Below are 55,891 nucleotides of genomic sequence, written 5' to 3'. Positions count from 1 at the left end.
CACCGGGAAGCCGGCTTTTTCGAACAGCGCCTGGTGGTTTTCCCAGCTTGGGTCGCTGATGGCAACCACGGCATTGGGCAGCAGTTGCTTGAGGAAGTCTGCACCGATCTTCAGCGCGCCGGTGCCGCCGACCGCTTGTGCGGTAATCACACGGCCAGCGCTCAGCAGCGGCGAGTCAGCGCCAAACAGCAGCTTTTGCACAGCCTGGTCGTAGGCCACGATCCCGTCGATCGGCAGGTAGCCACGGGCGGCGTGTTGCGCCACGCGAATGGCTTCCGCTTCGGCAACGGCACGCAAGAGTGGAATCTTCCCCTCCTCGTTGCAGTAAACGCCCACGCCAAGGTTGACCTTGGTGGTTCGTGTATCGGCGTTGAATGCTTCGTTGAGGCCCAGGATTGGATCGCGTGGTGCCATTTCGACAGCGGAGAACAGGCTCATTTTTGCGGCAGCTCTTTGGGGGAAAGGAGGGACGTGTCGCGCTCCAGCCGAATGCACTAGAGCGGTGCACAAACGGGGAGCTAGTATAGAGGCCATCACGGTCAAGGGCGACAACCGAAACGGCTTTTCGGCCAAGTTTTTCGGTTTATTTACCGACCGTCAGTCTTAATCCAACCTTGAGCGTAGACGGCAGGTCGGACGATTGCCTTGAAACCCGGCACATTCGTCACCACTTCTACAGCTATCATGGTTTTTTCCTGCAACCTGCGATGAAAATTCGCGGGTCGCTGAGCTTTTTTCGTCCTTGGTGGAGTGCAGCCGGGGGTGACTTGAAAGAGGTACGTTATGTCGGATTTCCAGCTCGTCACCCGCTTTGAACCCGCCGGCGATCAACCCGAAGCGATTCGCCAGATGGTCGAAGGCATCGAAGCGGGCTTGTCGCACCAGACGCTGCTCGGGGTGACCGGTTCGGGCAAGACGTTCAGCATCGCCAACGTGATCGCGCAGATCAACCGCCCGACCCTGGTACTGGCACCGAACAAAACCCTGGCCGCGCAGTTGTATGGCGAGTTCAAGGCGTTCTTCCCGAACAACGCGGTGGAGTACTTCGTTTCCTACTACGACTACTACCAGCCCGAAGCCTATGTGCCGTCCTCCGATACCTTTATCGAGAAGGACGCATCGATCAACGACCACATCGAGCAGATGCGTCTGTCAGCGACCAAGGCGCTGCTGGAGCGCAAGGACGCGATCATCGTCACCACGGTGTCGTGCATCTACGGTCTCGGCAGCCCGGAAACCTATCTGAAGATGGTGCTGCACGTCGACCGTGGCGACAAACTCGACCAGCGCGAACTGCTGCGTCGGCTGACGAGTTTGCAATACACGCGCAACGACATGGACTTCGCACGCGCCACCTTCCGCGTGCGCGGCGATGTGATCGACATCTACCCGGCGGAGTCCGACCTGGAAGCGATCCGCATCGAGTTGTTCGACGATGAAGTCGAGAGCCTGTCGGCGTTCGACCCGTTGACCGGCGAAGTGATCCGCAAACTGCCGCGTTTCACCTTCTACCCCAAAAGCCACTACGTCACGCCGCGCGAAACCCTGATGGGCGCCGTCGAGGGCATCAAGGTCGAGCTGGCCGAGCGCCTGGAATACCTGCGCGCCAACAACAAGCTGGTGGAAGCCCAGCGCCTGGAACAACGCACCCGTTTCGACCTGGAGATGATCCTGGAACTGGGTTACTGCAACGGCATCGAAAACTACTCGCGCTACCTCTCGGGCCGTGAATCCGGAGCGCCGCCGCCGACGCTCTACGACTACCTGCCGGACGACGCGCTGCTGGTGATCGACGAATCCCACGTCAGCGTGCCGCAAGTCGGCGCGATGTATAAGGGCGACCGTTCGCGCAAGGAAACCCTGGTGGAATACGGCTTCCGCCTGCCGTCGGCGCTGGACAACCGGCCGATGCGCTTCGACGAATGGGAACGCATCAGCCCGCAGACCATCTTCGTCTCGGCGACGCCCGGCAATTATGAGGCTGAGCATGCGGGGCGCGTGATCGAGCAACTGGTGCGCCCGACCGGCCTGGTCGACCCGCAGATCGAAATCCGCCCGGCGTTGACCCAGGTCGACGACCTGCTCTCGGAAATCAGCAAGCGCGTGGCCCTGGAAGAGCGGGTGCTGGTCACCACGCTGACCAAGCGCATGTCCGAAGACTTGACCGACTACCTGGCCGACCACGGCGTGCGCGTGCGCTACCTGCACTCGGACATCGACACCGTGGAGCGCGTGGAGATCATCCGCGACCTGCGCCTGGGCACCTTCGATGTGCTGGTGGGGATCAACCTGCTGCGCGAAGGCCTGGACATGCCGGAAGTGTCGCTGGTGGCGATTCTGGACGCGGACAAGGAGGGCTTCCTGCGCTCCGAGCGTTCGCTGATCCAGACCATCGGCCGTGCGGCGCGTAACCTCAATGGCCGGGCGATTCTCTACGCCGACCGCATCACCGGCTCCATGGAGCGGGCGATTGGCGAGACCGAGCGCCGTCGCGACAAGCAGATCGCCTTCAACCTGGCGAACGGCATCACGCCCAAGGGCGTGTTCAAGGACGTCGCCGATATCATGGAAGGCGCCACCGTGCCTGGCTCGCGCAGCAAGAAGCGCAAAGGCATGGCCAAGGCCGCTGAGGAAAGCGCCAAGTACGAAAACGAACTGCGCTCGCCGAGCGAGATCGCCAAACGTATCCGCCAGTTGGAAGAGAAAATGTACCAGCTGGCGCGGGATCTGGAGTTCGAAGCGGCGGCGCAAACCCGCGATGAAATCGGCAAGTTGCGTGAGCGCCTGTTGGCGGTTTGATCGGTGGTGGCGGTACTGGCCTCATCGGGGGCAAGCCCCCTCCCACATTTGACCGCATTTCAACGTTGGAACCCGATCAAGTGTGGGAGGGAGCTTGCTCCCGATAGGCGCGACACAGTCTCAATGACTCCCCCAGCCTCAAGCCCCGCCGGCAACGCCGTGCTCAACAAAATCACCAGCATGCCCAAGCTTGAAATGCCGTCAAATGTGGGAGGGAGCTTGCTCCCGATAGGCGCGAAAATGTACCAGCTGGCGCGGGATCTGGAGTTCGAAGCGGCGGCGCAAACCCGCGATGAAATCGGCAAGTTGCGCGAGCGTCTGTTGGCGGTTTGATTGGTAGTGGCGGTACTGGCCTCATCGGGGGCAAGCCCCCTCCCACATTTGACCGGGTTCCAACTTTGAAATGCCGTCAAATGTGGGAGGGAGCTTGCTCCCGATAGGCGCGAAAATGTACCAACTGGCGCGGGATCTGGAGTTCGAAGCGGCGGCGCAAACCCGCGATGAAATCGGCAAGTTGCGTGAGCGCCTGTTGGCGGTTTGATCGGTGGTGGCGGTACTGGCCTCATCGAGGGCAAGCCCCCTCCCACATTTGACCGCATTTCAACGTTGGAACCCGATCAAATGTGGGAGGGAGCTTGCTCCCGATAGGCGCGACACGGCCTCAATGACTCCCCCCAGCCTTAAGCCCCGCCGGCAACGTCTTGGTCAACAAGATCGCGAGCATGCTTACCCCCAACGCGAACCCCACGCAGTGAAACGCATCGTTGTAGGCCATGATCTGCGCCTGCTGGTGCGTAATCTCACTGAGTTTGCCCAGCGCCGCCGTCGGGTTGCCGAACTGTTCCGTCAGCGTCGCCAGCCGCTCCGCCACCTGCGGGTTGGTCGGCACGATCGCTTCGCGTAAATAATCGAAATAGGTCTTGGTGCGCGCATCCAGCAAGGTCGCCAGCAGCGCGATACCGATGGCGCCGCCGAGGTTGCGCAGGATGTTGAACAGGCTGGAAGCCGACCCGGCGTCCTGCGGCAGGATGTAGGCCGTGGCGATCAGCGAGATGGTCACCATGATCAACGGCTGCCCGAGGGCGCGGATGATCTGGATCTGGTTGAACTGGCTGCCGGCAAAGTCCGGGTTGAGTACCCCCGAGGAAAAACTCGCCAGGCCGAACAGCCCGAAGCCTACGGCGCACAGCCATTTGGGCGACACGTATTTCATCAGCTTGGGCACCAGCGGGATCAGGAACAGCTGCGGAATGCCCATCCACATGATCACTTCGCCGATCTGCAGCGCGTTGTAGTTCTGGATCTGCGCCAGGTACAACGGCAACAGATAGATCGAGCCATACAACCCGACACCCATCCCCAGGCTGGAAATACTCGACAGGCCGAAGTTGCGATTGGCCAGGATGCCAAGGTTGATCAGCGGGTTGGGTTTGGACAGCTGCACAATCACGAAGGTGATCAGGCTCAGCAGGGCGATGCTGCCCAGGCTGACGATCAGGTTCGACTCGAGCCAGTCCTTGCGGTGGCCTTCTTCCAGAAACACCTGCAAACAGCCCAAGCCGATGGCGAGGCTGACGATGCCGGCGTAGTCGGTGCTTTTGAGCAACTCCCAGTGGGGCGCCTTTTTTTCCAGGCCGTAGAGCAGCCCGGCGATCATCAGCAGCCCGGGCGGCACGTTGATGTAGAAGATGTATTCCCAGCCCCAGTTTTCCGTGAGCCAGCCGCCGATGGTCGGGCCGATGGACGGCGCGAAGGTGGCGGTCATGGCAAACATCGCCATGCCTTTGGCGCGGTGGTGCTCGGGCAGCTTGATCAGGGTCAGGGTGAACGCCAGCGGGATCAGCGCGCCGCCGGTAAACCCCTGCAGGGCGCGGAACACGATCATGCTTTCCAGGCTCCAGGCCATGGAGCACATCAGCGAGGCGATCAGGAACCCCACCGACACCCACACCGCCAGGCGCCGTGCCGAGAGCAACTGCACCAGCCAGGCGGTGAGGGGGATCATGATGATTTCGGCCACAAGGTAGGAGGTGGAAATCCACGAGCCTTCTTCCAGGGTGGCCGACAGCGCGCCCTGGATGTCCTTGAGGGACGAGTTGGTGATCTGGATGTCGAGCACCGCCATGAAGGCGCCGAGCATCACGCTCATCACCGCGATCCAGTCGCGCCGGGTCGGTTCGCCGACCGGGCGCAGCAGTTGATCACCGGCCATCAGGCTGATCTTTGATGTTCACTTTGACCGTAACGGACATGCCGGGGCGGATCTTGCCCTTCAGCGGGTTATCCGCAGCAAACGTAAGTTTCACCGGAATCCGTTGTACGACTTTGGTGAAGTTGCCGGTGGCATTGTCCGGCGGCAATAGGCTGAACTGCGCCCCGGAGGCCGCGAACAGGCTGTCGACCCGCGCCTCGATCGGCGTATCGCCGTAAGCATCGAACGTCAGCTCGGCCTTTTGCCCAGGCTGCATGTGGCCGATCTGGGTTTCCTTGAAGTTGGCCTGAATCCAGATGTCCTGGTCGGGGACGATCGACAGCAGGTAGGCACCGGCCTGTACGTATTGGCCGTTGCGCGCGGCGCGTTGGCCGACCAGGCCGCTGATGGGCGCGTGGATTTCGCTGCGGGTCAGGTTCAGCTCGGCCTGGGCCAGGTCGGTTCTGGCGTTGGCGATCAGCGCGTCGAGGCGCTTGATCTCGGCATTCAGCGCGTTGACCTGCTGGCGCTGCCCCTGCAGGTCGGCCTGGGCCATGGCCACTTGGGAGCGGGCGATATGGTTGTCGGCGGAGAGGGTGGTCACCCGTTCTTCCGAGACGTAGCCGGGTTTGCGCAGGGTTTGGGCGCGGGACAGGTCGATCTGCGAGCGGCCCAGGCTGGCCTGGCTGGACGCGACTTTGGCTTCGCCGGCGGCGATCAGGCTGGCTTGCTGGGTCAACTTGCTCTGCGCCTGGGTGCGCTCGGCTTCGCGCATGGCGAGGGCGGCGTTGGCGCGGTCCACGGCGAGGTGGAAGTCGTCGTCTTCAAGCCTCACCAGCAACTGGCCTTGTTGCACGTGCTCGTTGTCGCCCACCAGCACCTCGACAATCCGCGCGCCGAGCTGGCTGGAGACACGGGTGATCTCACCCTGCACGTAGGCGTTGTCGGTGCTTTCGTAGAAGCGGCCCCTGAAGAACCAGTGGGCGAAGAAACCCAGGGCGATCAGGCTCACGATCAATACGAAGATAAGCAGGCGGCGTTTCAGTGGGGCAGGCATGGGCGCGGAGTCTGTAACAAGAGGTAATGGAATATAACCAGCCAGCCAGCTGGCAAATAGCTATGGCGAGTCTCCAGGCTCAAACTTGGCCTATATGCCATGCTCGGTACGGAGGACGCTGGAGCCTAAGTGCCCATGGCTGTTACCATTCGCCCCTTGTTTCAATTTCAGTTATATCGCCCATTCGAGACCAGCCATGACCACCGTCCGCACGCGCATCGCGCCATCGCCTACCGGGGACCCCCACGTCGGCACTGCCTACATCGCCTTGTTCAACTACTGCTTTGCCAAGCAGCACGGCGGTGAATTCATCCTGCGGATCGAAGACACCGATCAACTGCGTTCGACCCGCGAGTCCGAACAGCAGATTTTCGATGCCCTGCGCTGGTTGGGCATCACCTGGTCGGAAGGCCCGGACGTCGGCGGCCCGCACGGCCCGTATCGCCAGAGCGAGCGCAGCGACATCTACAAGCAGTACACCCAGCAGTTGGTCGACATGGGCCATGCGTTCCCCTGCTTCTGCACCGCCGAAGAACTGGACCAGATGCGCGCCGAACAACAGGCCCGTGGCGAAACCCCGCGCTACGACGGCCGTGCGCTGCTGCTGTCGAAAGAAGAAGTGGCCGCGCGCCTGGCCGCCGGCGAGCCCCATGTGATCCGCATGAAGGTGCCGAGCGAAGGCGTGTGCGTGGTGCCGGACATGTTGCGCGGCGACGTCGAGATCCCGTGGGACCGCATGGACATGCAAGTTCTGATGAAGACCGACGGCCTGCCGACGTACTTCCTGGCCAACGTGGTCGATGACCACCTGATGGGCATCACCCATGTGCTGCGCGGGGAAGAATGGCTGCCCTCGGCGCCGAAGCTGATCCTGCTCTACGAGTACTTCGGCTGGGAACAACCGCAGCTGTGCTACATGCCGCTGCTGCGCAACCCGGACAAGAGCAAGCTGTCCAAGCGCAAGAACCCGACCTCGGTGACCTTCTACGAGCGCATGGGCTTCATGCCCGAAGCGATGCTCAACTACCTGGGCCGCATGGGTTGGTCGATGCCGGACGAGCGCGAGAAGTTCTCGCTGCAGGAAATGGTCGATAACTTCGACCTGTCCCGCGTGTCGCTGGGCGGACCGATCTTCGATATCGAGAAGCTGTCGTGGCTCAATGGCCAGTGGCTGCGTGACCTGCCGGTGGAAGAGTTCGCCAGCCGCGTGCAGCAGTGGGCGTTGAACCCCGAGTACATGATGAAGATCGCGCCGCTGGTGCAGGGCAGGGTGGAGACGTTCAGCCAGGTCGCACCGTTGGCCAGTTTCTTCTTCGCCGGTGGCGTGAACCCGGACGTCAAACTGTTTGAGTCGAAGAAACTCTCCGCCGATCAGGTGCGCCAGTTGATGCAACTGATCCTATGGAAGCTCGAAAGCCTGCGCCAGTGGGAGAAGGACGCTATCACCGCGACGATCCAGGCCGTGGTCGAATCCCTCGAGCTGAAATTGCGCGATGCCATGCCGTTGATGTTTGCCGCGATCACCGGGCAGGCCAGTTCGGTGTCGGTACTCGACGCGATGGAAATTCTCGGCCCGGACCTTACGCGTTTCCGTCTGCGCCAAGCCCTTGATTTGCTTGGTGGTGTGTCGAAGAAAGAAAACAAAGAGTGGGAGAAGCTGCTGGGCGCGATCGCCTGAGTCAGCACTTGTGGCGGCCAAACCCCGGTTTTTCGGGGTTTGGTTGGTAAGTGATTGTTATCCCGGCAAAAAATTTTGGAAATTGTTGAAAATAAATTTGACACGTTCCCAAAGCGCCATTAAGATTCGCCCCGTCCTCACCGATGAGGGGCTATAGCTCAGCTGGGAGAGCGCTTGCATGGCATGCAAGAGGTCAACGGTTCGATCCCGTTTAGCTCCACCAATTTACAGGTTCAAGGTCTGGCCACACCGTCCTTGAATCGATCAGGCCTAGCTTGATCAGGTTGTACAGAAGGTTTTGTCCCCTTCGTCTAGTGGCCTAGGACACCGCCCTTTCACGGCGGTAACAGGGGTTCGAGTCCCCTAGGGGACGCCAGTTTCAACAAGCAGTTCGCAAGGTCTGCTGCGCCGCGAGGCGAAAAATCCGGGGCTATAGCTCAGCTGGGAGAGCGCTTGCATGGCATGCAAGAGGTCAACGGTTCGATCCCGTTTAGCTCCACCAATTTACAGGTTCAAGGTTTTGGCCACGCCGCCCTTGGATCGATCAGTCTCAGCCTGATCAGTTGTATAGAAGGTTTGTGTCCCCTTCGTCTAGTGGCCTAGGACACCGCCCTTTCACGGCGGTAACAGGGGTTCGAGTCCCCTAGGGGACGCCACGATTACCCGCTCTGCGGGATTTTTAAGGGTCATTCAATTATTGAATGGCCCTTTTGTTTGTCTGGCGTTTGGCCAATTCTCCCTTCCCTTGCCCCTCCGGGCTTCTGACCAATGGTCGTGCCGCTCGCTTGCGAAATATTATTATGACTATAATATTTAACCCATGAGAGTCGGAGGCACACGATGAGCGATAAAAAAGCGCAAACCCGCGAACGTATCCTGCAGGCCGCTAGCGCCGCGTTGGTCCAGCGTGGCCCGGCCGAGCCGAGCGTTGGCGAGGTCATGGGGGCGGCGGGGCTGACTGTCGGCGGCTTCTACGCGCACTTTGAAAGCAAAGATGCGCTGATGCTGGAAGCCTTCAGCCAATTGCTGGCCCAGCGCCGTGCATCGATCGACGACATGGATGCCCAACTCACCGGCGAAGAGCGCCGTGCCCTGGTTGCGGCGTTCTACCTGTCGCGCAAGCACCGCGACTCCACGGCCAAGGCTTGCCCGATTCCGGCAACCGTGGGCGAGATGGGCCGCCTGCCGGACGCCTTTCGCGATGTCCTCAACGAACATGTGGAACTGATGGCCGCACAACTGGCCGCCAGCCCGGAAGACACTGACAAGGCCCTGGCGGACATGGCCTTGATGGTCGGTGGGCTGGCATTGGCGCGTGCCCTGGGGCCGGGTGAATTGTCCGATCGTGTGTTGCGTGCCGCCAAGTCGGCCATACGTTAAGAGGGGTTATAAAAATGGGCGCATTGACCTGGATTCGTGGCGTCAACGGCACCTTGGGGCGCCTGGCGCCGCACACGGTGGCCAACAGCATGCGGCGGGTCTTCATGACCCCGCGGGATCTGCCGCCGCGGGATTGGGAGTTGCCGCTGCTGGCGCACGCCGAGCGCGTCACCTTGCGTTTCGGCCTGTCGGCGTTGCGCTGGGGCCAGGGCCCGGCGGTGCTGCTGATGCACGGTTGGGAAGGCCGGCCCACCCAGTTCGCCAGCCTGATCACTGCGCTGGTGCAGAACGGCTATTCGGTATTCGCCCTCGATGGCCCGGCCCATGGCCGTTCGCCGGGGCGTGAAGCCCACGTACTGCTGTTTGCCCGCGCGATGCTTGAAGCGGCGGCCGAGCTGCCGCCGTTGCATGCGGTGGTCGGCCACTCCATGGGCGGCGCCAGTGCGATGCTGGCGGTGCAATTGGGGCTGCGTACCGAAGCGCTGGTGAGCATTGCCGCGCCGTCGCGCTTCCTTGATGTGCTCGGCGGGTTTGCCGGGATGGTCGGTTTGCCGTCGCGGGCGCGCTCAGCGTTTATCCAGGAAGTCGAGCTGACCCTGGGCATGCCGCTCAAGCACTTGGACGTGGCCCATTACCAGATGGACCTCCCCGGCCTGATCGTGCATGCCGAAGACGATACCTTCGTGCCGGTCAGCGCTTCCCAGGTTATCCACGACGCCTGGTTCGACAGTCGCCTGTTGCGCCTGGAGCAGGGCGGGCACCAGCGCGTGCTGGCCGATCCGCGGGTGGTCGAGGCGGTGCTGGCGCTGCTGGCGGGCAGCTGTTTACAGGCGCGCCAAACTGCCTGATACACTGCCCTGCCGACATCAATCGACAGGAGCAAGGCATGGGCTGGGATTTGGCAACGCCGTTTATCATCGATCTGCAGGTCGTCGCTGAGGACATCGACGGCCTGGGGCACGCCAATAACGCGGTGTACGTGTCCTGGCTGGAGCGTTGCGCCTGGCGCCATTCCCAGCGCCTGGGGCTGGACCTCACCGAGTACCGGCGACTGGACCGAGCCATGGCCGTGGTGCGCCATGAGATCGACTACCTGGCGGCCGCCTATGAAGGCGACGAGCTGCAACTGGCGACCTGGATCGTCGACTGGGACCAGCGCCTGAAAATGACCCGGCGTTTCCAGCTGGTACGCCCTCGCGACGGCGCGACCCTGCTGCGCGCACAAACCACCTTTGTCTGCATCGAACTGTCCAGCGGCAAGCCCAAGCGCATGCCGGCGGAGTTTCTCGACGGCTACGGCGCCGCCCTGACAGGGGGTTAACGGTCGCGGCGGGAAACCCAGTAAACTGCGCCACGATTTTTGTTGAGTGTTTTCCATGCAAATTGCTTTGGCGCCCATGGAGGGGTTGGTCGACAACATCCTGCGGGACGTGTTGACCCGCGTGGGCGGTATTGACTGGTGCGTGACCGAGTTCATCCGTGTCAACGACCGCCTGCTTACCCCGGCCTATTTCCACAAGCTCGCCCCCGAACTGCTGCACGGTGCCCACACCGCCGCTGGCGTGCCGCTGCGTGTGCAGTTGCTCGGTTCCGACCCGGTGTGCCTGGCAGAGAACGCGGCCCTGGCCTGCGAGTTGGGCTCCGAGGTGATCGACCTGAATTTCGGCTGCCCGGCCAAGACCGTCAACAAGTCCCGTGGCGGCGCGGTGCTGCTCAAGGAGCCGGAGCTGCTCAACCGCATCGTTGAGCATGTGCGTCGCGCAGTGCCGGCGCATATCCCGGTGACCGCCAAGATGCGCCTGGGCTTCGACAGCCCGGATGGCGCGCTGGTATGCGCGACGGCGCTGGCCGAGGGCGGCGCGGCGCATATCGTCGTGCATGCGCGGACCAAGACCGATGGCTACAAACCGCCGGCTCACTGGGAGTGGATTCCACGCGTGCAGGATGTGGTCAAGGTGCCAGTGTTCGCCAATGGCGATATCTGGAGCGTCGAAGACTGGAAGCGTTGCCGCGAAGTCAGCGGCGCCGAAGACATCATGCTGGGTCGCGGGCTGGTTGCGCGTCCGGATCTTGCGCGGCAGATCGCGGCGGCACGCGCCGGCGAAGACGTCGTGGCAATGACCTGGGCGCAGATGCAGCCGATGCTCCAGGATTTCTGGACCCAGTCGGTGGCCCAACTGACCGAACGCCAGGCGCCCGGCCGGCTGAAGCAGTGGTTGGCGATGCTGACGCGCAATTACCCGGAGGCCGTCGAGCTGTTCACCGCCATGCGTCGGGAGACGGATTTGGAGCAGGTGAGCCGGTTGTTGGGGATGGCCCTTCCTGCCGCGTCTGAGGGGTGACCCGTCGCGCTTGAATGCGCCGCTCGTTTGTTTGAAGAAAATGCCCCGTATCGAAAGATGCGGGGCATTTTGCGTTTTTGCGCGAGGAAGTCGGGGCGAAATAACACAGCCGGATGCCGTGCAGGTTTTGGGGTTGTGTCGGTAAGTTGCCCCGAGGGTGGTTTATTAGCGTGTGTGTCCAGTCGGATCTGGCTAAGGCTACTTGGTTTGCGGTCTTTTAAAAATTAACAGGGGGAAAAGTCCGAAAGTTTGATTTGGTTTCCTTATATGAGTCGCGATTTCTGGAACTCGATAGCCTCGTATTCCACGAAAGTATCGACTGTGAAGCAGCAAGGGTTGTTTCCAGTCGATAAAAAACTCTCGCCTGCCCCGCTGATTAACCGAGCCGGGCCGTGCCAATAAGGAACTTACTGATGTCGCTATCGATTAATCATTCACCTTTGTTCAACGGCGATACAACATCCATGGAGCGGTTGTCGCCATCCATGTCGAAAACCTTCACGCAAACCGGCACATTGGGGGCCAATACGACTGTGGCTCACCCTGGCGTGCCTCGTGACCCTTTCAAGGTTTCGAACAGCAACATGACAATCGAGACAGGCGGGCTTGCACGCTTGCTTGACATGCTGGAGCAGGTTGTCAAAACCGTGCGTGAGATGTTTTCGGGGCGGAACATGGTGTCCGGCATGTTGCCTGGGGCGGATAGAACGCCCGCCATTCCAGTGGATGCAAGCAAGCTGCCGGAGAAGCCTGGACACCTCGCATTGACGGCTGATCGGCGAGGCCAGCCGGCTCTTCCGGTGTCACCCCACATGCATCAATCCGCTGCCTCCGTGATCAAGGATGCCGACAATCAGGTGCAAGTGAACGTTAACGTCGGTCATTGTCATTGCCCCGATACGAAGGCGCTGAGCGGCGAAACGAAACCGAATGCGGCAGCGGTTTTACCTCGCGTCATGCCGATGCCGGAAGCCGCTCGCAAGGTTGAAGTGGTGCCTGTGCACACGCCTACGCACACGCACACGCCTGCGCCTACGCCCATGCCTACGCACACGCCTACGCCTACGCCTACGCCCATGCCCATGCCTACGCACACGCACACGCACACGCCTGCGCCTACGCCTACGCCCATGCCTACGCACACGCACACGCCTGCGCCTACGCCCACGCCTACGCCTACGCACAAGCACACACCTACGCCGGAGGTCATGCCGGCACCCAAGCCGGGTGTGCATGCGCTTGAGGTCAAGCCGCGACCGGCCACCCCGGAAGTACCGGCGATCACGCCACAACCACAGCCACAGCCACAACCACAACCAGATACGCCTACCCCGGATATAACCAGTCCCGGCCCGGCTGAACCTCAATCTGATATGCGCGACTGGCGGACCAGCCGCCGGCCTGCATTCAGAGCCTGACGTCAGCAACTTCCTTTATACGTATTGAACTGGATGTGCACTTCTTTGGGGCTGATGTTCCGGGAAGTGCCTGCAAGTGGAGGCCCGTATGTCATGTTGTTCAATTAATAATATTGCGCGTGTTGTGGATGTTCGTCAGGTACTTCCTGTCGATTCCATGAAAGCAAAAAATGAACAGTTTGCGCAATTAAGCGGTTTCTTGAGTGTGCCGTCTCCGGCGAGCCAGGGGGTACTGGAGCACGTGCGGGAAAACACTCATGGCGTGGCGAATAATTCAGAGCCGCTCGATAAGTTAATGACGCTGTTTACTTCGTTTTTGACTCAGCTGATTAACTTGGTCTCTGATAACAAAGAGAAGCCGCTGCCGGGAATATCCCCATCGCGGCCGGAGGTCACTACGCCTGTGGTGCCTGCGCCTGCGCCGCCAAAACCCGAGCCTGCGGCGATGATCGCGGGCCTTTCGAAGAAGCGCAACGGCGCGAAGCCCGACAATATCTGGAGCGGCTTTCGCCAAGGGCCGGATGGCAACTGCGTGACGGTATCGGCCATCAAGGCGGCGATGTACCAGTTTGGCCAAAGCCCTACGGATATTTTCAAGGAGGTGAAAAAAACCGAGCGTGGTTATCACGTGGTCATGCGCGATGACGTAACTGTCAACCTGACGGACCGGGAGCTCGCCGAAGGTGCGCGTGGGGCAAAATTTGTCGGGGCTGACAAAGAGATGCTCAAAGACGCGCAATTTCTTTTCGCGATCAGCGCCAAGCGTGCCCAGGACGAAAACAACGATGGCAGGGCGGCACGCAGTTTCGGTGCGGCGATCCGCAGCCTGAATGATGGCGAGGATGAGCGAGGGCCGGGGGAGGGGTTGAAGCGGCTGGGGCTGAGCAAGCACATGAAGAGGGTCCCCGTGCGTGAACTCGCCAAGGGGCAGTTGGGCATGTGCAATCGGGCCCGGCATTCGGTGGCGGTCATCAACGGTCGCGAAGAGCTATGGGGGCGACAGGGAAAAGCGCCCACGCACGGCGATGCCATAGCTCTGGTGCCATAGCCCTATTGGTGAATCCGTTGAATTGAAGGGCTGCGAACGGGGCAGTCAGCCCAAACCTGGCTGCCCGTTCGGCTGCTTATTTTTTACAAGCGTCAGGAACCCAGTGCATGTATATCTCCACAGCTAGCCGTTCGATGATCGAAACGGCCCAGCAGCGCGGGGCTTCTCCCGTATTTCCGGTGAAACCCGCAGGTGAAAGGCCGGCTGATATCGCTTCGGCATTCCACACGAGCGAGCGGCGCTTCGGCGAGAGTTTTGATTGCAGCAGCCACGCGGCGGTGATCAAGTTGATGATGATGACGTTCGGTCAGCGCCCAGCCGCGATGTTTAACGAGTTGCTGCCCTCGGGCGATGGGTACGACGTCACGATGAAGGATGAATTCAAGCTGCACCTGTCCCGCCAGGAGTTGCAGCAGGCGTCGCAGGCTTCCCGCTTCACGGGGGCGGACAGCGGCGTGGTAAAGGATGCCAATTTCATGTTTGCCGCCTTTGTCAAACGCAAGCAACTGACCGGGGGCTATGCCACGTTCGAAGCCGCCTTGGCGAAGACGCTCGAGGGCGAGACCACCCAGCGTTGTCTGCAAGGCATGGGGGTGTTCGGCCTGTCGCAGTTCGTCCCGGTGAGCGATATGGCGGGCAAGGGCGCGGTAGGGGTGCTGGAGACCCATAACCGCGGGTCGGCGCTGGTGCGTGAGGGGGTCAGGCATGATGGCGGGACACCACGAACGGCTGATCGGGGCTATGGGTATGTCTTGTTCGATGATCAACTGCCGCCGCCGAGCAATCGCGGCGCCGCCCCTGTGGTCGCGAGCGTCCGGCCCGCGGACATCTGGAGCGGGTTTTACCAGGGGGTCGAAGGCAATTGCGTCACGGTCTCGGCGATCAAGGCGGCGATGATCCGGTTCGGGCAAGACCCGAGGGCGATCTATAAGCAGGTTCAAATCACGCCGACGGGGTTTGACGTGGTCATGCGAGATGCCTTCCGGTTGCAACTGACCCACGAGGAAGTGCGCCAGGCTGCCGCCGAGTCGAACTTTCATGGCAATAATCGACAGTTGCTGAATGCCGCGCACTTTTTGTACGCAGTCAGTGCCAAGCGCGCGCAGATCGAGAACAACGATTTTCGTGCCCGCCAGAGTTACACGACGGCTCTGCAAACCCTCAACGATGGCGAGTACCCTGGCGAAGCGCTGCGCCGCCTGGGGTTGTTTGGCTACGTGCGTGAAAGCACGGTCGCAGAGTTGGCCAACGGGGCGATCGGCACCCTGGCAGACAACTGGCATTCGGTGGCGGTGATCGATGGGGCGCTGGATTTCTATGGAAAAAAGCAGGACCTGGCCTCATCGCGCTGGATGAGTTCGGGGTTCCGGGCCCTGAAGCTGGTCTGAGCCTCAATCCAGCAAGAGCCTGAACCCTTCTATCGGTAAGGGCCGGCTGTGCAAATAGCCCTGGAACAAGTGGCAGCCCAGCTTTTGCAGGAACGCCAGTTGCTCCGGGGTTTCGACGCCTTCGGCGATCACTTCCAGGTTCAAGCTGCGCGCCATGGCCACAATGGCGCGGATGATTTCGGCGTCGTTGGGGTCGTGGGTGGCATCGCGCACGAATGACTGGTCGATCTTCAGCGCATCCACCGGCAAGCGCTTGAGGTAGGTGAGCGATGAGTAACCGGTGCCGAAGTCGTCCATCGCAAAACTCACACCGAGTTTTTTCAGTCGACGCATTTTGCTGATGGTGTCATCCAGGTTCTGGATCACGATGCCTTCAGTGATTTCCAGTTTCAGCAGGCAGTAAGGCAGTGAATGCCGCTTGAGGCTGTGCTCGACCCGTTCGACAAAGTCGTTCTGGCGGAACTGCCGGGGGCTGATGTTCACGCACAGGCTGAAATTCAGCGGGTCCACCTTGCCTTCTTTGATCAATTGCTCGAAGGCGGCGCACGCTTCATCGAGTATCCAGGTGCCGACTTCGAGGATCAGGCCGCTGTCTTCCAGCACCTTGATGAATTCGGACGGCGCTTGCGCGCCCAGTTGCGGATGCTGCCAGCGCACCAGGGCCTCGGCGCCGACGATCTTATTGCCGCGCGCGTCCACCTGGGGTTGGTAATGCACGCTGAATTCGCCGCGTGACAGGGCCAGGCGCAGGTCGGTTTCCATGCGCAGGCGTTCGCTGGCGGTTTTCTGCATGCTGTTGTGGAACATCTGCGTGGCGTTGCGCCCCGAATCCTTGGCGCGGTACAGCGCGATGTCGGCACGTTTGAGCAGGTCGGCCGGGGTCGAGCCATGATCGGGGATCAGCGCCACACCGATGCTCGGCGTGACTTGCAGGCGTTGGCCGTCGAGGAACATCGGTTCGGAGAGCAATTCACGCAGGGTGTCGGCCAGTTCCTGAACCTGGGCGCTGACTTCGGTGCGCGTGCCATCCAGGCCGCTGAGCAGCACCACGAACTCATCGCCGCCCAGGCGCGCCACGGTATCTTCCATACGCACGCTGGCTTCGAGGCGCGCGGTGACGATTTTCAGCACGGTGTCGCCCACCGGGTGGCCGAGGGAATCATTGATGTGCTTGAAGTGGTCGAGGTCGAGAAACAGCAATGCACCGCGCAGGTTATGGCGCTTGAGCAGGGCGATCTGCTGGCTCAGGCGGTCCATCAGCAGTGCGCGGTTGGGCAGGTTAGTCAGCGGGTCGTGGTAGGCCAGGTGGCGGATCTGCGCCTGGGCGTTTTTCAACAGGCTCACATCCCGCGCGGTCAGCAACAGGCAAGGGGTTTCGTTGAGGGTGATCGGCTCGACTGAAACCTCCACCGCCAGCACATCGCCGCGCTTGTTGTGCCAGAGCATTTCCAAATGGCGGATACGGCCTTTGAGTTGCAGTTCGGCCAGCAGCACCGCGCGCTGGTTTTCATCGGCCCAGATGCCGACCTGGTACAGCGTCAGGCCGATGACATCTTCGGCACGAAAACCGGTCAAGCGGCAGAACCCGTCGTTCACCTCCACATAGCGGCCGGTGTCGTGTTCGGTAATGGAAATCGCGTCGGGGCTGGAATGGAAGGCTTTGGCGAATTTTTCTTCGCTGGCCTTCAGCGCGGCCTCGGAGCGTTGCTGCTGGGTAATGTCGCGCAGGGTGGTGACGATGCACGGCTGGTCGCCGACCTTGATCATCCGGCTGGAAATCACGCAGGTCAGGGCCTGGCCGCTTTTGTGGTGCGCGATGATGGCCACGTTGTTCAGCGCCTGGTCGCGAATCACCTGTTCGATGCGTTGCAGGCGCTGGCTCGACTCGTCCCACAAGCCGATCTGTTCGGCGCTCATGTTGATCACTTCGGCGGCCGTCCAGCCAAAGGTCTGGGTGAACGCGGGGTTGATCTCGATGAACTCGCCGTTGTCCAGGCGGGTGACGCAGATCGGGTCGGGGCTGGCCTGGAACAGGCTGGCGAATTTTTCTTCGGAGGCGCTCAGGCGTTGTTCGCGCTCGACCTGGTCGGTGATGTCCAGCAGGGTGCCGGCCATGCGCAGTGGCGCGCCTTTTTCGTCGCGGTACAGGCGTGCGCGGCTTTCCAGGTAGCGCGGGCTGCCGTCTTCCAGTTGTACACGGTAAGTCAGCTGATAGTTGCCGGCCGGGCCTTCGCGCAGGGTGCGATAGGCGTTGCGCATATTCTCGCGCTCTTCCTTGGGCATGCCCTCGAAAAACGCCTCGAACGATTCATGGAACGCTTCCGCCGGCAGGCCGTGCAGTTGGGCGGCGCGGGCCGAGCCGTAGAGCATGCCGGTGGGAATGTGCCAGTCCCAGGTGCCCAATTGCGCGGAGTCCAGGGCCAGGTCCAGGCGCTCCTGGCTGTCTTTCAAGGCTTGCTCGGCGTTTTTGCGCTCGGTGGTGTCGAGAAAGGTGCTGATCAGGTAGGCCTCGCCGTCCAGCTCGACCTTCTGCGCGCAGAGCGTGCCATCGTGGATCTGCCCGTTGCTGGCACAGAATTGCACTTCCATGGTGATGGGTTCGCCCTTGCGCTGGGTGGCCCTGACCAACTGCGCACGCTGTTCAGGGTGGAGCCACAGGCCGAGGTCCAGGGTGGTGCGACCGATGGCGTCGGCGACCGGCCAGCCGAAGAGGATCTGGAAATACTGGTTGGCTTCGCTGATCAAGCCGTCGGACTGGCGGGTGAGCAGGACCATGTTCGGGCACAAGTGAAACAGCGTGGCGAAGCGCTTTTCGGAGTGGCTGAGGGCGTGTTCCCGTTCGCGCTGGCGGGTGGTCTCGCGGATCACGCCGATCATGCGGCGCCGGCCGGTTTTGTCCGGCGCCAGGCTGCCGTTGATTTCCAGCCAGTGCTGGCTGCCATCCGGCCACTGGATGTGGTGGTGCATGGCCTGCTCGAACGGCTCGCCGGCCAGCACCGCGTGAAACGCGCGTATCACCCGGGCGCGGTCTTGCGGCGCGAGCAGGTCCAGGTACTCCAGATCCTTGGGCAACGGTTGGCGCGGGTCGAAGCCGAACAGCGCCTGGGTGCCCCGCGACCAACTGATACGCCCGGTATCGATTTCCCAGCACCATGCACCCAGCCGTGCAGCGTTAAGCGCTGCCAGCAGTTGCGGGGCGCTGTCCCAGCTTTGTTCCGCCTCTTCAGGGTCCAGGGCGTAAATGCGGGGCAGGGGTGGCATAGGGTCGACGGGATTGCGCATTATCAAAAAGCCTTGGCTCGATGGGCGTTCGGCGCGGTTTTATTCAGGCCTTGAGGCCGCACAGCTTCATGCCGGTGTCCCTGGCAGCTCGACCTGTGCATCCAAGAGGCTCATAAAAGCCCGCGCAGCGTTCGACAGTGTCCTTTCGGTATGCACGATATAGCCTAGCTGGCGACTGAGTTGTATGCCCGGCAAAGCGATACTTGTCACCTGATCGTCGAGCATGGTGCGCGGTAATACGCTCCACGCCAAGCCGATGGACACCATCATTTTGATGGTTTCCAGATAGTTCGTGCTCATCGCGATGTTCGGCGTGAGGCCCTGGGCCTCGAACAGGCGGCTGACAATGTGATGGGTAAAGGTGTTGCCGCCGGGGAAAACCGCCGGGTGCCCGGCGATGTCCGCCAGGGTGACCGAGCCGTTGCGGGTCAGGCTGTGCTCCGGCGCCACCACGAAATCCAACGGGTCGTCCCACACCGGGGTGGCGCGCACCAGGTTGTGCGGCTCGGGCGCCAGGGTGATCACCGCCACTTCAGCGCGGCCATGCAGGATCTCTTCGTAGGCCACTTCCGAGTCGAGAAACTGAATATCCAGCGCCACGTTGGGGTATTGCCGGGTAAAGGTGCGCAGGATCGGCGGCAGGCGATGCAGGCCGATGTGGTGGCTGGTGGCCAATGTGAGGCGCCCGCTGACTTCACCGGTGAGGTTGGTGAGGGCGCGCCGGGTGTCGTCCAGGACGTTGAGAATCTGATAGGCGCGCGGCAGCAGGGCGCGCCCGGCTTCGGTCAAGCCGACTTCACGGCCCAGGCGATCGAACAGGCGCACTTTCAGTTGCTGCTCGAGGCCGGCAATGCGTTTGCTGATGGCCGGTTGGGTCAGGTGCAGGCGCTCACCGGCGCCGGAGAAGCTGCCGGTCTCGGCGATGGCAATAAAAGCATTGAGGTTGGCCAGGTCCATTGTGGTATTCCAGTTGGTAATCCAAAGCATAAAAAATATGAATTTGAGTTATTTAATGTAGCGCCATACCATCAGCCTCACAAGCCAAAGGGTTATTGAATGTCTCAAGACCCGGGGCATAGAAAGACCGCTGATGAGGACCGACTGATGGCCGGCAAAACGCTTTACGACAAGCTTTGGGATTCCCATGAAGTGAAACGGCGCGACGATGGCTCGTCGCTGATCTATATCGACCGTCACATCATCCATGAAGTGACCTCGCCCCAAGCGTTCGAAGGCCTGCGGCTGGCCGGGCGCAAGCCTTGGCGCGTCGACTCGATCATCGCCACCCCGGATCACAACGTGCCGACCACCCCGGAGCGCAAGGGCGGGATCGACGCCATTGTCGACACCGTGTCGCGTTTGCAGGTGCAGACTCTCGACGACTACTGCGACGAATACGGCATCACCGAATTCAAGATGAATGACGTGCGCCAAGGCATCGTCCACGTGATCGGCCCGGAGCAGGGCGCGACCTTGCCCGGCATGACCGTGGTCTGCGGTGACTCCCACACCTCCACCCACGGCGCGTTCGGCGCCCTGGCCCATGGCATCGGCACCTCGGAGGTGGAACATGTGTTCGCCACCCAGTGCCTGGTCGCCAAGAAAATGAAGAACATGCTGGTGCGCGTCGAAGGCCAATTGCCTTTCGGTGTGACCGCCAAGGACATCGTGCTCGCCGTGATCGGCAAGATCGGCACCGCCGGCGGTAACGGCCATGCCATCGAATTCGCCGGCAGCGCCATTCGCGACCTGTCCATCGAAGGCCGCATGACCATCTGCAACATGTCCATCGAAGCCGGTGCCCGCGTGGGCATGGTGGCGGCGGACGAAAAAACCGTCGAGTACGTCAAAGGCCGTCCGTTCGCCCCCAAAGGCGCCGACTGGGATGCCGCCGTTGAGGCCTGGAAAGACCTGGTCTCCGACGCCGATGCCGTGTTCGACACCGTGGTGGAACTGGACGCCAGCCAGATCAAGCCGCAAGTCAGCTGGGGCACCTCGCCGGAAATGGTCTTGGCCGTCGACCAGAACGTGCCGGACCCGGCCAAGGAAGCCGACCTGGTCAAGCGCGGTTCCATCGAGCGCGCCTTGAAGTACATGGGCTTGAAAGCCAACCAGGCGATCACCGACATTCAGTTGGATCGCGTGTTCATCGGTTCCTGCACCAACTCGCGGATCGAAGACCTGCGCGCCGCGGCAGTGATCGCCAAGGGCCGCAAAGTCGCCTCGACCATCAAGCAGGCCATCGTGGTGCCGGGTTCGGGCCTGGTGAAGGCCCAGGCCGAAGCGGAAGGCCTGGACAAGATCTTCCTCGAAGCCGGTTTTGAATGGCGTGAACCGGGCTGCTCCATGTGCCTGGCGATGAACCCGGACCGCTTGGAGTCCGGCGAGCATTGCGCGTCGACCTCTAACCGTAACTTCGAAGGGCGTCAGGGCGCCGGTGGGCGTACTCACCTGGTGAGCCCGGCCATGGCCGCCGCCGCTGCCGTCAACGGTCGTTTCATCGACGTTCGCGAATTGATCTGAGGAATACCCGATGAGAGCTTTTACCCAACACACTGGTCTTGTCGCGCCGTTGGACCGTGCCAACGTGGACACTGACCAGATCATCCCCAAGCAGTTCTTGAAGTCGATCAAGCGCACCGGTTTCGGCCCCAACCTGTTCGACGAGTGGCGCTACCTGGACGTGGGCTACGCCTACCAGGACAACTCCAAGCGCCCGCTGAACAAGGACTTCGTGCTCAACGCCGAACGTTACCAGGGCGCCAGCGTGCTGCTGGCGCGGGAAAACTTCGGCTGCGGCTCCAGCCGCGAACACGCGCCGTGGGCCCTGGAAGAATATGGCTTTCGCAGCATCATCGCGCCGAGCTACGCCGACATCTTCTTCAACAACAGCTTCAAGAACGGCTTGCTGCCGATCATCTTGAGCGATGCCGAAGTGGATGAACTGTTCAAGCAAGTGGAAGCCAACCCCGGCTACGAACTGACCGTCGACCTCGCCGCGCAGACCGTGACCCGTCCGGACGGCAAGGTGTACCACTTTGAAGTGGATGCCTTCCGCAAGCACTGCCTGCTCAACGGCCTGGACGACATCGGCCTGACCTTGCAGGACGGCGATGCGATTGCCGCGTTTGAAACCAAGCACCGGGCCAGCCAGCCTTGGTTGTTTCGCGACGCTTGATGTGATGTAGGCAGGACCGCCGCCATCGGGAGCAAGCTCCCTCCCACATTTGAACGTGTTCACACATCAACATGTGGGAGGGGGCTTGCCCCCGATGGGGTCAGTGTTAACCACACAAAACCCAGGAAACTCACCATGACCAAAGCCGCCCACACCCAAGTCGTGCAAAAACAATTCGGTGAACAGGCCTCGGCCTACCTGAGCAGTGCCGTACACGCCCAAGGTACTGAATTTGCGCTGCTCCAGGCCGAACTGGCCGGGCACGGCGCTGCGCGACTGCTGGATCTGGGCTGCGGCGCCGGTCATGTCAGTTTCCATGTGGCGCCGCTGGTAAAAGAAGTGGTGGCCTACGACCTGTCGCAGCAGATGCTCGACGTGGTCGCCGCCGCTGCCGCAGACCGTGGCCTGGGCAATATCCGCACGGTCCACGGCGCTGCTGAGCGCTTGCCGTTCGCCGATGGCGAATTCGACTTCGTGTTCAGCCGCTATTCGGCGCACCATTGGAGCGACCTCGGCCTGGCCCTGCGCGAAGTGCGCCGGGTGCTCAAGCCGGGTGGCGTGGCGGCGTTTGTCGATGTCTTGTCACCGGGCAGCCCGCTGTTGGACACTTACCTGCAAACCGTCGAAGTGCTGCGCGACACCAGCCACGTGCGCGATTACTCCGCCGCCGAATGGATGCGCCAGCTCAGCGAAGCCGGTCTGCATGTGCGCAACAGCAGCCGCCAGCGCCTGCGCCTGGAATACACCTCGTGGGTCGAGCGCATGCGTACGCCAGCGCCTTTGCGTGCGGCGATCCTTGAGCTGCAACAGGCAATGGGCCAGGAAGTCCGCGATTATTACGAAATTCAAGCCGACGGCACCTTCAGCACCGACGTGCTGGTGGTTTGGGCCGAACGCTGAGTATTTTTCCCGACCTGCCCCAGGGCGGGTCGCATGATGAAATGAGGAACGCATGAGCAAGCAGATTCTGATTCTCCCAGGCGACGGTATTGGTCCGGAAATCATGGCCGAAGCGGTCAAAGTCCTGGAACTGGCCAACACCAAGTACAACCTGGGCTTCGAATTGAGCCACGACGTGATCGGCGGCGCGGCCATCGACAAGCACGGCGTGCCCCTGGCCGACGAGACCCTGGACCGCGCCCGTGCGGCCGACGCCGTGTTGCTCGGCGCCGTGGGTGGCCCGAAATGGGACAAGATCGAGCGTGACATCCGCCCTGAGCGCGGCCTGCTGAAGATCCGCGCGCAACTGGGCCTGTTCGGCAACCTGCGCCCGGCAATCCTCTACCCGCAACTGGCCGACGCGTCGAGCCTCAAGCCGGAAGTGGTGGCGGGCCTGGATATCCTGATCGTGCGCGAGCTGACCGGCGGTATCTACTTCGGCTCGCCGCGCGGTGTGCGCGAACTGCCGAATGGCGAGCGCCAGGCCTACGACACCCTGCCGTACAGCGAGAGCGAAATCCGCCGTATCGCCCGGGTCGGTTTCGACATGGCCCGCGTGCGTAGCAAGAAGATCTGCTCGGTCGATAAGGCCAACGTCCTGGCCTCCAGCCAGCTGTGGCGCGAAATCGTCGAAGAAGTCGCCAAGGACTACCCGGACGTCGAACTCAGCCACATGTACGTCGACAACGCCGCCATGCAACTGGTGCGCGCGCCGAAGCAGTTCGACGTGATCGTCACCGACAACCTGTTCGGCGACATCCTGTCCGACCAGGCGTCGATGCTCACCGGTTCCATCGGCATGCTGCCGTCGGCGTCCCTGGACACTAACAACAAGGGCATGTACGAGCCGTGCCACGGTTCGGCGCCAGACATCGCAGGCCTTGGCATCGCCAACCCGCTGGCGACCATTTTGTCGGTGTCGATGATGCTGCGTTACAGCTTCAACCTGGGCGACGCGGCGGATGCCATCGAGAAGGCCGTGAGCCTGGTGTTGGACCAGGGCTTGCGCACCGGAGACATCTGGTCGCAGGGTTGCACCAAAGTCGGTACGCAAGAAATGGGCGACGCAGTAGTCGCCGCGTTGCGGAATCTGTAATCTCTCGGGCCCGCTTGCAGTTGTTGCTGCAAGTCGGCCCACTTTTTAACAAGGTGTAGTTGCGATGAAACGTGTAGGTCTGATCGGTTGGCGCGGTATGGTCGGTTCCGTGCTCATGCAGCGGATGCTGGAAGAGCAGGATTTCGATCTTATTGAGCCGGTGTTTTTCACCACTTCGAACGTGGGTGGCCAAGGGCCGTCCGTGGGCAAGGATATTGCGCCGCTCAAGGACGCCTACAGCATTGAAGAGCTGAAAACCCTCGATGTGATTCTGACCTGCCAGGGCGGCGACTACACCAGCGAAGTGTTCCCCAAGCTGCGCGAAGCCGGCTGGCAGGGTTACTGGATCGATGCCGCGTCCAGCCTGCGCATGCAGGACGATGCGGTGATCGTGCTCGACCCGGTCAACCGCAAGGTCATCGACCAGCAACTCGACGCTGGCACCAAGAACTATATCGGCGGCAACTGCACCGTCAGCCTGATGCTGATGGGCCTGGGCGGCTTGTTCGAAGCCGGCCTGGTCGAGTGGATGAGCGCCATGACTTATCAGGCGGCGTCCGGCGCCGGCGCGCAGAACATGCGCGAACTGATCAAGCAGATGGGCGCGACCCACGCGGCGGTCGCCGATCAACTGGCCGACCCGGCCAGCGCGATCCTCGACATCGACCGCCGTGTGGCCGAAGCCATGCGCAGCGACGCTTACCCGACCGAGAACTTCGGCGTGCCGTTGGCCGGTAGCCTGATCCCGTGGATCGACAAGGAACTGCCGAACGGGCAGAGCCGTGAAGAGTGGAAGGCCCAGGCCGAGACCAACAAGATCCTCGGTCGCTTCAAGAGCCCGATCCCGGTGGACGGCATCTGCGTGCGTATCGGCGCCATGCGCTGCCACAGCCAGGCGCTGACCATCAAGCTGAACAAAGACGTGCCGATCGCCGATATCGAAGGGCTGATCAGCCAGCACAATCCTTGGGTCAAGCTGGTGCCGAACAGCCGCGAAATCAGCATGCAGGAGCTGAGCCCGACCAAGGTTACCGGCACCCTGAATGTTCCGGTGGGGCGTCTGCGCAAGCTGAACATGGGCACCCAGTACCTGGGCGCGTTCACCGTCGGCGACCAGTTGCTGTGGGGCGCGGCCGAACCGCTGCGGCGCATGCTGCGGATTCTGCTGGAGCGTTGATCGCTTGAGGCACTAAGAAAAACCCGCGACTGGTGACAGGCGCGGGTTTTTTGTTGGCTTTCAGGAAGGCATCGGGAGCAAGTCGAATCGTCGCACCGCAAGGCCCAGCCCAATTGCCTCACCCCCCACCACCCGGTAAAGTGCCGCTCCCCCCGCAATGCCCGAGGCAGCTCCCATGACCCAGACCTTTGATATCGCCGTGATCGGCGCCACCGGCACCGTCGGTGAAACCCTGGTGCAGATCCTCGAAGAGCTGGCTTTCCCGGTGGGCACCCTGTACCTGCTGGCGGGCAGCAACTCCGCGGGCGCGTCGGTGCCGTTCCGTGGCAAGAACGTGCGCGTGCGGGAAGTCGATGAGTTTGACTTCAGCAAGGCGCAGCTGGCGTTTTTCGCCGCCGGCCCGGCGGTGACCCTGAGCTTCGCCCCACGCGCCACGGCGGCCGGCTGTTCGGTGATCGATTTGTCGGGCGCATTGCCGGCCGCGCAAGCGCCTCAGGTGGTGCCGGAAGCCAATGCCCATGTGCTGGAGGGCTTGAAAAAGCCGTTCCAGCTCGGCAGCCCGAGCCCGTCCGCGACCAACCTCGCGGTGGTGCTGGCGCCGCTGCGTGGGATTCTGGATATCCAGCGTGTCAGCGTTACCGCCAATCTGGCGGTGTCTGCCCAGGGCCGTGAAGCGGTCAGCGAGCTGGCGCGCCAAACCGCCGAGTTGTTGAATGTGCGCCCGCTGGAGCCCAAGTTCTTTGATCGGCAGATGGCATTCAACCTGTTGGCACAAGTCGGCACGCCGGACGCCCAAGGTCATACAGCGCTGGAGAAACGTCTCGTACACGAACTGCGCGCTGTGCTGGAAACTCCTTTACTAAAGATTTCTGCGACTTGCGTTCAAGCCCCGGTGTTTTTTGGCGATAGCTTGACTGTGTCATTGCAATTGGGTTCGCCGGTCGACCTTGCCGCCGTCAACCGTGCGCTCGACGCCGCAGCGGGTATCGAGCGGGTGGAGGAGGGGGATTACCCGACAGCCGTGGGTGATGCCGTCGGCCAGGATGTAGTCTACGTCGGACGAGTGCGTGCGGGGGTGGACGATCCGGCGGAACTAAATCTGTGGTTGACGTCAGATAACGTGCGTAAAGGCGCCGCGCTGAATGCGGTGCAGCTGGCGCAGTTGTTGATAAAAGGCCTTGTGTAAAAGATACTTGGCGGCAATTTGTAGATTGATTCTAACCAGGCGCTATGCTTGGCCCCAAGCAGGAACAGTTGCGTGTCGGTGACCTATCGGCTCGCCGTGCCTTATGGCAACGGTTACCAACCTTCTCGCAGGCCGGGGAGTGTTCAAACAAAGGATGAGGCTATGGTTCAAGTTCGCAAACTGGTGTTAGCAATAGCGGCCGCCTCGGCGCTGTCCTCCGGTATGGCGCAGGCGCTGCAGCTGGGGGAGATGACCCTCAAGTCGAAGTTGAACCAGCCGTTGTCGGTGGAAATCGAATTGCTCGACGTCGGCGGCCTCACGGCCTCCGAGATCACCCCGAGCCTGGCGTCGTCCCAGGCGTTTGTCGATGCCGGCGTCGATCGCCAGGCGTTCCTCAATGACCTGACGTTCACCCCGGTGATCAACCCGGCCGGGCGCAGTGTGGTGCGTGTCACGTCCAGCAAGCCGTTGCCTGATGCCTACGTGCGGTTCCTGCTGCAAGTGCAATGGCCCAATGGCCGCTTGATGCGTGACTACAGCGTGCTGCTCGACCCGGCCAAGTTCGACCAGTCGACGCCGACCAACAGCGCAGCCACGCCGCGTTTGAGCGCGCCCGCGTTGAGCGTGCCGGCCCAGCACACCACCACGGCCCGTGACACGCTGTGGGAAATCGCCGAGAAGCACCGTAATGGCGCTTCTGTGCAGCAGACCATGCTGGCGATCCAGGCACTCAACCCTGACGCTTTTATCGGCGGCAACATCAACCGTCTGAAAACCGGCCATGTGCTGCGCCTGCCGGATACCGTACAAAGCACGGCGTTACCGCAGCCCAAGGCCATTGCCGAAGTGACCGCGCAGAACGTCGCCTGGCGCCAGGGCCGCCGTGCCGCGCCCCATCAGACGGCCGGTAAGCAACAACTGGACGCCACCAAGCGCACCCAGGCTGGCAATGCACCGGCGAGCACCAACGCCAAGGACAACTTGAGTCTGGTTTCGGCCGACTCCGCCAAGAAGGGCGCGAAGGGCAAGGCGGGTGATGGCCAGGCCCTGAGCGACAAGCTGGCGATGGCCCGGGAACAGCTCGACACCACCCGCCGTGACAACGAAGAACTGAAAAGCCGCGCCGCAGACCTACAGAGCCAATTGGACAAGCTGCAAAAGCTGATCCAGCTGAAAAACGATCAACTGGCCAGGTTGCAGGCTGAAAAAGGCGCCCCGGCAACCCCGGCGACTGCGGTCATGCCCGCGCAGTTGGCAGGTGAGCCGCCGGCCGCTGCAGTCGCGCCCGCTGAGCCGGCCGCCACCGCGACCCCGGTGGCCGAGCCGATCAAGCCCGACGCCGTGCCTGCGACCAGCGAAGACAAATTCAACGAACTGCTGACGAACCCGATTGTGCTTGGCGTCATCGGCGGCGCGGCCGGCGTGGTGGCGTTGTTGCTCCTGTTGCTGTGGGCGCGTCATCGCAATGCCCGTCGCGCAGAAGAAAAGCACCTGCGCATGGCGCGGGCCCTGTCCGAAGAGCCGGAATTCGCTTCGAACATCGACCTTGATCTGCCACCGGACAGCTTCGCTGGCCTGGAAGTGCCGGCCCCGAACGTGACGTTGACCGCCGCGCCTGCGCCGGCACCTGTGGTCGCGCCGGCAGCGGCACCAAGCGCGGCCTCGGTGCTTGCGCCACTGGCTGGCGCCGTAGCGCCGGAAAACACCAATGATGCGCTGGTCCAGGCCCAATCCCATATCGACCGCGGTCACTTGAACCAGGCGGCCGATGTGCTGGAACAAGCCATTAAGTACGAACCCAAGCGCAGCGACCTGCGCTTGAAGCTGATGGAAGTCTACGGCCTGCAGAACGACAAGGACGGTTTTGTCGTCCAGGAGCGTCAGTTGGTGGCCAATGGTGAAAACCATGCCCAGGTCGAGCAGCTCAAGTCGCGCTTCCCGGCCATGGCCGTGTTGGCGGCGGGAGTGAGTGCCGCCGTGGCCGCCGCCGCGATGGACGCTCAATACGTCAAGGATCTGCTGGAAGACAAGCCGGCCGCCGCGCCGCAAGCGACGGCAGAAGCGGAGCCGTTCGATACTGATTTCGATCTGAGTCTGGACGAGCTGGAGGCGGCTTCGCCTGCGGCGTTGGACAAGACCGATCAGCAGACCTTCGAAGCGCTGCTGCAGCAACAGACCGATGCCAAGCCAAGCCCGGAAGATCTGTCGGACTTTGACCTCGACCTGCAACTGGACCCGCCGGCGTCCCAGTCCGATGACGACTTCCTTTCGGGGCTTGAAGATCAGATGAAGGACGTGTCGCCGGTCGAACCGCCGACCCTGACCCCGGCCGCCCTGGACGACCTCGACCTGCCGGAAGACTTCGACCTGTCCCTGGCTGACGAGCCGGACGCCCCGGCGGCCAAACCCGATGCGTTCGCCTCGGAACTGGATGACGTCAACGCCGAGCTCGATCGTCTGTCCCAGAGCCTGGAAAACCCGCCGATCGAGCCGTCCTTCACCGCCGAAGACGCGGCGCTGGGCGATGACGAACCGGAGGTCGACTTCCTCTCCGGCACCGATGAGGTCGCAACCAAGCTGGATTTGGCCCAGGCCTATATCGACATGGGCGATACGGATGGCGCGCGGGATATTCTTTCCGAAGTGCTGACCGAGGGCGATGAAACCCAGCGCGGCGAAGCCAAGGAAATGCTTGGCCGACTGGTGTAATCGCCACGGGATGACCCAGACGGCGGCCTTCGGGCCGCCGTTTTGCATTGCCGGTACCAAACACATGGCGTCTGGGGCGCAGCGCCTTATAATGCCCGCCTTTGCGCAACTCATCAGGCTCTCAGTTCTTGGCAAATATAGATAACCCGGCTGCCGAAATGGCGGCTGCAGGCTTTTACCGCATCGCCCTGGGCGTGGAATACAAAGGTTCGCGCTATTGCGGCTGGCAGCGCCAGGCGTCCGGCGTGCTGACGGTGCAGGAAACCCTGGAAAAGGCCCTGTCCAGAGTCGCCGACTCGCCGGTATCGCTGATGTGCGCCGGGCGTACCGACGCCGGCGTCCACGCCTGCGGCCAGGTGGTTCACTTCGACACCCAGGCCGAGCGCTCGATGAAAGCGTGGGTGATGGGCGCTAATATCAATTTGCCCCATGACGTCAGTGTCAGTTGGGCCAAGGTCATGCCGGCGCACTTTCATGCGCGCTTCAAGGCGATCGCCCGGCGTTACCGCTATGTGATCTACAACGATCAGATCCGCCCGGCGCACCTCAACGAAGAAATCACCTGGAACCACCGCCCGCTGGATGCCGAGCGCATGGCCGAAGCCGCGCAGCATCTGGTTGGCGTCCACGATTTCAGCGCGTTCCGTGCCGGCCAGTGCCAGGCCAAGTCACCGATCAAGGAAGTCCATCACTTGCGGGTGACGCGTCACGGCAAGATGATCGTGCTGGATATCCGCGCCGGAGCGTTCCTGCACCATATGGTGCGCAACATTGCCGGCGTGTTGATGACCATCGGCACCGGCGAGCGCCCGGTGGAGTGGGCCAGGGAAGTACTGGAAAGCCGTATTCGGCGGACCGGCGGCGTCACGGCGCATCCGTTTGGCCTGTATCTGGTGGAAGTGGAGTACCGCGACGAGTTCGAGCTGCCGCAGCGCTTCATCGGGCCACACTTCCTCACAGGTTTCAGCGAACTTGGCGGCTGACGCCCGGAAAAGCTTTTGTTACCATCCGGGACTTTCTCGGTTCAACCCCTGAGGTTTCCACGACATGTCAGCCGTTCGCAGCAAGATTTGTGGGATTACCCGCATAGAAGACGCGCTGGCGGCAGTCGAAGCGGGGGCGGATGCCATCGGTTTCGTGTTTTATGCCAAGAGCCCGCGGGCGGTGAATGTGCTGCAGGCGCGGGCGATCATCGCCGCACTGCCGCCGTTCGTGACCACCGTGGGCTTGTTCGTCAATGCCAGCCGCTGCGAACTCAACGAAACCCTGGATGCCGTGCAACTGGACATGTTGCAGTTTCACGGCGATGAAAGCCCTGACGAATGCGAAAGCTACCAGCGTCCGTATATCAAGGCGTTGAGAGTCAAGGCCGGGGATGATATCGCCGGCGCTTGCGCGGCCTACACCGGCGCGCGCGGGATACTGCTGGACACCTACGTCGAAGGCGTACCCGGCGGCACCGGCGAAGCCTTCGATTGGTCGCTGATCCCCGAGGGGTTGAGCAAACCGATCATACTGGCCGGCGGGCTTACCCCCGCCAATGTCGCGGCGGCGATCGAGCAGGTCCGGCCGTATGCTGTGGATGTCAGCGGTGGGGTAGAGCAGGGCAAGGGCATCAAGGACCACGGCAAGATTCGCGCATTCATGCAGGCTGTGCGCAACAGCGATGGCGTGATGTGACGGCTGGCAGTCTGCCGCCGTCCATAACTACCACTGTGTAAAACAGCCCGGTGCCACCTGCGGGAGGCCCGGAAATGAAGTGGCAACCCTGCACGGGCAGGTTGTCTGGAAGGCTGAGGAAACATGCGGGAAATGGCTGGTCGAACGTCTGACCCCGTCCTGCATGTGTCATCGCCACATATGAATTTAGCTCAAGGGCATACGCGGGGCTGTGTTCAAGCCACCGGTACTGGAGAAAGAAAGCATGAGCAACTGGTTAGTAGACAAACTGATCCCTTCGATCATGCGTTCCGAGGTGAAAAAAAGCTCGGTTCCTGAAGGTCTGTGGCACAAATGCCCATCCTGCGACGCGGTGTTGTACCGCCCGGAGCTGGAAAAGACCCTGGACGTTTGCCCTAAGTGCAACCACCACATGCGTATCGGCGCTCGCGCGCGCATCGACATTTTCCTCGACGCCGACGGCCGTAACGAGCTGGGCGCGGACCTCGAGCCGGTTGACCGCCTCAAGTTCCGTGACGGCAAGAAGTACAAGGACCGCCTGACCGCTGCACAGAAGCAGACCGGTGAGAAAGACGCGCTGATTTCGGTCAGCGGCAAGCTGCTGGGCATGCCGGTCGTGGTGTCGGCGTTTGAGTTCTCCTTCATGGGCGGTTCCATGGGTGCCATCGTCGGCGAGCGTTTCGTGCGCGCCGCCAACTACGCCCTGGAAAACCGCTGCCCGATGATCTGCTTCGCAGCCTCCGGTGGTGCGCGCATGCAGGAAGCCCTGATCTCCCTGATGCAAATGGCCAAGACCTCCGCGGTGCTGGCGCGTCTGCGGGAAGAGGGCATTCCGTTCATCTCCGTGCTGACCGATCCGGTGTACGGCGGTGTTTCCGCCAGCCTGGCGATGCTGGGCGACGTGATCGTCGGCGAGCCCAAGGCCCTGATCGGCTTTGCCGGCCCGCGTGTGATCGAGCAGACCGTTCGCGAAAAACTGCCGGAAGGCTTCCAACGCAGCGAATTCCTGCTGGAGCACGGTGCGATCGACATGATCATCGCCCGTGGCGAGTTGCGTCCACGCCTGGGTAGCCTGCTCGCGCAAATGATGGGCCTGCCGACGCCGGTCTACATCGCGCCGAAGGTTGAGCCGATCGTCGTGCCGCCGGTGCCTGCAAACCTATGACCCAACGTACCCTGGGCGAATGGCTCGCCTACCTTGAGCAGTTGCATCCGTCCGCCATCGACATGGGCCTGGAGCGCTCGCAACAGGTAGCGGCCCGCCTCGGGTTGGGCCGCCCGGCGCCGCGAGTGATCACGGTGACGGGGACCAACGGCAAGGGCTCGACCTGTGCCTTTGTCGCAGCGCTGCTGCAGGCCCAAGGCCTGAAGGTCGGCGTGTACAGCTCGCCGCACCTGCTGCGCTACAACGAGCGGGTGCAACTCAATGGTGTGGAAGCCACTGACGAGCAGCTCTGCGAAGCCTTCGCCGCGCTCGATGCCGGGCGCGGTGAGATTTCCCTGACGTACTTCGAGATGGGCACTCTGGCGGCGTTCTGGCTGTTCGAACGGGCGCGCCTGGACGTGGTCGTGCTTGAAGTGGGCCTGGGCGGGCGCCTGGATACGGTCAACGTGGTGGATGCCGACCTGGCGCTGGTCACCAGCATCGGTGTCGACCATGTCGACTACCTGGGCGATACCCGTGAATCCGTGGCCTATGAAAAGGCCGGCATCTTCCGCCAGGGCAAGCCTGCGCTGTGCGGTGATCTGGACCCGCCGCAGACGTTGCTCGACCGGGTGCGGGAGCTGGATTGCCCATTCTTCCTGCGCGGGCGTGAGTTCAATCTTGACGTCGGTGCTGAGCATTGGCAGTGGCGCGGGCGTGATGCGCGCGGCCAGCTCGTGGCGTTGCATGACCTGCCGCTGCTGAACCTGCCGATGGAAAACGCCGCGCTCGCCCTGCAAGCCTATCTGCTATTGGATCTGCCGTGGAATCCTGCGCAGATTGCTCGTACATTGCTGGCGACGCGGATCGTCGGGCGTCTCGATCGCCGTGCCTTCGATTGGCAGGGCAAGCGCCTGAACCTGCTGCTGGATGTGGGGCACAACCCCCACGCCGCCGAATACCTCGCGCAACGCCTGTCGCGTATAGCGCCGGTCGGTCGCCGCCTGGCGGTGTTCGGCTTGCTGGCCGACAAGGATCTGGAGGGCGTAGTGACGCCGTTGCTGGGGAATGTCCAGGCCTGGGCCGTGGCGCCCCTGGACACGCCGCGTAGCCGTCCGGCCGCCGAGCTTGAGGCGGCCTTGCAGAACCTTGGTGCGCGCGTGGCGTCGTATGCAAGTGTCACTGCGGCCCTTGAGGCGCAGTGTGCGGTTGCCACGCCCGAGGATGAGATTCTGTTGTTCGGGTCATTTTATTGTGTTGCCGAGGCGCTCGAATGGTTGGCCCGGCGCTCCACGGAGGAAGCTGCACATGGCATTACTGGATAGCGCATACAAGCAGCGGATGGTCGGAGCCCTGGTGCTGGTGGCCTTGGCGGTGATTTTCCTGCCGATGCTGTTTTCCCGTCAGGACGAACAGCGCCAGGTGGTCGTTGAGGCCCCGGCAGCGCCCCAGGCGCCGGTCGTGCCTCAGGTGCAGGTTGAGCCGGTGGTGGTGCCTGAGCCGCAGGCATTGCCTGAAGAAGAGCCGGTGCCGGCCGATGAGGAGCTGGCCGCGCAGCCGGCCCCTTCGATGCCGGTGCAGCCGAGTGTGCCTGTGGTCAAGCCGGCGCCTGCCGTCGCTGCCAAGCCTGCCACGCCAGCGCCTGCCCCCAAGCCGGTCGTGCCGCAGCCTGCCGCGCCGGGCAAACCGGACGTGGGTCAGAGCCGCATCGACCCGAATGGCCTGCCGATCAGTTGGTCGATCCAGTTGGCCAGCCTGGCCAATCGCGAAAGCGCCGAGGCCTTGCAGAAAAAACTGCGCAGTCAGGGCTACAACGCTTACATCCGCAGCGCCGATGGCAAGAACCGCGTGTTTATCGGGCCGTTGATCGAGCGTGCCGAGGCGGACCGCCTGCGCGATTTGTTGGGGCGTCAGCAGAATCTCAACGGTTTTGTGGTGCGTTTCCAGCCTGAACGCGGCTGAGTTCACGCCGCTTTCAGCTTGGAATGCAGTCAAATGTGGGAGGGGGCTTGCCCCCGATGGCGGTCGATCAGTATCGGTTCTGCTGACTGACCCACCGCCATCGGGAGCCAGCCCCCTTCCACTTTGGTTTCGAGTGGGCCTTGAAATGCGCTTAACTCGTCACAAACTATTGTTTTGCAAAGCACCCGCAATCACAGCTTACCGATAGCCCGGCGCTCTGCTAAAATGCGCCGCCTTATCCGTCTGTAGGCTGCACCGTGCCATTTACCTGGGTTGATTGGGCGATCGTCGCAATCGTCGCCATCTCCGCTTTGATCAGTCTAAGCCGCGGCTTCGTAAAAGAAGCACTGTCGTTGCTGACCTGGATCATTGCAGGAGTCGTCGCCTGGATGTTCGGCGGTTCGCTGTCGGTCTACTTGAGCGGGTACATCGAGACACCTTCGGCTCGCGTCATCGCGGGCTGCGCCATCATGTTCATCGCCACGCTGCTGGTGGGAGCAATGGTCAATTATCTTATTGGCGAGTTGATACGTGTCACCGGCCTCTCCGGGACCGATCGATTTCTCGGCATGGCCTTCGGCGCTGCGCGTGGCGCGTTGCTGGTGGTCGTGGCGGTCGGGCTGTTGAGCCTGGGGCCAGTACAGCAGGATTCGTGGTGGCAGGAGTCGGTACTCGTGCCAAAATTTCTATTGGTTGCAGATTGGTCCAAGAACCTCATTTTGGGGTGGAGCAGTCAGTGGCTGGCCAGCGGGATCAGCATACCCGCTGATCTTCCGTTCAAGGAGCACCTCTTACCGGCCAAAACGCCTCAGTAAGCAGTGTTCAGTCAAGATTCATTAAGTAGGGGTTGCGTCGCATGTGTGGCATCGTCGGTATCGTCGGTAAGTCGAACGTCAATCAGGCGCTGTATGACGCGCTAACCGTCCTCCAGCACCGCGGCCAGGACGCTGCCGGTATTGTGACCAGCCACGACGGCCGGTTATTCCTGCGCAAGGACAATGGTCTGGTACGTGACGTGTTCCATCAGCGTCACATGCAGCGCCTCGTCGGGCACATGGGCATTGGCCATGTGCGTTACCCGACTGCCGGTAGCTCGACCTCGGCCGAAGCTCAACCGTTTTACGTCAACTCGCCTTACGGCATCACCCTGGCGCATAACGGTAACCTGACCAACGTTGAACAGCTGGCCAAGGAGATTTACGAATCTGACCTGCGCCACGTCAACACCAACTCTGACTCGGAAGTGCTGCTCAACGTGTTCGCGCACGAGCTGGCCCAGCGCGGCAAGCTGCAGCCGACCGAAGAAGATGTGTTCGCCGCCGTCACCGACGTGCATAACCGTTGCGTCGGTGGTTACGCGGTAGTGGCGATGGTCACCGGTTATGGCATCGTCGGTTTCCGTGACCCGCACGGCATCCGTCCGATCGTGTTCGGTCAGCGTCACACCGATGAAGGCGTCGAGTACATGATCGCCTCCGAAAGCGTGTCCCTGGACGTGCTGGGCTTCACCCTGATCCGCGACCTGGCACCGGGCGAAGCGGTGTACATCACCGAAGATGGCAAGTTGCACACCCGTCAGTGCGCTGTTGCGCCGAAACTCACTCCGTGCATCTTCGAACACGTCTACCTGGCGCGTCCGGATTCGATCATCGACGGCGTTTCGGTGTACAAGGCGCGCCTGCGCATGGGCGAGAAGCTGGCCGACAAGATCCTGCGCGAGCGCCCTCAGCACGATATCGACGTGGTGATCCCGATCCCGGACACCAGCCGTACCGCTGCGCTGGAGCTGGCCAACCACTTGGGCGTCAAGTTCCGTGAAGGCTTCGTCAAGAACCGCTACATCGGCCGCACGTTCATCATGCCTGGCCAGGCGGCGCGCAAGAAGTCGGTACGCCAGAAGCTCAATGCCATCGAACTGGAATTCCGCGGCAAGAATGTGATGCTGGTGGATGACTCCATCGTGCGTGGCACCACCTGCAAGCAGATCATCCAGATGGCCCGCGAAGCTGGCGCGAAGAACGTGTACTTCTGCTCCGCCGCGCCTGCCGTGCGTTACCCGAACGTGTACGGCATCGACATGCCGAGCGCCCACGAGCTGATCGCCCACAACCGCACGACCCAGGACGTAGCCGATCTGATCGGCGCCGATTGGCTGATCTATCAGGACCTTTCCGACCTGATCGAAGCGGTCGGCGGTGGCAAGATCAAGATCGAGCAGTTCGACTGCGCGGTGTTCGACGGCAAATACGTGACCGGTGATGTCGATGAGGCTTACCTGAACAAGATCGAGCAGGCGCGTAACGACTCGTCGAAGATCAAGACCCAGGCGGTCAGTGCGATCATCGATCTGTACAACAATTGAGTAAACACCGGCCCTGAGGGGCCGGTTTTGTATCTTAAACAAAGCATTGAGTAAGGAGTCGCAGCATGAGTCAGGAATGGGATGCCGGTCGGTTGGACAGCGACCTCGATGGCGTAGCTTTCGATACCCTGGCTGTGCGCGCCGGTCAGCACCGCACGCCGGAAGGTGAGCACGGTGATCCGATGTTCTTCACCTCCAGCTATGTGTTCCGCACCGCTGCCGACGCCGCTGCGCGTTTTGCCGGTGAAGTGCCGGGCAACGTCTATTCCCGTTACACCAACCCGACCGTGCGGGCGTTCGAAGAGCGTATCGCCGCACTGGAAGGCGCTGAGCAGGCGGTCGCCACGGCGACCGGCATGGCGGCGATCCTGGCGGTGGTCATGAGCTTGTGCAGCGCCGGCGACCATGTGCTGGTGTCACGCAGCGTGTTCGGTTCGACCATCAGCCTGTTTGAGAAGTATTTCAAGCGCTTCGGTATCGAAGTGGACTACGTGCCTTTGGCGGATCTTTCCGGCTGGGATGCGGCAATCAAAGCCAATACCAAGCTGCTGTTCGTCGAGTCGCCGTCCAACCCGCTGGCCGAGTTGGTAGACATCGCCGCGCTGTCGCAAGTCGCGCATGCCAAAGGCGCCATGCTGGTGGTCGACAACTGCTTCTGCACGCCGGCGTTGCAACAGCCGTTGAAGCTGGGTGCGGATGTTGTCGTGCATTCGGCGACCAAGTTCATCGACGGCCAAGGCCGTTGCATGGGCGGTGTGGTGGCGGGGCGTAGCGAGCAGATGAAAGAAGTGGTGGGTTTCCTGCGCACGGCCGGCCCGACCCTGAGCCCGTTCAATGCATGGATCTTCCTCAAGGGCCTGGAGACTCTCAGCCTGCGGATGAAAGCCCATTGTGCCAATGCCCAGGCCCTGGCCGAGTGGCTGGAGCAGCAGGACGGTATCGAGAAGGTTCACTACGCCGGCCTCAAGAGCCATCCGCAGCACGCATTGGCCCAGCGCCAGCAGCGCGGCTTCGGTGCGGTGGTGAGTTTTGAGGTGAAAGGCGGCAAAGAGGGCGCCTGGCGCTTTATCGACGCGACACGCCTGATCTCGATCACCGCCAACCTGGGTGACAGCAAGACTACCATTACCCATCCCGGCACCACGTCCCACGGCCGCCTGGCGCCGCAGGAGCGGGAAGCGGCGGGTATTCGCGACAGCCTGATCCGTGTTGCGGTGGGGCTTGAAGACGTCGCTGACTTGCAGGCTGATCTGGCCCGTGGGCTGGCGGCCTTGTGATCGAGTGGTCCATGGAAGCGGCTGCGGGCGGTAACGGCCGCGTCGCGCTGGTGACGGGCGCTGCCCGGGGCATTGGCCTGGGGATCGCGGCGTGGCTGATTAGCGAAGGCTGGCAGGTGGTGTTGGCCGACCTGGACCGCGAGCGCGGCTCCAAGGTCTCCAAGGTGCTCGGCGAGAACGCCTGGTTTATCACCATGGACGTGGCCGACGAGAAGCAAGTCGCCCAGGGCGTCGCTGAAGTGCTTGGGCAGTTCGGGCGCCTGGACGCATTGGTGTGCAATGCGGCGGTGGCCGACCCGCGCAATATCACCCTTGAAAGCCTTGACCTGGCCTCCTGGAATCGCGTGCTGGCGGTGAACCTCAGCGGCCCGATGCTGTTGGCCAAGCACTGTGCGCCGTACCTGCGCGCCCATGGCGGTGCGATCGTCAACCTGGCCTCGACCCGGGCTCGGCAGTCGGAGCCGGACACCGAAGCCTACGCGGCGAGCAAGGGCGGCGTGCTGGCCCTGACACACGCCTTGGCGATGAGCCTTGGCCCGGAAGTGCGGGTCAATGCCGTCAGCCCTGGCTGGATCGATGCGCGTGATCCGGCAGCCCGTCGCGCAGAGCCGCTGACCGACGCCGACCACGCCCAGCACCCGACGGGCAGGGTTGGCACGGTGGAGGACGTGGCGGCGCTGGTGGCATGGCTGCTGTCGCGCCAGGCCGGGTTCGTCACCGGCCAGGAGTTTGTGGTGGACGGCGGCATGAGCAAGAAGATGATTTACAGCGAGTAGGGTGGGTAGCCGTCTTGAAACTATTTTGTCTTTTTCAGAAAAACTTCAAGCAGGCTATTGACTTAGGTCCGCTATCTGCGTAAATTTCGCGGCCTCAACGAAGCAAAGGGTGATTAGCTCAGCTGGGAGAGCATCTGCCTTACAAGCAGAGGGTCGGCGGTTCGATCCCGTCATCACCCACCACTTCTTGAGAGTTTTGCCCTAGGGTAAGACGCAACGTTAAAGGTTGCACCGACGCGCAGCGGTAGTTCAGTCGGTTAGAATACCGGCCTGTCACGCCGGGGGTCGCGGGTTCGAGTCCCGTCCGCTGCGCCATATTTTCCAGGTTCGATTCGTCGGGCTTGAGGTTGAACAGCCAAGGCTGATCAGCCAGATGTTTAAAGACGGTTGAGGGTTTACGCTCGGCCGGTCAAGCGATACGCAGCGGTAGTTCAGTCGGTTAGAATACCGGCCTGTCACGCCGGGGGTCGCGGGTTCGAGTCCCGTCCGCTGCGCCATATCTGCTTCAAGGCCCACTGAACGCCTTGCAGCACAAAGAAAGCCGTTGGCTGCCTTTGACCCGATAGCAAAGACCCTGGTCGAAAGACCGGGGTTTTTTGTGTCTGCGATTCAGCATTGATCAGCGCGTGTCGGCAAGCTACCTCAGTCCCCTGTGGACGCAAGCTTGCCTGCGATGATGTCGGCTGAGTGCGCCGTGCCAGCATCCCAGGCAAGCCTTCCCATCAGAACCCCAGCTTATCCCGTAGCCCGTAATACCAGGCGCCCATCGCGGCAAACGGCGTGCGCAACAGTTGCCCGCCGGGGAACGGGTAGTGCGGCAGGTCGGCAAACGCGTCAAAACGCTCTGCCTGGCCTCGAAGGGCCTCTGCCAGTACCTTGCCCGCCAGGTGCGTGTACGTCACGCCGTGGCCGCTGCAGCCTTGGGAGTAATAGATGTTGTCGCCCAGGCGACCGACTTGCGGCAAGCGCGACAGGGTCAGCAGGAAATTGCCGGTCCAGGCGTAGTCAATCTTCACATCCTTGAGTTGCGGGAAGGCCTTGAGCATCTTCGGGCGGATGATTGCTTCGATATTGGCCGGGTCCCGCGCGCCATAGACCACGCCACCGCCGAAGATCAGGCGTTTGTCACTGGTCAGGCGGTAGTAGTCGAGCAGGTAGTTGCAATCTTCGACGCAGTAGTCCTGTGGCAATAGCGTTTTGGCCAGTTCGTCCCCCAGCGGTGCGGTGGTGATCACCTGGGTGCCGCACGGCATCGATTTGGCCGCCAATTCCGGCACCAGGTTCCCCAGGTAGGCATTGCCGGCGACGATGATGAACTTCGCCCTGACCTTGCCCTCGGCGGTGTGTACCACTGGGTTGGCGCCGCGCTCGATGCGCAATGCGGCTGACTGCTCATAAATCGTGCCGCCGAGGGACTCTACGGCTGCTGCTTCGCCCAGCGCCAGGTTGAGCGGGTGGATATGTCCGCCGCTCATGTCCAGCAGGCCGCCGACGTAATTGTCACAGGCCACCACCTCGCGGATGCGCCGCTCGTCCAGCAACTCCAGCTGCGTATGGCCATAACGCTCCCACAAGCGCTTCTGCGACTCCAGGTGACCCATGTGCTTGCTGTTCAGCGCGGCGAATACTCCACCGTCCTTCAGATCGCACTGAATCTGGTACTTGGCGATCCGCTCACGAATGATCCTGCCGCCCTCGAACGCCATCTGTCCCAGCAACTGCGCCTGCTTCGGCCCGACGCTGCGCTCGATCACATCGATATCGCGGCTGTAGCTGTTGACGATCTGCCCGCCGTTGCGGCCAGACGCGCCAAACCCTACCTTAGCCGCCTCCAGGACTGTCACGCGAAAACCGTTCTCCAGCAGAAACAGCGCGCTGGAGAGCCCGGTGTAGCCAGCACCGATCACGCACACATCGGTTTCGACTTCACCTTGCAGCACTGGGCGAGGCGGAGCCGCATTCGCCGACGCGGCGTAATACGACTGGGGGTAGGGGGTGTTCGCCATCCTGGAACCTCTGTTTTATATTTTTTACGAGTGCCCCGATCCTACCTGAGTTGAAAATCGCCTGCCAGCCGCCCGAAAAATACGGGTGTACGGGCCGAAAATAAAAAATTCGCATATTCATAGGGTTAGCTGCAAAAAAGATGTTGACAGCCCTCCGGAATTCCGTAGAATGCCGCCTCACAGCAGGCACGTAGCTCAGTTGGTTAGAGCACCACCTTGACATGGTGGGGGTCGTTGGTTCGAGTCCAATCGCGCCTACCAAACAAAATCCGCTCTGCTGGGCGGTCTGGAAGGGCTCACCGAAAGGTGGGCCCTTTTTTGTTGCCTGAAATTTGGGCGCAGTTTCGCCACGCCCCGTTCCCGGCGGACGGTGAAGCGGGCGATCAGAAGAAAAGCTGAGCCACCGCTAGCAGACAGATGATCTGGACGAACATCTGGCCGAGAATTTCGCCATTGAACGTTTCCATATGCGTTTGTCCGGCGTACATAGTGGCTAGCCTCTTTGTCGGCAATCTTGCCCTGAACGGTGCACAAAGCGTGCGGTTGCTTTGTTGAGTGTAGTGGCTGAATGAGAATCTTCACGCCGGGCCGACACAAGGCGATTGCTCACACGGTTTGTCGGTCTGCAGCAACAATTCTCCCGCCTTGGAAAAAACCACTCGAAACACGTCGCCCCGCCCTGGGCTCTGCCGCTGTAGCGCCGGGGATGCGTCGCATGAGCGCTGTTGGCGTTTACAAGCGTCGAGGTGATCCGTAGATTGCCTCGAGTCTATTTTTGTCGTCGCCTGCGAGGAAGCCACACCGTGCCCATCCCCGGTTCAGCCGTATTTGCCCAGCGTTATCGCGCCTTCCTGTTCGATATGGATGGCACCTTGCTCAACTCCATTGCGGCTGCCGAACGGGTGTGGAGTATCTGGGCTGAACGTCATGGCCTGGATGTGGCGGCGTTCCTGACCACCATTCATGGCGCGCGGGCGATCGATACGATCAGGCGTCAGGCGTTGCCTGGGGTCGATCCTGAGGCTGAGGCGCAATGGATCACCGAGGCCGAGCTGAATGATGTCGAGGGTGTGGTGGCGATTCCCGGCGCCGTTGCGTTCTTGAATGATGTGCCCAGCGATCAATGGGCGTTGGTGACGTCCGCCCCCAGGGAGTTGGCGCTACGGCGCCTACAGGCGGCGGGCATCAGTCCGCCGGCGGTGTGGGTGACGGCCGAGGATGTCGCCAACGGCAAGCCGGATCCCGCCTGCTATAGGCTGGGTGCGCAGCGTCTGGGTGTCGCGGCCCAGGACTGCCTGGTATTCGAAGATGCGACGGTGGGGATCCGAGCGGGGGAGGCGGCGGGCGCGGATGTGATGGTCGTGACCTCGACGCACCTGACACCCATGGTGACTGCGCATGCTTGGATCGACGGGTATGAGCAGTTTCAGGTGCGGCGCGACGCTGAAGGCCTGCTGCGCGTCGAGCGCCGAATGGAGTGAGAGGGAAAGGGCGCGCGTTCTATCGGCCGTGGCCTTCTTCACACGTGCCTGGGGCGCCGGGCGTGTGCAAAGGATAATTTTTCACGCCCTGGCGCGACAGCACCATCTCTCTGAGTATCTCATTGGCAAGTCGGGCAATCGCTTCTTCGCCGCGATAGTGTGCGCGCACGATGCCGGTGATTGCGAAGTGGTCGGTGTTCGGGCCGCTGAGAATGGCTGAGAGGGTGCCGTCAGCATGTAATGTGCAGACGACCTTATAGCTGGGCAAGCGCGATGCCAGTGCAGATTCGATTTGGGATTTGCTCAGGGTGTCCATCTGCTTCAACGCCTTTCAGCCGACCGTGCAAGGCCAAGCATAGGTGCTGCTGCAGGGCTGTAAATACCGGCGATCTGATAGCCAGGCATCAGCCGTCAGTGGGTAGTTCTCCGGTGTTCGCCGGGAGCTGCGCGCTGGCACATTTTGCGCTGGACGGTTTTCTGGATCGGCTTGAGGCAGAACACAAAAAGGTAGCCGCCGAGCAACAGCGTCAAGTCCAGCCATGACGGCACATCGGTGACGTAGATATCTTTGATTTCGAACCTCAAGCCGCATTCCAATCCTGCAAAGACGAGCCCGATGAACAGGGCGATCATCCAGGAACGGGCGGCAAAAGGTCGCTTCGTGCTAGGCCTCATCGATGTGCTCCTGAGTGCACTCGTATGGCGGAAGAGGTTCTCACGAGGTTCGGCTGCAAATCATGTAACAAGTTCCGGGCGTAATGACAGTTTCATCTTTTTAGCGACGATGAAAGGGCCGGATACGCTGAACGCGAAAAGAACGCGAGCAGGCCAATAGGGTTTTCGCCAGCCGTGACCGTGAACGAAAAGGCTGGCTACTGAAGGCGCTTCAAGGCGTCTGGTTTTTATCCGGCGCCGTCAGGCCGGCCTGGATGCGCTGGTAGATTTCCTCGCGATGCACGGCAACATCCTTCGGTGCATTGATGCCGATTCGTACTTGCTGGCCGCTGACGCCCAGGATGGTGATCGTAATGTCATCACCGATGTTTATGCTTTCACCAACTTTACGGGTGAGTATCAGCATGGACTTCTCCTTGATTACTTTTAAGGACACATGTTTCAGACAGGGCAGGTGTCGGATGTGTGTAGCTTACTGCTAAGCGCTTCCCTGTGACTGCCTCTTTTAGGACGCATAGAGGCGACATTAATTCCCATGGCGTCATCATACAGGTCTGCGATACATGATTCGCATTGTTTAACCCAACGTTTATGACGGCCAGAATAGACAGTGGATGATAAAGTTGCCTCTTTATCCTTAAAGGAGCAGGGCAGTGCGTAAAGTAGCGATGGCAATGGCGGTGTTGGCATTGGCCGGTTGCGGTGAAGGCAAGCGTGTCGAAGAGCCCAGGGCCAAGCCCGCCGTGACTGAAAGCCAGCCGCAAACCGGTGCGATTGCCGCTCAGGAGTGGGACCTGCGCGTGGGTCCGCCGGATCACAAGCTGCAGGCGATCACCGACCTGACCGCCTGGTTGCTGGAGCATGGTTTCAATTTTTATATCGTGAAGGAAGACGGCAAGGATGTGGTGCTGTTGGGGCCATTCCAAACCAGGGCCGAGGCTGAAGCCAAACAGGCCTTGCTGACGGAAAAACTTGCCCGTGCCAAGAAAAACGACACCGAGTCGCAGATCATCGAACACAAGGTCGCGCAGTAACCGGCCGATTGGGCGGGAAAATACCGATTTTTCCCGCTCGGTTTCAGTTGCAGGCTTTCAGATTCACCGGGCCGACGAACTCGTTGCCGCGCCCCATCACGCAGGCTACCGTCTGATTGCGTTGGCGCTCCCAGGTCTGCACCGGATAGGTCTTGTTCCAGGCTTCGTACAGTTGGCGATCCTGTTTCGACAGGCGCAAGCCGTATTGTTTACTCATGTAAAAATACGTCCGTGCGATCATCCCGCGAATGGACGGACGCGGCATGACCTTCTTGGCCTTGAAGTCGACCTGGGTCAGGCATGAACCGTACTGCCCGCTTTGCACCGGCAGCCAGCCAAAACTGAAGTTGTTCCGGTCGCCATTGACCTCGCCGATGCTCGGCACGAGGTTGTGCAGGTCGGCTTCGGCGCGTTTGAACACGTCGTCATACCGCGTACAGTTCTTGCGCCCGCCATTCTGCCAGCACTGGCGCTGATGCCCGATCTGCCAGGCCGGCACGATATGTTCCCACTCGATGCGCGCGGCGCGGCTGGCGTTTTTGCGTGGGATGTAGCCGCAGGCTTTCAGGTCTACGCGGTTGCCCGTGTATTTGCAGCCGCAATAGAACTCGGTGGATTGTGGTGCGTAGAGCTTCCAGGCGATTTTCTTGGCTTCGCTGAACGTTCGGGGCGCTTGGGCGTGGGCGGCGATGGCAAAAAACAGGCACAAAAACACAGCAGTAAAACGGACACTCATTGAATCAATCTTCCTTCGGCACAACCCAGAAAATCTGCACGCCACCGTCGTCCCGGTAGGCGAGTGTGACGTTGTCGTTCTCCGCAATTTCCTCCAGCAGACGTTGCCATTCGTCCTCCGGTTCATCCGGCAGGCGGAAGATCAAGGCTGCCTTGGCTTTCTGGGCGTTGGTCGAATTGATGATCTTTTGCACACGAAGGGCCAGGCGTTCGTAAGCATCAGGCGGGGTTGGCGCTGCGGAAGAGGACTTTGCCACGGAGTATTCCTTAGTAAGCTGTACGTGCATACAGTATTTAACTGTAGGCGATTTCGCAACTGCTTAAAATTCAACAAGCTCGTCTGACAGTGATTCAAGCGAATTGATGTAGGGCGGGGAGATATGTAGCGAGGGTTTTGCGGGGAAGCAGGGGCGGGCGAATCCGCCCCTGCACAGGTGTTACCAGGAATCAGTATTCCCAGAACATCCGTTGCAGCTCTTTGCTGTCCTGGGTCTTGGTCAGGCCAACCATTGCCAGAATCCGCGCTTTCTGTGGGTTCAGGTCGTGGGCAGCCACCCAGTCGTACTTGTCGTCAGGCTGTTCGGCGTTGCGCAGCACGAAACCGCCGGCATTCACGTGGGACGAGCGAATGATCTGCACGCCTTGCTTGCGCAGTTCCTGCAGGGCCGGGACGACCTTGGAGGACACCGAACCGTTGCCGGTGCCTGCAAAGATGATGGCTTTGGCGCCGGCCTGGGCCAGGACTTTGGCGGCAGTGTCGCTTACGTTGCCGTAGCCGTAGGCAATTTCGACGTCGGGCAGGCTCTTGATGGTCTTGATGTCGAACTCGGAGTCCATGGTGTGACGCTTGGCCGGCAGGCGGAACCAGTAGGATTTGCCTTCAACCACCATGCCCAACGGGCCCCATGGGCTCTTGAACGCTTCGGTCTTGATGTTGACCATCTTGCTCACGTCGCGACCCGACTGGATCTCGTCGTTCATGGTCACCAGCACGCCCTTGCCGCGGGCATCCTTGCTGCCGGCGACGGCGACGGCGTTGTACAGGTTGAGCATGCCGTCTGCCGACATGGCGGTACCTGGGCGCATCGAGCCGACAACAATGATGGGTTTGTCGGTTTTTTCCACCAGGTTCAGGAAGTAAGCGGTTTCTTCCAGGGTATCGGTGCCGTGGGTGATCACGATGCCGTCGACGTCCTTGCTGTCAGCCAGTTCGGCGACGCGGCGACCCAATTGCAGCAGGTTTTCGTTATTGATGCTTTCGGAGGCAATTTGCATGACTTGCTCGCCGCGCACATTGGCGATCTGGCTAAGCTCGGGAACACCGGCGATCAATTGCTCGATGCCGACTTTGGCTGCCTGGTAGGTGGCGCTGTTAGCGGTGCTGGCGCCGGCGCCGGCAATGGTGCCGCCGGTGGCGAGGATCACCACGTTGGAGAGTTTGGCTTTGGTTTCGACTTCTTTTGCCTGAGCGGCAACGGGGAACAGCAGCAGGAGGGCGAGTGCGCCCGGAACAAAGGTCTTCAGTGCAGATTTCATTATTTTTCTCTCTGGTTTTTGATGAGTGCGGTAGCAAGTTCATCTAGAGCGCTCGGGCGGTTCTGAACGCCTCGAGGTGCAGGAAGGGAGCAGGATTTGTACCAGCCTGAACGCCTTCGTGTTTATTATCTAAGGTGTTGATTTAAAACAAATTAAAATTATATTTAAGAAGGTTTGTCCATGCACTTGTCCGGCTTTCCGAACAAAGCGTGGCTGTTGCGTTCGGTTGTCCGAAAATAATGACGGGATAGTCGCCGGAGGCGTATGACATCGGCGGCACTGCCTGTCGTTTTAGAGAACGATCCGGCGACGGTGATGTTTAATAACCCCGCGAGACAGGCTGGAACGCAGGCGCTAGAGGGCTTGGGTGGAGGGCGGTTTTCTTCCGTTGACAAATCCTGGCAAGGTTCTCATAGTTTGTTTAACGCAAACGTTTGCGAGATGTTTCGCGGGTGCGCCCTGAACGTCTTGAAAGCTCGTATCAGTCACCCGGGTGGGTGGGCTGCCGAAGTGTTCTTCGGTGCAAGCGTTGCTCCCAATAATCATAAGATCGGAGTGAACCCATGAAGCTGCCATTCGCTGGACGTCTTCTTGCTGTCGCTGTGCTTGCCGCCGCATCCGCTGCTCTGCCTCTCTCTTCTGCATTCGCCGCCGACACCGCCGCCAAACCCAAGGTCGGCCTGGTGATGAAATCCCTTGCCAATGAATTCTTCGTCACCATGCAAGAGGGCGCGAAGGACTACCAGAAGTCCCACGCCGCTGATTTCGACATGATCACCAACGGTATCAAGAACGAAACCGATACCAGCGCGCAGATCGATATCGTCAACCAGATGATCCTCGCCAAAGTGAACGCCATCGTCATCGCACCGGCTGACTCCAAGGCACTGGTCACCGTGCTGAAAAAAGCCTCCGATGCCGGCATCAAGGTCGTCAACATCGATAACCGCCTGGACCCGGGCGTGCTGAAAAGCAAAAACCTCGATATTCCCTTCGTCGGCCCGGACAACCGCAAAGGCTCCAAGCTGGTGGGTGATTACCTGGCCAAGCAACTGGCCGCGGGTGACAAGGTCGGCATCATCGAAGGCGTACCGACCACTACCAACGCGCAGCAGCGCACCGCAGGCTACAAGGATGCGATGGACGCGGCCGGCATGAAGATCGTCTCCACCCAATCGGGCAACTGGGAAATCGACCAGGGCCAGAAGGTCGCCTCTGCGATGCTGAGCGAATACCCCGACCTCAAGGCGCTGTTGGCCGGTAACGACAACATGGCCCTGGGCGCCGTCTCGGCCGTGCGTGCGGCAGGCAAAGCCGGCAAGGTTCTGGTCGTAGGCTACGACAACATCGCCGCGATCAAGCCGATGCTGCAGGACGGCCGTGTCCTGGCGACCGCCGACCAGGCTGCCGCACAGCAGGCCGTGTTCGGTATCCAGAACGCGCTTAAGCTGGTCAAGGGTGAGAAGGTCGACGCTCAAGACGGCGTGATCGAAACCCCGGTCGAACTCGTCCTCAAGAAGTAATCCCGGCTGCACCCAACAGCGTCCGCTCACCCTGAGCGGACGCCTGGAGATTTTCCTATGTCATCTTCCGCCCCGAACGCTGTCCTCTCGGTCAGCGGTATCGGTAAGACTTATGCCCAGCCGGTTCTGTCCGACATCACCTTGACGCTCAATCGCGGGGAAGTGCTGGCGCTGACCGGTGAAAACGGCGCAGGCAAAAGTACCTTGTCGAAGATTATCGGCGGGCTGGTCACACCGACCGCCGGGCACATGCAATTCAACGGTCAGGACTACCGCCCCGGCAGTCGCACCCAGGCCGAAGAGCTGGGCGTGCGGATGGTCATGCAGGAACTCAACCTGCTGCCGACGCTGACCGTGGCCGAAAACCTGTTCCTGGACAACTTGCCCAGCCACTGTGGCTGGATCAGCCGTAAGCAGCTGCGTAGCGCGGCGATCGAAGCGATGGCGCAGGTCGGCCTGGATGCGATCGACCCGGACACCCTGGTCGGCAGCCTGGGTATTGGCCATCAGCAAATGGTCGAGATCGCCCGCAACCTGATCGGCGATTGCCATGTGCTGATTCTCGACGAGCCCACGGCTATGTTGACCGCCCGTGAAGTCGAGATGCTGTTTGAGCAAATCACCCGCCTGCAGGCCCGGGGCGTGGCGATCATTTATATTTCGCACCGGCTCGAAGAGTTGGCCCGTGTCGCCCAACGCATTGCAGTACTGCGTGACGGCAAACTGGTCTGCGTCGAGCCGATGGCCAATTACAACAGCGAGCAACTGGTGACCTTGATGGTCGGCCGCGAGCTGGGCGAGCACATTGACCTGGGGCCCCGTACCATCGGCGGCCCGGCCTTGACGGTGAAAGGGCTGACCCGTGCGGACAAGGTCCGCGACGTCTCCTTTGAAGTGCGTGCCGGCGAGATCTATGGCATCTCCGGCCTGATCGGCGCCGGCCGCACGGAATTGCTGCGCCTGATCTTCGGTGCCGACCTGGCCGACAGCGGCACCATTGCCCTGGGGGCGCCGGCCCAAGTGGTGAGCATTCGCTCGCCGGTCGACGCAGTGGGCCACGGCATCGCCTTGATCACCGAAGACCGCAAGGGCGAAGGTCTGCTGCTGACGCAATCCATCAGCGCGAATATCGCCTTGGGCAACATGCCGGAAATTTCCGGCGGCGGTGTGGTAAATAGTCGCGACGAAACCGCCCTGGCCAAGCGTCAGATCGACGCCATGCGTATCCGCAGTTCCAGTCCGGCGCAGTTGGTGTCCGAATTGTCCGGCGGTAACCAGCAGAAAGTCGTGATTGGCCGCTGGCTGGAGCGCGACTGCTCGGTGATGCTGTTCGATGAGCCGACCCGTGGCATCGACGTGGGGGCCAAGTTCGACATTTACGCCTTGCTCGGCGAGTTGACCCGCCAGGGCAAAGCGCTGGTGGTGGTGTCCAGCGACCTGCGCGAGCTGATGTTGATCTGTGACCGCATCGGCGTGCTGTCTGCCGGGCGGTTGATCGAGACCTTCGAGCGCGACCGCTGGACCCAGGATGAATTGCTTGCCGCCGCCTTCGCCGGCTATCAGAAACGTGACGCGCTGCTCAACGATACAGTGCTTAGGAATGCCCAATGAAAACAACAACTTCCCCCGGTAAAGCGGGCGGCAATTTTTACGGCCTGGGCACCTACCTGGGGCTGGCGGGTGCGTTGCTGGCGATGATTGCGCTGTTTTCGGTGCTCAGCGATCACTTCTTGTCCTACGACACCTTCAGCACCCTGGCCAACCAGATCCCGGACCTGATGGTGCTGGCGGTGGGCATGACCTTCATCCTGATCATCGGCGGTATCGACCTGTCGGTGGGTTCGGTCCTGGCCCTGGCGGCGTCGGCGGTCAGCGTGGCGATTCTCGGCTGGGGTTGGAGCGTGTTGCCGGCCGCCGTGCTCGGCATGGGCTGCGCCGCGCTGGCCGGCACCATCACCGGCTCGATCACCGTGGCCTGGCGGATTCCGTCGTTTATCGTGTCCCTTGGCGTACTGGAAATGGCACGCGGCGTGGCGTACCAGATGACCGGCTCGCGCACGGCTTATATCGGTGACTCCTTTGCCTGGCTGTCCAATCCGATCGCCTTCGGGATTTCGCCTTCGTTCATCATCGCTTTGCTGGTGATCGTCGTCGCCCAACTGGTGTTGACTCGCACGGTATTCGGCCGTTACTTGATCGGTATCGGTACCAATGAAGAAGCCGTGCGTCTGGCTGGGATCAATCCCAAACCTTACAAGATCCTGGTGTTCAGCCTGATGGGCCTGCTGGCGGGTGTTGCGGCGCTGTTCCAGATATCGCGCCTGGAGGCGGCAGACCCGAACGCCGGGTCCGGCCTGGAACTGCAAGTGATCGCGGCCGTGGTGATCGGCGGCACCAGCCTGATGGGCGGACGCGGCTCGGTGATCAGCACGTTCTTCGGTGTGTTGATTATTTCGGTATTGGCGGCTGGCCTGGCGCAGATCGGTGCCACCGAACCCACCAAGCGCATCATCACCGGGGCCGTGATTGTGATTGCCGTGGTCCTCGATACCTACCGCAGTCAACGCGCCAGTCGGCGGGGCTGAACCATGGCGACGATTAAGGATGTGGCAGCACTTGCAGGTATTTCCTACACCACCGTGTCGCATGTGGTGAACAAGACGCGCCCGGTCAGCGAGCCGGTGCGCCTCAAGGTGGAAGCGGCGATCAAGCAACTGGACTATGTGCCCAGCGCCGTGGCGCGTTCGCTCAAGGCCAAGACCACCGCCACCATCGGCCTGCTTGTGCCCAACAGCCTCAACCCGTATTTCGCCGAGCTGGCCCGGGGGATAGAGGATTACTGCGAGCGTAATGGCTATTGCGTGATCCTCTGCAACTCCGACGACAACGCCGAAAAGCAACGCAGCTATTTGCGAGTGTTGCTGGAGAAGCGCGTCGATGGCTTGATCGTGACCTCGGTGGGCGGCGACGACAGCGGCCTGGCCGCGGGCTTGAGCGCGGTCCGCACGCCCATGGTGATTGTCGACCGGGCGTTGGACGGTATTGATGTCGACCTGGTGCGTATAGATCACGAGCAGGGCGCCTACCTGGCGACCCGGCATTTACTTGAACTGGGCCATCGGGACATCGCCTGCATCGGCGGCCCTGGCCATACCCGTGTGGCACAAATGCGTCTGGCGGGGTATCACCGCGCTTTGCGCGAGGCGGGTATCGACGTTGCCGCCAATCGCACCCTGGAAAGCGACTTCACCAGCACCGGCGGTTATGCCGCGGCAGTGAAGTTGCTGTCGGAAAACCCGCCGAGCGCGATTTTCGCCAGTAACGACATGATCGGTTTCGGCGTGTTGCGTGCGGCAGCCGAGCGCAACATCCGCGTGCCGAGCGAATTGTCGGTGATCGGCTTCGATGACATCCAAATGAGCCGCTACGTGTACCCGGCGCTGACCACGGTCGGGCAGTCGATCGTGCAATTGGGCGAGACGGCGGCCGAGTTGTTACTGCGACGAATTGCGACCCCCCAACTGCCGATCGATCAACGCATCGTGACGCCGAGTATTGTCTTGCGTGAGTCGACGGCGCCACTTGCCGGTGTGTTCGCCCAATACCGCTGAACCGAATTGATGAGTACTGATGTATGCCAGCAAAAGTAGTGGTAGTAGGCAGCTTGAACATGGACCTGGTCACCCGCGCCAGCCGGTTGCCCCGCGCCGGTGAAACCCTGATCGGCCAATCGTTTTCCACCGTCCCCGGTGGCAAGGGCGCGAACCAGGCCGTCGCATCGGCGCGGCTGGGGGCTGAGGTGGCGATGATCGGCTGCGTCGGCTCTGACGCCTACGGTGTCCAATTGCGCGATGCGTTGCTGGTCGAAGGCATCGATTGCCAGGCCGTTAGCCGTGTCGACGGTTCCAGCGGTGTGGCGTTGATTGTGGTGGACGACAGCAGCCAGAACGCGATCGTGATCGTTGCCGGCAGTAACGGTGAGCTGACGCCCGCTTCGTTGCAGGCGGCTGATGCGGTGTTGCAGGCCGCCGACGTAATCGTCTGTCAGCTTGAAGTGCCGCTGGAGACCGTCGGGTATGCGCTCAAGCGCGGGCGTGAACTGGGCAAGACGGTGATCCTCAATCCGGCCCCGGCCAGCGGTCCTTTGCCGGCGCAGTGGTATGCCTCGATCGATTACCTGATCCCCAACGAAAGCGAAGCCACCGCCCTGAGCGGCGTGACGGTGGACTCCCTGGACAACGCCAAGCTCGCCGCGGCGCAGTTGATCAAGGCCGGCGCCGCTAAAGTGATCATCACCCTCGGCGCTCAGGGCGCGCTGTTCAGCGATGGCAACCGTTTTGAGCACCTGGCAGCGCCCAACGTCAAGGCGGTGGACACCACGGCTGCCGGCGACACGTTCGTCGGCGGTTTTGCCGCAGCGCTGGCCCATGGCAAAAGCGAAGCCGAGGCGATTCGTTTTGGTCAGGTGGCGGCCGCGCTGTCAGTCACCCGCGCCGGCGCGCAACCCTCTATTCCTACGCTGCACGACGTTCAAGGTTTTGTGCCCTCATGAAAAAGACACCGCTGCTCAATATCGCCCTGTCACGCCTGATCGCCTCCCTCGGGCATGGCGATATCCTGGTTATCGGTGATGCGGGCCTGCCCGTGCCGCCGGGCGTCGAGTTGATCGACTTGGCCCTGACCCAGGGCATTCCCGACTTCATCAGCACCTTGCGCATTGTGCTCAGCGAAATGCAGGTGGAAAGCCACGTGCTGGCCGAAGAAATCCTGCTCAAGCAACCGCCGGCGCTCAGCGCGCTCAATGCCCTGACCGACCAGGCGGCGCTCGGCGAGCGGCGTCTGCTCAGTCATGACGCGTTCAAGCAACTGAGCCGCAGCGCGCGTGCCATTGTCCGCACGGGCGAGTGCCAGCCTTATTGCAATATCGCACTGGTGTCCGGCGTCACGTTCTAGAGTTCCCCAACGACAAGGAGTGTTTCATGCCGCGTAATCTTCCAACCCTGAGAAATCTGTTCCGGAGTGTTTTGCTTTTGTCTGCACTCACCGCAGTGAGCGCCCAAGCGGCGGAAAAAATCGACCTGATCATCGACACCGACCCTGGTGCCGACGATGTAGTGGCCTTGCTGTTTGCCATGGCCTCCCCGGAGGAGTTGAACATTCGGGCGCTGACCACCGTCGCCGGCAATGTGCGCCTGGACAAGACCTCGCGTAACGCGCGCCTGGCTCGTGAATGGGCGGGGCGAGAGGACATCCCGGTGTACGCGGGCGCGCCGAAACCGCTGCTGCGCACGCCGATCTACGCCGAAAATATCCATGGCAAGGAAGGCATTTCCGGTGTCGCCGTACATGAGCCGAAAAAGGCCCTGGCCGAAGGCAATGCCGTTGATTACCTGATCAAGACGCTGAGCACCGCCAAGCCGCACAGCATCACCATCGCCATGCTTGGCCCGCAGACCAACCTGGCGTTGGCGCTGACCCAGGCGCCTGAGATCACCCAGGGCATCAAGGAAGTGGTGGTGATGGGCGGCGCGCACTTCAACGGCGGCAATATCACGCCGGTGGCCGAGTTCAACCTGTTCGCCGACCCGGTCGCAGCCGAGATTGTGCTCAAGAGTGGCGTCAAGCTGACCTATCTGCCGTTGGACGTGACCCACAAGGTGCTGACCAGTGAAGCGCGCCTGAAGAAGATCGCCGACATCAACAACAACGCGAGCAAAGTCGTTGGCGATATTCTCAATGAATACGTCAAAGGCGATATGGAGCACTACGGCATTCCTGGCGGCCCGGTGCATGACGCCACAGTCATCGCGTATCTGCTCAAACCTTCGTTGTTCAGCGGGCGTCAGGCCAATATGGTGGTGGACAGCCGCGAAGGGCCGACCTTTGGCCAGACCATCGTCGATTGGTATGACGGCCTGAAGCAGGAAAAGAATGTGTTCTGGGTTGAGAATGGCGACGCCCAGGGCTTTTTCGATCTGTTGACCGAGCGCCTGGCGCGCCTGAAGTAAGGTGATTGCCGGTCGGCGCTCGCCGGCCGGTGCTTAATCGCGCCCGGGGTTGTGTGCGCCCATGTGATCGGCCGGGTATTTCTCGAAAACCTGGCCAATGAACGCTTGCGCGGCCTGGGTGCCCAACTCCTTGACCAACAGGTCGATACCGATGATCGCCAATTCTTCCGGGCTTCCGGGGCTGTAGGAACTCTGCCCTTGGGGCCACTTGGCTTTGATGTCGGCTTGGAGCGTTACGGTGGTCATGGGTGTCTCACGAGCTGGAAGTACGGGGTGATGCGCTAAAACGCGGTTCTTACGTCGGCAGTTAAGCATTTTGTACGGCGTTTGGCACTGCTACTTATGCATGAGGTATTTCGAAATGAGGCAAGCAGTGTGCGACACTGTCAGCCTGTTTTAATGACCGGGGAACACCGCGTGCAGATCGACTTGAACAACCCCGAGAACCTGACACTGGCCGCCGTGCGCCAACTGCTTGCCAGTGCCAGTGACGATGAACACACTCAATTGCGAGTCACCAGGGCAGGTATTGCCTACATCTCCTCCGGCAAGGCCGTCGGCGGCGTCGATATCGATGGGTTGCTGTTTCGCCTGGAAACCTGGGCCAAGGGCTCCGGTTACGTCGGAAACGTGGCCGCCAGCGATGAGGTCTGGGTCACACAGATTTTCAATGCCTTGAAACAGAACTGGCCAAAGCCACCGTTTGACTACATCGACATCTACTGAATTCGTTCATATCTGGTGACGATTGATCGGGCGAATGCCTGCCCTGAGTCAGGCAGACTTGCCAGCAGGCGATTTACGTCTTGAAACCAATCCGCCTGATCGCTGTCGCACGATCTCTGTCCATTTTTTATCATAGGAGGCTTCATGCCTTGGAAGCTCGCATCATTCGGTACTTTGTTGGCGGCACTCGCGTTGGCGGGTTGCAGCACCCCGGGTACCTCTGAGCCAGCCAAAGATGCCGCCGTGACCGATGCCGGTCATAGCCGCTGTGAGGCGAAGGCCGCCGAGTTCACGATCGGCCAGAAAGCCTCGCCCCAGTTGCTGGAGCAAGCGCGTACCCGTGCCGGTGCGCAGAACGCCCGAATTCTCAAGCCTAACGATATGATCACCCTGGAATACCGCTCCGACCGCCTTAACCTCAACACCGACGACAACCTGGTGATCACCCGGGTCAATTGCGGCTGATAGCCACAGGCTTTTGCAGCGCCCATAAAAAACCCCGTCACATGGACGGGGTTTTTTTAGCTCAGCGGAGAATTACTCGCCGCGAACCTGTGCAGCTTGCATACCCTTTTGGCCTTTCTCAGCCACGAAGGAAACGGTTTGGCCTTCTTTCAGGCTTTTGAAACCGTCGCTTTCGATAGCTTTGAAGTGTACGAACAGGTCGTCACCGCCACCTTGAGGAGTGATGAAGCCGAAGCCTTTTTCATCGTTGAACCATTTAACGGTGCCGGTTTGGCGATTAGACATGGTGTATCTCCAAGAAACATATATTTTCAGTAGTGCTGTGCTGCTCAGGCCAACTGGGCACACAGGGCTATCATAGTCGAAATGTTCGGCTTGGGAGCCCCCCCAAGGCACTGTTTGCTAATCAATAGCCCCGGGTTTAGTCCTTCGGTTGGCTGAAAGCCCCGATCTACGGGGCTTTCGCACGAAATATCAGCTGGTAAAAAAAGCCGTAAAAGCTGCGTATTTTGTGCGAAATGGCAGTTTTAAGAGGGCTTTTACCGAAAAACTGCCATCCGAATTGCAGCGATTCTTACTTTTTCTTCACGACTTTGCAGGACGAAATAGCCGAGACTGCTTTGTTTTTAAGCGCCTGGCTCGCGTTCTGGTTGGTCATGAGTTCCTTGATTTCCGCGGTGCTCAATTCAGCATTGATCTTGTCGGCGCCGCATTCGCAGTGATCTTTGGCGGTTTTGATGTCCACGTTCTGGCTGGCGGCTGAGCTGCAGTCTTTGACGAATGCGTCCCTGGCGCCCGCAGGCCAGTTCGAAGGGGCGGCGGCCTGTGCGCCGAGGGAGAGAAGGGTAAGGGATGCTGCAAGCGCGAAGGTCGAGGAAAAACGCATCATTAAATGCTCCTAAAGTCGTGAGGACGAATGGCGATTCTCGGCGGATTTGACGGGGGACGTACAGCTCAAGTTCACTTTTGCCGCTATAAAAGCGGGAATTTGTTATTGGCTGTGGCGCCGTGGGCGCGATGACCGTTCATCTGTGCTAGCATCGTGTGCTTGGCTATTTCCGGGCGCGCCAAATGCCGCCTTGCCATGTTCTTTTTGTCCACTCCAGTCACTCTGGTTCGATCACCGGTTGGCCGAAAGGCTCCTGCCGCTGTAAGGCAGGCGTTCATCACTGAACGGCCTGGTATTGGATCTTGTACTGGCTCATCCCAACCCACGTGACCTTTGGTAGGGGTCACCACTAGGAGAGGAGGCGCCATGCCAACTATTACTCTTCCCGATGGCAGTCAACGTTCATTCGATCATTCGGTTTCCGTAGCCGAGGTCGCCGCATCCATTGGTGCTGGCTTGGCCAAGGCCACCGTGGCCGGCAAGGTCGACGGCAAGCTGGTTGACGCCAGCGACCTGATCACCGCCGATGCCAGCCTGCAAATCATCACGCCCAAGGATCAAGAGGGGCTGGAGATCATTCGCCACTCTTGCGCACACCTGATTGGCCACGCGGTCAAGCAGCTGTACCCGACGGCGAAAATGGTGATCGGCCCGGTCATCGACGATGGCTTCTATTACGACATCGCCTACGAGCGTCCTTTTACTCCGGACGATCTGGCCGCGATCGAACAGCGCATGCACGCG

At 61.1% G+C, this 55,891-nt stretch carries 53 protein-coding genes, 8 tRNA genes and 1 pseudogene (2 of these 62 only partly in view); 46 read left to right on the top strand and 16 right to left on the bottom strand.

Annotated elements, in window-relative coordinates:
* On the bottom strand, window positions 1-438 hold the beginning of the coding sequence (locus tag ACP7E3_RS29810) for an amino acid aminotransferase (RefSeq protein ID WP_169864876.1). It extends 759 nt beyond the left edge of the window; only the first 438 of its 1,197 coding nucleotides appear in the window; it begins with the start codon at window positions 436-438; its stop codon lies beyond the left edge, outside the window.
* 345 nt (window positions 439-783) lie between these two features.
* Between ACP7E3_RS29810 and uvrB the strand changes: the two genes are divergently transcribed.
* From uvrB to ACP7E3_RS29795, 3 genes and pseudogenes are all read left to right on the top strand, one after another.
* Entirely contained in the window at window positions 784-2,799 is a 2,016-nt protein-coding gene (gene uvrB, locus ACP7E3_RS29805; protein ID WP_017847718.1) for an excinuclease ABC subunit UvrB, read from the top strand.
* Window positions 2,800-3,036: 237 nt separating this feature from the next.
* A pseudogene (locus ACP7E3_RS29800) lies at window positions 3,037-3,132 on the top strand (UvrB/UvrC motif-containing protein); the annotation flags it as partial.
* Window positions 3,133-3,247: 115 nt separating this feature from the next.
* The gene (locus ACP7E3_RS29795) at window positions 3,248-3,340 is read left to right on the top strand and encodes a UvrB/UvrC motif-containing protein (protein ID WP_017847717.1); all 93 of its coding nucleotides are present in this window, start codon (window positions 3,248-3,250) and stop codon (window positions 3,338-3,340) included.
* A 120-nt stretch (window positions 3,341-3,460) separates the two neighbouring features.
* Here ACP7E3_RS29795 and ACP7E3_RS29790 read toward each other — a convergent pair whose 3' ends face one another.
* Entirely contained in the window at window positions 3,461-4,951 is a 1,491-nt protein-coding gene (locus ACP7E3_RS29790) for an MDR family MFS transporter (RefSeq protein WP_169850652.1), read from the bottom strand.
* A 49-nt stretch (window positions 4,952-5,000) separates the two neighbouring features.
* On the bottom strand, window positions 5,001-6,047 hold the full coding sequence (locus ACP7E3_RS29785; RefSeq protein WP_017847715.1) for an HlyD family secretion protein: 1,047 nt from the start codon (window positions 6,045-6,047) through the stop codon (window positions 5,001-5,003).
* Window positions 6,048-6,243: 196 nt separating this feature from the next.
* On the opposite strand from ACP7E3_RS29785, the gene gltX reads away from it, so the two are divergent.
* The 9 genes from gltX to ACP7E3_RS29740 all read left to right on the top strand — a co-directional run bounded on the left by gltX (window position 6,244) and on the right by ACP7E3_RS29740 (window position 11,447).
* Complete coding sequence (gene gltX / locus ACP7E3_RS29780) at window positions 6,244-7,725, top strand: glutamate--tRNA ligase (protein WP_017847714.1); 1,482 nt, start codon at window positions 6,244-6,246, stop codon at window positions 7,723-7,725.
* 147 nt (window positions 7,726-7,872) lie between these two features.
* Window positions 7,873-7,948 (top strand) — tRNA-Ala (locus tag ACP7E3_RS29775).
* A 77-nt stretch (window positions 7,949-8,025) separates the two neighbouring features.
* Window positions 8,026-8,101, top strand: a tRNA-Glu gene (locus tag ACP7E3_RS29770).
* 50 nt (window positions 8,102-8,151) lie between these two features.
* Window positions 8,152-8,227, top strand: a tRNA-Ala gene (locus tag ACP7E3_RS29765).
* 78 nt (window positions 8,228-8,305) lie between these two features.
* Window positions 8,306-8,381 (top strand) — tRNA-Glu (locus ACP7E3_RS29760).
* 184 nt (window positions 8,382-8,565) lie between these two features.
* A complete protein-coding gene (locus tag ACP7E3_RS29755; RefSeq protein WP_046382629.1) occupies window positions 8,566-9,105 on the top strand; it encodes a TetR/AcrR family transcriptional regulator in 540 nt (179 codons plus the stop codon).
* A 14-nt stretch (window positions 9,106-9,119) separates the two neighbouring features.
* Window positions 9,120-9,953 (top strand): alpha/beta hydrolase, encoded by an 834-nt coding sequence (locus ACP7E3_RS29750; RefSeq protein WP_057005688.1) that lies wholly within the window; start codon window positions 9,120-9,122, stop codon window positions 9,951-9,953.
* A gap of 38 nt (window positions 9,954-9,991) precedes the next feature.
* Window positions 9,992-10,426, top strand: a complete 435-nt coding sequence (locus ACP7E3_RS29745; protein WP_017847711.1) for an acyl-CoA thioesterase — start codon at window positions 9,992-9,994, stop codon at window positions 10,424-10,426.
* 55 nt (window positions 10,427-10,481) lie between these two features.
* Complete coding sequence (locus tag ACP7E3_RS29740) at window positions 10,482-11,447, top strand: tRNA dihydrouridine synthase (protein WP_169864879.1); 966 nt, start codon at window positions 10,482-10,484, stop codon at window positions 11,445-11,447.
* An 886-nt stretch (window positions 11,448-12,333) separates the two neighbouring features.
* Here the strand turns inward: ACP7E3_RS29740 and ACP7E3_RS29735 are convergent.
* Complete coding sequence (locus ACP7E3_RS29735) at window positions 12,334-12,732, bottom strand: hypothetical protein (RefSeq protein WP_426125279.1); 399 nt, start codon at window positions 12,730-12,732, stop codon at window positions 12,334-12,336.
* Window positions 12,733-13,022: 290 nt separating this feature from the next.
* Between ACP7E3_RS29735 and ACP7E3_RS29730 the strand changes: the two genes are divergently transcribed.
* Both ACP7E3_RS29730 and ACP7E3_RS29725 read left to right on the top strand, forming a co-directional pair.
* On the top strand, window positions 13,023-13,913 hold the full coding sequence (locus ACP7E3_RS29730) for a hypothetical protein (protein ID WP_057005687.1): 891 nt from the start codon (window positions 13,023-13,025) through the stop codon (window positions 13,911-13,913).
* 107 nt (window positions 13,914-14,020) lie between these two features.
* Window positions 14,021-15,301 carry a hypothetical protein gene (locus ACP7E3_RS29725; protein WP_057005686.1) on the top strand — a complete coding sequence of 427 codons (1,281 nt, stop codon included), beginning with the start codon at window positions 14,021-14,023 and terminating at the stop codon, window positions 15,299-15,301.
* A 3-nt stretch (window positions 15,302-15,304) separates the two neighbouring features.
* Here the strand turns inward: ACP7E3_RS29725 and ACP7E3_RS29720 are convergent, their stop codons facing one another.
* Window positions 15,305-18,583, bottom strand: a complete 3,279-nt coding sequence (locus ACP7E3_RS29720; protein ID WP_046382633.1) for an EAL domain-containing protein — start codon at window positions 18,581-18,583, stop codon at window positions 15,305-15,307.
* Window positions 18,584-18,649: 66 nt separating this feature from the next.
* The gene (locus ACP7E3_RS29715) at window positions 18,650-19,540 is read right to left on the bottom strand and encodes a LysR family transcriptional regulator (protein WP_017847706.1); all 891 of its coding nucleotides are present in this window, start codon (window positions 19,538-19,540) and stop codon (window positions 18,650-18,652) included.
* Between the two features lie 147 nt (window positions 19,541-19,687).
* On the opposite strand from ACP7E3_RS29715, the gene leuC reads away from it, so the two are divergent.
* The 19 genes from leuC (at window position 19,688) to ACP7E3_RS29620 (ending at window position 38,566) form a co-directional block, all read left to right on the top strand.
* Window positions 19,688-21,106, top strand: a complete 1,419-nt coding sequence (leuC, locus tag ACP7E3_RS29710) for a 3-isopropylmalate dehydratase large subunit (RefSeq protein ID WP_046382634.1) — start codon at window positions 19,688-19,690, stop codon at window positions 21,104-21,106.
* A gap of 10 nt (window positions 21,107-21,116) precedes the next feature.
* Window positions 21,117-21,761 carry a 3-isopropylmalate dehydratase small subunit gene (leuD, locus tag ACP7E3_RS29705; protein WP_046382635.1) on the top strand — a complete coding sequence of 215 codons (645 nt, stop codon included), beginning with the start codon at window positions 21,117-21,119 and terminating at the stop codon, window positions 21,759-21,761.
* Between the two features lie 135 nt (window positions 21,762-21,896).
* Window positions 21,897-22,661: a class I SAM-dependent methyltransferase gene (locus tag ACP7E3_RS29700; protein ID WP_046382636.1), complete on the top strand. Its 765-nt coding sequence runs from the start codon at window positions 21,897-21,899 to the stop codon at window positions 22,659-22,661.
* A gap of 52 nt (window positions 22,662-22,713) precedes the next feature.
* On the top strand, window positions 22,714-23,796 hold the full coding sequence (gene leuB / locus ACP7E3_RS29695; RefSeq protein WP_017847702.1) for a 3-isopropylmalate dehydrogenase: 1,083 nt from the start codon (window positions 22,714-22,716) through the stop codon (window positions 23,794-23,796).
* Window positions 23,797-23,860: 64 nt separating this feature from the next.
* Window positions 23,861-24,973, top strand: coding sequence for an aspartate-semialdehyde dehydrogenase (asd, locus tag ACP7E3_RS29690; RefSeq protein ID WP_017847701.1), 1,113 nt, complete (start codon window positions 23,861-23,863; stop codon window positions 24,971-24,973).
* Between the two features lie 175 nt (window positions 24,974-25,148).
* Window positions 25,149-26,159: an aspartate-semialdehyde dehydrogenase gene (locus ACP7E3_RS29685; RefSeq protein ID WP_017847699.1), complete on the top strand. Its 1,011-nt coding sequence runs from the start codon at window positions 25,149-25,151 to the stop codon at window positions 26,157-26,159.
* Window positions 26,160-26,321: 162 nt separating this feature from the next.
* The gene (locus ACP7E3_RS29680; protein ID WP_426125275.1) at window positions 26,322-28,868 is read left to right on the top strand and encodes a FimV/HubP family polar landmark protein; all 2,547 of its coding nucleotides are present in this window, start codon (window positions 26,322-26,324) and stop codon (window positions 28,866-28,868) included.
* A gap of 158 nt (window positions 28,869-29,026) precedes the next feature.
* Window positions 29,027-29,851 carry a tRNA pseudouridine(38-40) synthase TruA gene (truA, locus tag ACP7E3_RS29675; RefSeq protein ID WP_046382638.1) on the top strand — a complete coding sequence of 275 codons (825 nt, stop codon included), beginning with the start codon at window positions 29,027-29,029 and terminating at the stop codon, window positions 29,849-29,851.
* A gap of 64 nt (window positions 29,852-29,915) precedes the next feature.
* Window positions 29,916-30,548 (top strand): phosphoribosylanthranilate isomerase, encoded by a 633-nt coding sequence (locus ACP7E3_RS29670; protein ID WP_057005683.1) that lies wholly within the window; start codon window positions 29,916-29,918, stop codon window positions 30,546-30,548.
* A 244-nt stretch (window positions 30,549-30,792) separates the two neighbouring features.
* Window positions 30,793-31,713 carry an acetyl-CoA carboxylase, carboxyltransferase subunit beta gene (accD, locus tag ACP7E3_RS29665; protein WP_046382640.1) on the top strand — a complete coding sequence of 307 codons (921 nt, stop codon included), beginning with the start codon at window positions 30,793-30,795 and terminating at the stop codon, window positions 31,711-31,713.
* On the top strand, window positions 31,710-33,017 hold the full coding sequence (gene folC, locus ACP7E3_RS29660; RefSeq protein WP_426125272.1) for a bifunctional tetrahydrofolate synthase/dihydrofolate synthase: 1,308 nt from the start codon (window positions 31,710-31,712) through the stop codon (window positions 33,015-33,017). The genes accD and folC overlap by 4 nt, the downstream gene beginning before the upstream one ends.
* Entirely contained in the window at window positions 33,001-33,654 is a 654-nt protein-coding gene (locus ACP7E3_RS29655; RefSeq protein ID WP_169864893.1) for an SPOR domain-containing protein, read from the top strand. Before folC ends, ACP7E3_RS29655 begins: the two co-directional genes overlap by 17 nt.
* A 257-nt stretch (window positions 33,655-33,911) precedes the next feature.
* Window positions 33,912-34,469 carry a CvpA family protein gene (locus ACP7E3_RS29650; RefSeq protein WP_057005681.1) on the top strand — a complete coding sequence of 186 codons (558 nt, stop codon included), beginning with the start codon at window positions 33,912-33,914 and terminating at the stop codon, window positions 34,467-34,469.
* A gap of 41 nt (window positions 34,470-34,510) precedes the next feature.
* Window positions 34,511-36,016 carry an amidophosphoribosyltransferase gene (gene purF, locus ACP7E3_RS29645; protein WP_017847690.1) on the top strand — a complete coding sequence of 502 codons (1,506 nt, stop codon included), beginning with the start codon at window positions 34,511-34,513 and terminating at the stop codon, window positions 36,014-36,016.
* Between the two features lie 65 nt (window positions 36,017-36,081).
* Complete coding sequence (locus ACP7E3_RS29640; RefSeq protein ID WP_017847689.1) at window positions 36,082-37,293, top strand: O-succinylhomoserine sulfhydrylase; 1,212 nt, start codon at window positions 36,082-36,084, stop codon at window positions 37,291-37,293.
* Window positions 37,294-37,304: 11 nt separating this feature from the next.
* The gene (locus tag ACP7E3_RS29635; RefSeq protein ID WP_017847688.1) at window positions 37,305-38,069 is read left to right on the top strand and encodes an SDR family oxidoreductase; all 765 of its coding nucleotides are present in this window, start codon (window positions 37,305-37,307) and stop codon (window positions 38,067-38,069) included.
* Window positions 38,070-38,176: 107 nt separating this feature from the next.
* Window positions 38,177-38,252, top strand: a tRNA-Val gene (locus ACP7E3_RS29630).
* 55 nt (window positions 38,253-38,307) lie between these two features.
* Window positions 38,308-38,384 (top strand) — tRNA-Asp (locus tag ACP7E3_RS29625).
* Between the two features lie 105 nt (window positions 38,385-38,489).
* A tRNA-Asp gene (locus tag ACP7E3_RS29620) sits at window positions 38,490-38,566 on the top strand.
* A 225-nt stretch (window positions 38,567-38,791) separates the two neighbouring features.
* On the opposite strand, the gene ACP7E3_RS29615 is transcribed toward ACP7E3_RS29620, so the two are convergent.
* Window positions 38,792-40,075, bottom strand: coding sequence for an NAD(P)/FAD-dependent oxidoreductase (locus tag ACP7E3_RS29615; RefSeq protein ID WP_017847687.1), 1,284 nt, complete (start codon window positions 40,073-40,075; stop codon window positions 38,792-38,794).
* Between the two features lie 184 nt (window positions 40,076-40,259).
* On the opposite strand from ACP7E3_RS29615, the gene ACP7E3_RS29610 reads away from it, so the two are divergent.
* Both ACP7E3_RS29610 and ACP7E3_RS29605 read left to right on the top strand, forming a co-directional pair.
* Window positions 40,260-40,336 (top strand) — tRNA-Val (locus ACP7E3_RS29610).
* Window positions 40,337-40,878: 542 nt separating this feature from the next.
* Complete coding sequence (locus ACP7E3_RS29605) at window positions 40,879-41,556, top strand: HAD family hydrolase (RefSeq protein WP_017847685.1); 678 nt, start codon at window positions 40,879-40,881, stop codon at window positions 41,554-41,556.
* A gap of 19 nt (window positions 41,557-41,575) precedes the next feature.
* Here ACP7E3_RS29605 and ACP7E3_RS29600 read toward each other — a convergent pair whose 3' ends face one another.
* The 3 genes from ACP7E3_RS29600 to csrA form a co-directional block, all read right to left on the bottom strand.
* The gene (locus tag ACP7E3_RS29600) at window positions 41,576-41,872 is read right to left on the bottom strand and encodes a hypothetical protein (protein WP_017847684.1); all 297 of its coding nucleotides are present in this window, start codon (window positions 41,870-41,872) and stop codon (window positions 41,576-41,578) included.
* A 95-nt stretch (window positions 41,873-41,967) separates the two neighbouring features.
* Window positions 41,968-42,231, bottom strand: coding sequence for a hypothetical protein (locus tag ACP7E3_RS29595; protein WP_046382646.1), 264 nt, complete (start codon window positions 42,229-42,231; stop codon window positions 41,968-41,970).
* Window positions 42,232-42,442: 211 nt separating this feature from the next.
* A complete protein-coding gene (gene csrA / locus ACP7E3_RS29590) occupies window positions 42,443-42,637 on the bottom strand; it encodes a carbon storage regulator CsrA (RefSeq protein ID WP_003192511.1) in 195 nt (64 codons plus the stop codon).
* Between the two features lie 247 nt (window positions 42,638-42,884).
* On the opposite strand from csrA, the gene ACP7E3_RS29585 reads away from it, so the two are divergent.
* Window positions 42,885-43,265, top strand: a complete 381-nt coding sequence (locus tag ACP7E3_RS29585) for a hypothetical protein (protein WP_026140121.1) — start codon at window positions 42,885-42,887, stop codon at window positions 43,263-43,265.
* Between the two features lie 43 nt (window positions 43,266-43,308).
* On the opposite strand, the gene ACP7E3_RS29580 is transcribed toward ACP7E3_RS29585, so the two are convergent.
* From ACP7E3_RS29580 to ACP7E3_RS29570, 3 genes are all read right to left on the bottom strand, one after another.
* The gene (locus ACP7E3_RS29580) at window positions 43,309-44,001 is read right to left on the bottom strand and encodes an endonuclease (RefSeq protein WP_057005677.1); all 693 of its coding nucleotides are present in this window, start codon (window positions 43,999-44,001) and stop codon (window positions 43,309-43,311) included.
* 4 nt (window positions 44,002-44,005) lie between these two features.
* Window positions 44,006-44,257 carry a DUF1654 domain-containing protein gene (locus ACP7E3_RS29575; RefSeq protein WP_017847680.1) on the bottom strand — a complete coding sequence of 84 codons (252 nt, stop codon included), beginning with the start codon at window positions 44,255-44,257 and terminating at the stop codon, window positions 44,006-44,008.
* A 190-nt stretch (window positions 44,258-44,447) separates the two neighbouring features.
* On the bottom strand, window positions 44,448-45,536 hold the full coding sequence (locus ACP7E3_RS29570; RefSeq protein WP_426125266.1) for an asparaginase: 1,089 nt from the start codon (window positions 45,534-45,536) through the stop codon (window positions 44,448-44,450).
* A gap of 563 nt (window positions 45,537-46,099) precedes the next feature.
* Between ACP7E3_RS29570 and ACP7E3_RS29565 the strand changes: the two genes are divergently transcribed.
* The 7 genes from ACP7E3_RS29565 to ACP7E3_RS29535 are packed head-to-tail and all read left to right on the top strand — an operon-like array spanning window position 46,100 to window position 53,067.
* Entirely contained in the window at window positions 46,100-47,059 is a 960-nt protein-coding gene (locus ACP7E3_RS29565) for a sugar ABC transporter substrate-binding protein (protein ID WP_026140120.1), read from the top strand.
* 57 nt (window positions 47,060-47,116) lie between these two features.
* Entirely contained in the window at window positions 47,117-48,670 is a 1,554-nt protein-coding gene (locus tag ACP7E3_RS29560; protein ID WP_079444382.1) for a sugar ABC transporter ATP-binding protein, read from the top strand.
* The gene (locus ACP7E3_RS29555; protein WP_046382649.1) at window positions 48,667-49,644 is read left to right on the top strand and encodes an ABC transporter permease; all 978 of its coding nucleotides are present in this window, start codon (window positions 48,667-48,669) and stop codon (window positions 49,642-49,644) included. Before ACP7E3_RS29560 ends, ACP7E3_RS29555 begins: the two co-directional genes overlap by 4 nt.
* A 3-nt stretch (window positions 49,645-49,647) precedes the next feature.
* On the top strand, window positions 49,648-50,670 hold the full coding sequence (locus ACP7E3_RS29550; protein WP_057005675.1) for a LacI family DNA-binding transcriptional regulator: 1,023 nt from the start codon (window positions 49,648-49,650) through the stop codon (window positions 50,668-50,670).
* Window positions 50,671-50,693: 23 nt separating this feature from the next.
* A complete protein-coding gene (rbsK, locus tag ACP7E3_RS29545; RefSeq protein ID WP_126587968.1) occupies window positions 50,694-51,611 on the top strand; it encodes a ribokinase in 918 nt (305 codons plus the stop codon).
* The gene (gene rbsD, locus ACP7E3_RS29540) at window positions 51,608-52,012 is read left to right on the top strand and encodes a D-ribose pyranase (protein WP_046382652.1); all 405 of its coding nucleotides are present in this window, start codon (window positions 51,608-51,610) and stop codon (window positions 52,010-52,012) included. Before rbsK ends, rbsD begins: the two co-directional genes overlap by 4 nt.
* 26 nt (window positions 52,013-52,038) lie before the next feature.
* Window positions 52,039-53,067: a nucleoside hydrolase gene (locus tag ACP7E3_RS29535; RefSeq protein WP_046382653.1), complete on the top strand. Its 1,029-nt coding sequence runs from the start codon at window positions 52,039-52,041 to the stop codon at window positions 53,065-53,067.
* A 33-nt stretch (window positions 53,068-53,100) separates the two neighbouring features.
* On the opposite strand, the gene ACP7E3_RS29530 is transcribed toward ACP7E3_RS29535, so the two are convergent.
* Entirely contained in the window at window positions 53,101-53,313 is a 213-nt protein-coding gene (locus tag ACP7E3_RS29530; RefSeq protein WP_017847671.1) for a hypothetical protein, read from the bottom strand.
* A gap of 171 nt (window positions 53,314-53,484) precedes the next feature.
* Here ACP7E3_RS29530 and ACP7E3_RS29525 point away from each other — a divergent pair, with 171 nt between their 5' ends.
* Window positions 53,485-53,793, top strand: a complete 309-nt coding sequence (locus ACP7E3_RS29525; protein ID WP_026140116.1) for a hypothetical protein — start codon at window positions 53,485-53,487, stop codon at window positions 53,791-53,793.
* A gap of 144 nt (window positions 53,794-53,937) precedes the next feature.
* Window positions 53,938-54,258, top strand: a complete 321-nt coding sequence (locus tag ACP7E3_RS29520; RefSeq protein ID WP_017847669.1) for an I78 family peptidase inhibitor — start codon at window positions 53,938-53,940, stop codon at window positions 54,256-54,258.
* Between the two features lie 72 nt (window positions 54,259-54,330).
* Here ACP7E3_RS29520 and ACP7E3_RS29515 read toward each other — a convergent pair whose 3' ends face one another.
* Together ACP7E3_RS29515 and ACP7E3_RS29510 are read right to left on the bottom strand one after the other, a co-directional pair.
* A complete protein-coding gene (locus ACP7E3_RS29515; protein ID WP_003234260.1) occupies window positions 54,331-54,543 on the bottom strand; it encodes a cold-shock protein in 213 nt (70 codons plus the stop codon).
* Window positions 54,544-54,832: 289 nt separating this feature from the next.
* Complete coding sequence (locus ACP7E3_RS29510) at window positions 54,833-55,147, bottom strand: hypothetical protein (RefSeq protein ID WP_082107723.1); 315 nt, start codon at window positions 55,145-55,147, stop codon at window positions 54,833-54,835.
* 366 nt (window positions 55,148-55,513) lie between these two features.
* Here ACP7E3_RS29510 and thrS point away from each other — a divergent pair, with 366 nt between their 5' ends.
* Window positions 55,514-55,891 carry the start of a threonine--tRNA ligase gene (thrS, locus tag ACP7E3_RS29505; RefSeq protein WP_017847667.1) on the top strand. The gene runs 1,545 nt beyond the window's last position, so the window shows 378 of its 1,923 coding nt (coding positions 1-378); it begins with the start codon at window positions 55,514-55,516; its stop codon lies beyond the right edge, outside the window.

The sequence above is a fragment of the Pseudomonas sp. PSPC2-3 genome (assembly GCF_049898265.1).
Classification (GTDB): Bacteria; Pseudomonadota; Gammaproteobacteria; order Pseudomonadales; family Pseudomonadaceae; genus Aquipseudomonas; species Aquipseudomonas veronii.
This window is presented reverse-complemented; position numbering and strand designations above follow the sequence as displayed.

Bases quoted from the DNA above. Each gene is read 5' to 3' on its own strand.
- ACP7E3_RS29740 (WP_169864879.1), top strand. From the start codon at position 10,482: ATGCAAATTGCTTTGGCGCCCATGGAGGGGTTGGTCGACAACATCCTG.
- ACP7E3_RS29580 (WP_057005677.1), bottom strand. From the start codon at position 44,001: ATGAGTGTCCGTTTTACTGCTGTGTTTTTGTGCCTGTTTTTTGCCATC.
- ACP7E3_RS29510 (WP_082107723.1), bottom strand. From the start codon at position 55,147: ATGATGCGTTTTTCCTCGACCTTCGCGCTTGCAGCATCCCTTACCCTT.
- csrA (WP_003192511.1), bottom strand. From the start codon at position 42,637: ATGCTGATACTCACCCGTAAAGTTGGTGAAAGCATAAACATCGGTGAT.
- ACP7E3_RS29550 (WP_057005675.1), top strand. From the start codon at position 49,648: ATGGCGACGATTAAGGATGTGGCAGCACTTGCAGGTATTTCCTACACC.
- leuD (WP_046382635.1), top strand. From the start codon at position 21,117: ATGAGAGCTTTTACCCAACACACTGGTCTTGTCGCGCCGTTGGACCGT.
- ACP7E3_RS29595 (WP_046382646.1), bottom strand. From the start codon at position 42,231: ATGAGGCCTAGCACGAAGCGACCTTTTGCCGCCCGTTCCTGGATGATC.
- rbsD (WP_046382652.1), top strand. From the start codon at position 51,608: ATGAAAAAGACACCGCTGCTCAATATCGCCCTGTCACGCCTGATCGCC.
- ACP7E3_RS29600 (WP_017847684.1), bottom strand. From the start codon at position 41,872: ATGGACACCCTGAGCAAATCCCAAATCGAATCTGCACTGGCATCGCGC.
- ACP7E3_RS29785 (WP_017847715.1), bottom strand. From the start codon at position 6,047: ATGCCTGCCCCACTGAAACGCCGCCTGCTTATCTTCGTATTGATCGTG.
- ACP7E3_RS29515 (WP_003234260.1), bottom strand. From the start codon at position 54,543: ATGTCTAATCGCCAAACCGGCACCGTTAAATGGTTCAACGATGAAAAA.
- ACP7E3_RS29635 (WP_017847688.1), top strand. From the start codon at position 37,305: ATGGAAGCGGCTGCGGGCGGTAACGGCCGCGTCGCGCTGGTGACGGGC.
- ACP7E3_RS29680 (WP_426125275.1), top strand. From the start codon at position 26,322: ATGGTTCAAGTTCGCAAACTGGTGTTAGCAATAGCGGCCGCCTCGGCG.
- folC (WP_426125272.1), top strand. From the start codon at position 31,710: ATGACCCAACGTACCCTGGGCGAATGGCTCGCCTACCTTGAGCAGTTG.
- ACP7E3_RS29560 (WP_079444382.1), top strand. From the start codon at position 47,117: ATGTCATCTTCCGCCCCGAACGCTGTCCTCTCGGTCAGCGGTATCGGT.
- ACP7E3_RS29700 (WP_046382636.1), top strand. From the start codon at position 21,897: ATGACCAAAGCCGCCCACACCCAAGTCGTGCAAAAACAATTCGGTGAA.
- ACP7E3_RS29755 (WP_046382629.1), top strand. From the start codon at position 8,566: ATGAGCGATAAAAAAGCGCAAACCCGCGAACGTATCCTGCAGGCCGCT.
- ACP7E3_RS29565 (WP_026140120.1), top strand. From the start codon at position 46,100: ATGAAGCTGCCATTCGCTGGACGTCTTCTTGCTGTCGCTGTGCTTGCC.
- ACP7E3_RS29555 (WP_046382649.1), top strand. From the start codon at position 48,667: ATGAAAACAACAACTTCCCCCGGTAAAGCGGGCGGCAATTTTTACGGC.
- accD (WP_046382640.1), top strand. From the start codon at position 30,793: ATGAGCAACTGGTTAGTAGACAAACTGATCCCTTCGATCATGCGTTCC.
- ACP7E3_RS29655 (WP_169864893.1), top strand. From the start codon at position 33,001: ATGGCATTACTGGATAGCGCATACAAGCAGCGGATGGTCGGAGCCCTG.
- ACP7E3_RS29795 (WP_017847717.1), top strand. From the start codon at position 3,248: ATGTACCAACTGGCGCGGGATCTGGAGTTCGAAGCGGCGGCGCAAACC.
- leuB (WP_017847702.1), top strand. From the start codon at position 22,714: ATGAGCAAGCAGATTCTGATTCTCCCAGGCGACGGTATTGGTCCGGAA.
- uvrB (WP_017847718.1), top strand. From the start codon at position 784: ATGTCGGATTTCCAGCTCGTCACCCGCTTTGAACCCGCCGGCGATCAA.
- ACP7E3_RS29750 (WP_057005688.1), top strand. From the start codon at position 9,120: ATGGGCGCATTGACCTGGATTCGTGGCGTCAACGGCACCTTGGGGCGC.
- ACP7E3_RS29570 (WP_426125266.1), bottom strand. From the start codon at position 45,536: ATGAAATCTGCACTGAAGACCTTTGTTCCGGGCGCACTCGCCCTCCTG.
- ACP7E3_RS29530 (WP_017847671.1), bottom strand. From the start codon at position 53,313: ATGACCACCGTAACGCTCCAAGCCGACATCAAAGCCAAGTGGCCCCAA.
- asd (WP_017847701.1), top strand. From the start codon at position 23,861: ATGAAACGTGTAGGTCTGATCGGTTGGCGCGGTATGGTCGGTTCCGTG.
- ACP7E3_RS29640 (WP_017847689.1), top strand. From the start codon at position 36,082: ATGAGTCAGGAATGGGATGCCGGTCGGTTGGACAGCGACCTCGATGGC.
- purF (WP_017847690.1), top strand. From the start codon at position 34,511: ATGTGTGGCATCGTCGGTATCGTCGGTAAGTCGAACGTCAATCAGGCG.
- truA (WP_046382638.1), top strand. From the start codon at position 29,027: ATGGCGGCTGCAGGCTTTTACCGCATCGCCCTGGGCGTGGAATACAAA.
- ACP7E3_RS29720 (WP_046382633.1), bottom strand. From the start codon at position 18,583: ATGCGCAATCCCGTCGACCCTATGCCACCCCTGCCCCGCATTTACGCC.
- ACP7E3_RS29520 (WP_017847669.1), top strand. From the start codon at position 53,938: ATGCCTTGGAAGCTCGCATCATTCGGTACTTTGTTGGCGGCACTCGCG.
- gltX (WP_017847714.1), top strand. From the start codon at position 6,244: ATGACCACCGTCCGCACGCGCATCGCGCCATCGCCTACCGGGGACCCC.
- ACP7E3_RS29725 (WP_057005686.1), top strand. From the start codon at position 14,021: ATGTATATCTCCACAGCTAGCCGTTCGATGATCGAAACGGCCCAGCAG.
- leuC (WP_046382634.1), top strand. From the start codon at position 19,688: ATGGCCGGCAAAACGCTTTACGACAAGCTTTGGGATTCCCATGAAGTG.
- ACP7E3_RS29715 (WP_017847706.1), bottom strand. From the start codon at position 19,540: ATGGACCTGGCCAACCTCAATGCTTTTATTGCCATCGCCGAGACCGGC.
- ACP7E3_RS29685 (WP_017847699.1), top strand. From the start codon at position 25,149: ATGACCCAGACCTTTGATATCGCCGTGATCGGCGCCACCGGCACCGTC.
- ACP7E3_RS29730 (WP_057005687.1), top strand. From the start codon at position 13,023: ATGAAAGCAAAAAATGAACAGTTTGCGCAATTAAGCGGTTTCTTGAGT.
- ACP7E3_RS29670 (WP_057005683.1), top strand. From the start codon at position 29,916: ATGTCAGCCGTTCGCAGCAAGATTTGTGGGATTACCCGCATAGAAGAC.
- ACP7E3_RS29535 (WP_046382653.1), top strand. From the start codon at position 52,039: ATGCCGCGTAATCTTCCAACCCTGAGAAATCTGTTCCGGAGTGTTTTG.
- rbsK (WP_126587968.1), top strand. From the start codon at position 50,694: ATGCCAGCAAAAGTAGTGGTAGTAGGCAGCTTGAACATGGACCTGGTC.
- ACP7E3_RS29615 (WP_017847687.1), bottom strand. From the start codon at position 40,075: ATGGCGAACACCCCCTACCCCCAGTCGTATTACGCCGCGTCGGCGAAT.
- ACP7E3_RS29745 (WP_017847711.1), top strand. From the start codon at position 9,992: ATGGGCTGGGATTTGGCAACGCCGTTTATCATCGATCTGCAGGTCGTC.